We start from the raw sequence: 57,671 nt of genomic DNA on the forward strand, positions 1-57,671 counted from the left end.
GCTGCTGATTGGTGTATGGATTTTCTTCATGCGTCAAATGCAAGGCGGTGGCGGTAAGGGCGCTATGTCGTTTGGTAAGAGTAAAGCCAAATTGATGAGCGAAGATCAAATCAAAACCACTTTTGCCGATGTTGCTGGTTGTGACGAAGCAAAAGAAGAAGTAAAAGAACTAGTTGATTATTTACGTGACCCTACTAAGTTCCAAAAATTAGGCGGCCGTATTCCAACAGGTGTATTAATGGTTGGGCCACCAGGTACGGGTAAAACGTTGCTTGCTAAAGCGATTGCTGGTGAGTCAAAAGTGCCTTTCTTTACTATTTCTGGTTCTGATTTCGTTGAAATGTTTGTCGGTGTTGGTGCATCTCGTGTACGTGACATGTTTGAACAAGCTAAAAAATCAGCGCCTTGTATTATTTTTATCGACGAAATTGACGCTGTAGGTCGCCAACGTGGTGCCGGTGTTGGTGGTGGTCATGATGAACGTGAGCAGACATTAAACCAGATGTTGGTTGAAATGGATGGCTTTGAAGGTAACGAAGGTATTATCGTTATTGCAGCGACTAACCGTCCTGATGTATTGGACTCTGCATTACTTCGTCCAGGTCGTTTTGACCGCCAAGTGGTTGTTGGCTTACCTGATGTACGTGGTCGTGAACAGATTTTAAAAGTGCACATGCGTAAAGTGCCATTGTCAGATGATGTTAAAGCCAGTGTTATTGCCCGTGGTACACCTGGATTTTCTGGTGCTGATTTAGCCAACCTAGTTAACGAAGCCGCACTATTTGCTGCACGTGGTAATCGCCGTGTAGTGGGTATGGAAGAGTTTGAGCGTGCTAAAGACAAAATCATGATGGGTGCAGAACGTCGCTCGATGGTGATGTCTGAGGCTGAAAAAGAAATGACGGCTTACCATGAAGCAGGACATGCAATTGTAGGCTGTTTAGTACCTGAGCATGATCCTGTTCACAAGGTGACGATTATTCCTCGTGGCCGCGCGTTAGGGGTGACGTTCTTCTTACCTGAAGCAGACGCCATTAGCCAAAGCCGCCGCAAGCTAGAGTCGCAAATTTCTGTGGCTTATGGTGGACGTTTAGCTGAAGAGCTTATTTATGGCAGTGATAAAGTGTCTACTGGTGCATCGCAAGACATTAAATACGCAACATCGATTGCCCGTAATATGGTGACTCAGTGGGGCTTCTCTGACAAGTTAGGGCCACTATTGTATGCTGAAGAAGAAAACGAAGTTTTCTTAGGACGCAGCATGGGTAAGTCAAAAGCCCTGTCGGGTGACACGGCCGCATTAATTGACTCTGAAATCAAAATGTTTATCGATAAAAACTATCAACGTGCTCAAACCATGTTGACAGAAAATATGGATATTTTACATGCGATGAAAGATGCCCTAATGAAGTATGAAACGATTGATTCTTTGCAAATCGATGATTTAATGAATCGCCGTGAAGTACGTCAACCAGCTGACTGGCAAGTAGATGATTCGACTGATGATAAGGGCGGCGGAAATAACGCGCCTAAAGTTGAAGAAGAAAAACCAGAAGAAGCACCGAAACCAGATATTAATGAAGCAGATGAATCACCTGCTAAATAAATAATCTAGTGAATACAGAAAACCCCGAAAGGGGTTTTCTTGTTTTAATCTTATGTAGGAAATAACTCGTGTTCCAATTAACTCATGCCAATAAAACTCTTGATTTAGCCGCTCCAGTTGTTATGGGGATAGTGAATGTCACCCCAGATTCATTTTCCGACGGTGGCGCCTTTACTTGTTTTGAACGGGCATGCCAGCATGTAGATAATATGGTCTCACAGGGAGCTTTAATTATTGATGTTGGCGGTGAGTCGACAAGACCCGGTGCAGCTGAAGTTACTGTTGCCGAGGAGCTTGAACGTGTTATCCCAATTATAGAATATACCGCCAAAACACACGATGTGTGGATATCGATTGATACAAGCAAGCCAGAAGTGATGGAAGCTGCAGTGAATGCCGGCGCAAACATGATAAATGATGTACGCGCATTGCAAGCTCCAGGAGCATTAGCCATGGCCGCATCACTAGATGTACCCATTTGTTTAATGCATATGCAAGGCGACCCTCAAACAATGCAAAACGCACCCATTTATGAAGATGTTGTCGACGACGTTACAGCTTTTTTCGAGTTGCGCATTGCTTACTGTGAAGCTGCCGGCATTGAACGTGAACGGTTAATTTTAGATCCAGGTTTTGGCTTTGGTAAAACTTTAGCGCATAATTACCGCCTATTGGCCATGTTGCCAAAACTGCATGAATTTCATTTGCCTTTATTGGTTGGTATGTCACGTAAAAGCATGATCGGTAATTTACTGGGCCGAGACACAGAACAAAGGCTCGCCGGAAGCCTTGCAGCAGCTTTGATTGCAGCTCAACAAGGCGCGCAGATTATTCGAGTACACGATGTTACAGAAACGGTAGATGTACTGAAAGTAATGTCTGCAACCATGGCGCAGTTATAAAATAGCTTATTGAATTCGACGTCATTAAGCATCTGATATCATCATATTAGTTATCACCAAGTGGATCACTTAAGTGGGGACCTGTGAAGCAAAGACAATTTTTTGGAACAGACGGCATTCGCGGTAAAGTGGGTGACGGAAAAATGACCCCTGAGCTGGCGTTAAAATTAGGTTGGGCTGCAGGGCGTGTGTTGTCACGAAATGGCACTCAAAAGGTGATTATTGGTAAAGATACGCGTATTTCAGGGTATCTATTTGAATCAGCACTTGAAGCCGGATTGTCAGCAGCAGGGCTTAATGTGTTGTTACTCGGCCCTATGCCAACACCTGCCGTTGCATACTTAACAAGAACTTTTCGAGCAGAAGCCGGCGTAGTGATTAGCGCGTCACATAATCCTTATTACGATAACGGGATTAAGTTTTTTTCAACAAATGGAAGCAAGCTTGATGACGCCATTGAGCTTGAAATTGAAGCTGAGCTTGAAAAACCGCTTGTGTGTGTTGAGTCACATTTATTAGGTAAAGCTCGTCGTATTGATGACGCAGCAGGACGTTATATTGAATACTGTAAAGGTAATTTCCCTGCTGAGCATACGCTCGAAGGGTTAAAAATTGTCGTCGATTGTGCCCATGGCGCAACTTACCATATTGCCCCTAATGTATTTCGAGAATTAGGTGCAGATGTTATTGCCATTGGAGATAAACCAAACGGGTTAAATATCAACGATAAAGTGGGGGCGACCTCAATGGCTAAAATTTGTGAAACCGTTTTAGCCGAGAAAGCTGACTTAGGTATTGCCCTCGATGGTGATGGCGATCGCATTATGATGGTAAATAGTCGCGGCGAAGTTATCGATGGCGATCAAATACTTTATATTTTAGCCGTAGATGCCCAAAAACGTGGTATTTTAAAAGGCGGCGTAGTGGGTACCCTAATGTCTAACCTAGGGTTAGACTTAGCTTTGCAAGCACTTGATATTCCATTTGTTCGCTCAAATGTTGGCGACCGTTACGTTATGGAAATGCTTAAACAGCATGACTGGCGTATCGGGGGTGAAAATTCGGGTCACATTTTAAATCTTGATCATGGCACAACAGGTGACGGCATTATTGCCGGTATTTTGGTGCTTGCAGCAATGAGAAGACAAGGGTTAATGTTAGAGCAACTGACCGAACCAATGAAAATGTTGCCTCAAGTTCTCGTTAATGTTCGCTTTGAAGGTACAAATAATCCACTTGATTTCGACGTGGTAAAATTGGCACAAAAAGAGGTTGAAGCTCAATTGGGAGCTCGCGGTCGGGTGCTGCTACGTAAATCGGGCACCGAACCGTTAATCAGAGTGATGGTCGAGGGAGATGATCATTCACAAGTACTTGCACACGCAAATAGCATTGCTGAGGCGGTAAAAGCAGCATGTTAATTATTTGAATATACAGCAATGTCGAATCGCGCTTAAAAAGTAAGCGCTTCGACAATTAAACTGAAATATTCCCCTTTTAGCTATTGTAACTTGATAAGTGGTTCGCTATTATTCTCGCCGCTTTCAAAGGAGACCGTGATGGCACTCAGACGTCCTATGGTAGCTGGCAACTGGAAGATGAATGGTAATTCTGCATTAGCAGAAGAACTATTTAAGAAGTTTGCCTCAAAGCTCCAAAATGATTCCGCTGAAGTGGTTTTATGCCCGCCTTCAATTTATCTTGAAAGCGTTAGGCAACTGCTTGAAGCCAATAAGCAGACTTTAGATGGTGCACTTGTAAGAATGGGCGCACAAAATCTTAGTCAGCATGACTTTGGTGCCTATACAGGTGAAATATCTGGGCAGATGCTAAAAGATTCAGGATGTCGATATGTTATTATCGGCCATTCCGAACGTCGCCGTATGTACGGAGAGACGAGTAATATTGTGGCAGAAAAATTTGCTGCAGCACAAAAACATGGCTTAACACCAATATTGTGTGTTGGTGAATCAGGTCCAGCTCGAGAAGCAAGACGCACTTTTGAAGTGATAGCCGAAGAGCTTGACATAGTCATAGAAAAAAACGGTACTATGGCGTTTGATAACGCAATTATCGCCTACGAACCATTATGGGCAGTAGGGACAGGTAAAAGCGCTACACCAGAGCAGGCTCAAGAAGTTCACGCGTTTATTCGCAATCGCCTCTCTGAAGTGTCTCCATTTATTGGAGAAAATATTAGAATTCTTTACGGTGGTAGTGTTACCCCAAACAATGCGGCTGATATATTTGCCCAACCTGATGTTGATGGTGGTTTGATTGGCGGTGCAAGTTTGAACTCTACTGAGTTTTTAAGTTTATGTACCATAGCGATGAGCGCGTAATAATATGTACGAAGTTCTTATAGTTGTTTATTTGATAGTTGCAATTGGTTTGGTTGGATTGATTTTAATTCAACAAGGAAAGGGTGCCGACATGGGCGCATCTTTCGGAGCCGGTGCCTCAGGCACCTTATTTGGCTCAAGTGGATCAGGCAATTTTTTAACCCGTTCTACAGCTGTGTTAGCGATAGGTTTTTTCGCATTAAGTTTAGTGATTGGTAATTTAAGTGCCAATCACACACAGCAAAACGATCAATGGGAAGATTTAGGTACTGCAGCAGAGCAAATCATTGATGAAGCGCCTGTGCAAACCGAACAGTCAGAAACGAAAATTCCTGACTAGTAAACCAGGTGACGCCGAGGTGGTGGAATTGGTAGACGCGCAGCCTTGAGGTGGCTGTGTCCTAACGGACGTGCGGGTTCAAGTCCCGCTCTCGGCACCAAATTATAACTAACAAACTAGGGATTGTGTTTGATTAGTTATTGCAAGATATGACGTAAATCAATATACTTGCATGCAGTTGACGCGGGGTGGAGCAGTTGGTAGCTCGTCGGGCTCATAACCCGAAGGTCGTCGGTTCAAGTCCGGCCCCCGCAACCAGCTCCTTGTTATTGAGTTTTAATATAAAACTCAATAACAATTTACAGGTTCTATAATAAAATGACCTCGTGATTACGGGGTTTTTTGTTATATGGACTTTTAAATATCCGTGATTTTTAACGGGTTGCTCTGGGGCTTTTAGCCCTTTTTTTGTTTTTTTTGGGGGTCATTTTTGGCAACAATAGAATCCAAGCTAGTTGAAATGTTAAAGGTTCCGGTTGAAGCTTCAGGTTTTCAACTTTGGGGCATTGAATATGTTCAAGCTGGTCGTCATTCAATTCTTCGTGTGTTTATTGATCACGAGAATGGCATCAACATTGAAGATTGTGCAGAAGCCAGTCGACAAGTTAGCGCAGTTATGGATGTTGAAGACCCGATTTCTACAGAATACACATTAGAAGTATCTTCTCCTGGAGTAGATAGACCGTTATTTACAGCTGCGCAGTATGCTGCTTACATCGGTGAAGATGCGAAAATACAGTTGACTATGCCAGTTGCGGGTAGTCGTAATTTAAAAGGCGTCATCACTAGTGTTGATGGGCAAATGCTCACCATCAAAGTTGATGGTAAAGACTTGATTGTTGCTTTGGATAACATCCGCAAAGGCAACATTATCGCTAAGTTTTGATAGTTTCAGGTGAAGAACGAGGCAAGACCAAATGAATAAAGAGATCCTGCTAGTCGCAGAAGCGGTTTCCAATGAGAAAGGCGTTCCGCGCGAGAAAATTTTTGAAGCGCTAGAAATTGCTTTAGCGACAGCAACCAAGAAAAAATACGAAGGCGATATCGAAGTTCGTGTTGCAATTGACCGTAAAACCGGTCACTACGATACGTTCCGCCGCTGGATGGTGATTGACGATAAGGGTGAAGCATTAGAGAACCCTTACAGTGAAATTACCCTAGAAGCCGCTCGTTTTGAGCAACCAGACATTCAGCCTGGTGAGTACGTAGAAGATCAAATCGACTCAGTTGCATTCGATCGCATTACTACACAAACTGCAAAGCAAGTTATCGTACAAAAAGTGCGTGAAGCTGAGCGTGCACAAGTAGTAGAACAGTTTATTGAACGCGAAGGCGAAATTGTTACTGGTGTTGTTAAGAAAAGCACTCGCGAAAGCGTAGTGGTTGACTTAGGTAACAACGCGGATGGCGTGTTATTTAAAGAAGATTTAATTAGCCGTGAATCATTCCGCCCAGGCGATCGAGTTCGTGCATTGTTGTACGCAGTTCGTCCAGAAGCGCGTGGCGCGCAATTATTTTTAACACGCAGCAAGCCTGATATGTTAGTTGAGCTGTTCCGTGTTGAAGTACCAGAAATTTACGACGAAATGATTGAGGTTATGGGTGCCGCTCGTGATCCAGGTGCTCGCGCTAAAATAGCCGTGAAGTCAAATGATCGTCGTATTGACCCAATTGGTGCGTGTGTTGGTATGCGTGGTGCACGTGTTCAAGCGGTATCTAATGAATTAGGTGGTGAGCGTGTTGATATCGTGATGTGGGATGATAATCCTGCTCAATATGTGATCAACGCCATGGCGCCTGCCGATGTTGCGTCTATTATTGTGGACGAAGATAACCACTCTATGGACATTGCTGTTGAAGCAGACAGCTTAGCACAGGCTATTGGTCGTAATGGCCAAAACGTGCGTTTAGCGACTCAACTAACCGGTTGGGAACTGAACGTAATGACAGTAGAAGACATGAACAAGAAGCACCAGGCCGAGAGTGCTAAAGTGATCGAATTGTTTGTTTCTGCACTGGATGTAGATAAAGATTTTGCAACGGTACTGGCTGACGAAGGCTTTACTTCACTAGAAGAAATCGCTTATGTGCCAGAATCTGAATTACTTGCAATAGAAGGCTTTGACGAAGGAATCGTTGCGGCATTACGTGAACGTGCAAAAGCTGCTATCTCTACAAGAGCACTAGCTACTGAAGAAGCGTTAGATGGTGCAGAGCCAAGTGATGATTTATTAGCATTGGAAGGATTAGAAAGACATTTAGCTTATGTTCTTGCGAGCAAAGGCGTAGTGACTTTAGAAGACTTGGCCGAGCAAGGTATTGACGATTTAATTGATATTGAAGAATTAACAGAAGAAAAAGCAGGTGAGCTTATTATGGCTGCCCGCAACATCTGTTGGTTTGGCGAAGAAGCATAAGTCGATCAACAGGGGGATTTAATTGATGGCAGATACAAGTGTAGAAAAATTAGCAGCAGAAGTGGGAAAATCGGTTGAGCGTTTAATCGAACAATTCTCTGATGCTGGCATTAAGAAACAGCTAAAAGATACTGTTTCTGAGCAAGAAAAACAGCAACTTTTAGAATTTCTAAAAAAACAGCATGGTGCAGATACTGCTCCAACTAAAATGACGCTTCAGCGTAAAACTGTGTCAACATTAAGTGTTGCCAGCACAGGCGGACAATCTAAAGACGTTAAAGTAGAAGTACGCAAAAAACGTACTTTTGTTAAACGAGATGATACTGATTTAGCTAAACAGGCTGAATTAGAAGCGAAAGAAAAAGCCAAAGCTGAAGCGGAAGCTAAAGCGGAAGCTAAAGCAAAGGCCGAAGCAGAAGCTAAAGCAGCAGCAGAAGCGAAAGCAAAAGCTGAGGCAGAAGCCAAGAAAAAAGCGGAAGCAGAAGCCAAAGTGAAATCAGAAAAAGCCAAGACAGAACCTAAAGCTCCTAAAGCCACAGATTCTGAAGCAGTAGCAGCAAAAGCTGAAGCTGAACGCTTAAAAGCAGCTCAAGAAGCTGCGTTAGCTCAAAAGCAGAAAGAAGAAGCAGCAAAAGCGGCTGAAAAAGCACGTAAATTAGCTGAAGAAAACTCAAAGCGTTGGGCTGAAGAAGAACGTCAACGTTTAGATGCTGAAAAGAACAGCGATCACCATATTACAACGTCCAAAGTAGCTCGCGCTGCTGAAGACAGTTCAGATGCTGATGATGAAAAACGTGGTCGTCGTGCGCGCAACAAAAACACCAATAAAAAACGTGGTGGTAAAGATGCTCGTGACGGCCGTGAAAAACACATGCGTAACCGCAGCACAGCACCTCAATCAATGGCTCATGGTTTTAACAAACCTGCAGCAGCGGTAACGCGCGATGTACGTATTGGCGAAACTGTAACCGTTTCTGAACTTGCTCACTTAATGGCAATTAAAGCCACTGAGATCATCAAGCAAATGATGAAAATGGGTTCAATGGTAACGATTAACCAAGTACTTGACCAAGAAACTGCCCAGATGGTTGCAGAAGAAATGGGTCATAAAGTGGTGTTAATCCGTGAAAACGAATTAGAGCGCCAAGTACTTCAAGACCGTGATGAAAATATTAAGTTAGAGTCCCGTGCACCAGTTGTAACTATCATGGGTCACGTTGACCACGGTAAAACATCGCTACTTGACTATATCCGTCGTGCAAAAGTTGCTGCTGGCGAAGCCGGTGGTATTACACAGCATATTGGTGCGTACCATGTAGAAACTGAAAACGGCATGATTACCTTCCTTGACACTCCAGGTCACGCTGCGTTTACCTCGATGCGTGCTCGTGGTGCTAAGGCAACCGATATCGTTATTCTTGTTGTGGCCGCTGATGACGGTGTGATGCCGCAGACTATTGAAGCGATTCAACATGCTAAAGCTGGTAACGTGCCATTAATCGTCGCTGTTAACAAAATGGATAAGCCAGAAGCGGATCCTGATCGCGTTAAAAGTGAGCTTTCACAGCACGGCGTTATGTCTGAAGATTGGGGCGGAGATAATATGTTCGTTCACCTATCAGCCAAAACGGGTGAAGGTATCGATGAGCTATTAGAAGGTATTTTGCTTCAAGCTGAAGTTTTAGAACTTAAAGCCGTTCGCGATACCATGGCAGCAGGTGTGGTGATTGAATCGCAACTTGATAAAGGTCGTGGCCCTGTGGCAACTATCCTGGTTCAAGAAGGTACTTTACGCCAAGGTGATATCGTTTTATGTGGTCTAGAGTACGGCAAAATTCGTGCAATGAAAGACGAAAACGGTAAAGCCATTACTGAAGCTGGTCCGTCTATTCCTGTAGAGATTTTAGGTCTTTCAGGTGTGCCTTCAGCAGGTGATGAAGCTACCGTGGTTCGTGATGAACGTAAAGCACGTGAAGTGGCATTATACCGTCAAGGTAAGTTCCGTGATGTTAAATTAGCTCGTCAGCAAAAATCTAAGCTAGAAAACATGTTTGCAAACATGGAAGAAGGTGAAGTACAAGAGCTTAACATCGTACTTAAAGCGGACGTTCAAGGTTCTTTAGAGGCAATTTGTGATTCATTAACTAACCTGTCGACTGACGAAGTTAAAGTGAACATTATTGCTCGTGGCGTTGGTGCATTAACTGAAACCGACGCAACACTTGCCGCTGCATCTAATGCTATTTTAGTTGGCTTTAACGTACGTGCTGATGCACAGGCACGTAAGACCATTGAAGCAGAAAGTGTTGACCTACGTTATTACAGCATCATCTATAATCTAATTGATGAAGTTCGTGCTGCGATGACAGGTATGTTAGCACCGGAGTTCAAACAAGAAATTATTGGTCTTGCTGAAGTTCGTGATGTGTTTAAGTCGCCTAAACTGGGTGCTATTGCCGGTTGTATGGTTACTGAAGGTCTTGTTAAGCGCAGTGCACCAATCCGTGTACTTCGTGATAACGTGGTTATCTTCGAGGGTGAACTTGAATCATTACGTCGCTTTAAAGACGATGCACAAGAAGTACGTAACGGTATGGAATGTGGTATCGGCGTTAAAAACTATAATGACGTACGTGTAGGAGACCAAATTGAAGTCTTCGAAACAGTCGAAATAGCTCGCACCTTATAAGCACCATTGGAAGGGCGGCATTAGCCGCCCTTTTTGATTGTATATCCAACGTTATGGCATATCATTATGGCAAAAGAATTTAGTCGTACACGTCGTATCGCACAACAACTCCAGCAAGAACTTGCCATGGTGTTACAGCGTGATATGAAAGATCCTCGTATTGGTTTTGTTACCGTAAACGACGTAGACGTTTCACGTGACTTAAGCTACGCAAAAGTGTTTGTTACTTTTTTTGAAGAAGACATCGAACTTGTTCAGCAAAAAGTAGATGCACTGAGTGCTGCAGCGCCTTATATTCGCACATTAGTGGCAGGACGTATGAAATTACGCGTAATGCCTGAACTGCGCTTTGTTTATGACAGTTCATTAGTCGAAGGCATGCGTATGTCTAATTTAGTGACGCAAGTGATTAATAAAGATAAAGCAAAGCAACAACAATATGACCCAACGCCAGATAGCGACGAGTCTGTTGACGGTGACAAGGAGCAAGATTAATGGCTCGTCGCCCAAAAGGCCGCTTCATTGACGGGATCGTATTACTCGACAAAGACACTGGCATGAGTTCTAACTTTGCTTTACAAAAAGTTAAGCGCATCTTTAATGCCAATAAAGCTGGTCATACCGGTGCGCTAGACCCATTAGCTACCGGAATGCTACCGATTTGCCTAGGCGAGGCGACCAAGTTTTCTCAGCATTTATTAGATGCCGATAAACGTTACCTCGTGACAGCAAAGCTCGGTGAGCGTACCGATACCAGCGATTCAGACGGTGAGGTTGTGCAAACCCGTCCAGTGAATTTTACCCAAGCTCTGCTTGATGAAAAACTTGAGTTATTTCGTGGAACCACTCAACAAATTCCGTCAATGTATTCTGCGCTAAAATACCAAGGTCAGCCCTTGTATAAATATGCGCGTGAAGGGATTGAAGTACCGCGTGAATCGCGTCCTATAACGGTATTTGAGCTTAATTTTATTAAGCTTGAGGGTGACGAATTAACCTTAGATATTCACTGTTCTAAAGGTACTTACATTCGCACAATCATTGATGATCTAGGTGAAATGCTTGGCTGCGGTGCTCATGTCATTATGTTACGCCGCACTCAGGTTGCAGATTATCCTTATGATAAAATGGTCAGTTTGGCAGAGTTAGAAGCGCTGTTAGCCCAGGCTCAAGAACAAGATATAGCGCCAAAAACCTTACTCGATCCTTTGTTATTACCTATGGATACTGCCGTTGCTAATTTCCCCGAGATTAATCTTCCTGACACCATGTTGTATTATGTGATGCAAGGGCAGGCTATTCAGGCTCCTGGATTAAAACCAGACTGTTTAGTGCGCATTACCATTGGTGATGAGCGTAAGTTTGTGGGAATTGGCAGCATGAATGATGATGGTTTGTTAGCGCCCAAACGCCTTATTGTGATGCATGACACCGCTCAGTAAAGCGATGACCTTTAAATACGTTAATTGAGCAGGTTTATGCGCTTTTTTATTGCGGTTATTCTCTAATATCGTTAGAATATCGCGCTCGCTCTGGCTGAGTTAGTGATCGGCTAGAGATACATTTACTTTTTTGGAGAAACACATGTCACTAAGTGCTGAAGCAAAAGCAAAAATTTTAGCTGAGTTTGGTCGCGGCGAAAACGATACCGGTTCAACTGAAGTTCAAGTAGCTTTGTTAACTGCTCAAATTAACCACCTTCAAGATCACTTTAAAGAGCACATCCATGATCACCACTCACGTCGTGGTCTATTACGCATGGTTAGCGCTCGTCGTAAGCTTACTGCTTACTTAAAGCGTACTGACTCAGAGCGTTATGCTGTTCTGATCAAGAAGTTAGGTTTACGTCGTTAATTCGATAAATCATTTACACTGTAAATGATTAAACCGTAAAAAAGGAGGCCGATGCCTCCTTTTTTATTGTCTAAAATTTGTCATATACCAGCAATGAAAAAACGGTGATGCACTGATACCAATCAGGATAAATAAGTGTTCAGAGATTGCACAGGAAAAGTCGCTTAGTAAGGCAGAAATAGCAGCTAGCTAGTTGTTCTAACTTCAACATTTCTAACGACGTTATAAGTGGTTTTAACCAGTAAGAATAATCACATTTTTGTGCTGATTAGTATGATACCATTTCCATTAATTATGTGACCAATCAGAGTCACTCAGACTGTTCAGTTTGAGGCGCATTGTTGAAAGAATGGTTATTCCCTTTTAAGGCAATGCAACAAAGAAATGGACTGTCTGAGCGTCTCCTGCAAGGCGGGTTTCTGTGCCTTCTATGCTGCTTAATAGTATTTTGACGTAGAGCAACTATGCCTACAATCCTATTACTTGCCTAGAAGGTACAGAATTCCCGCTGAATGACCAGATAATTGCTGGAATTGGTATGATATCCATTTTTCAATTCTATGTGGTAAAAGGCTATTGAAGTGCTACATACGAACGATTTTTGCAGTTTCTGACATGATGTATTTTTGTTCAAACTCATCTAATGGCAAGGGTTGGCTGAAGAAAAACCCCTGACCGATTTCGCATTGATTATCTTTTAACCACTCAAGTTGTTCTTCTGTTTCAATACCTTCTGCCACGATGGTCAAATCTAGCTGACGACCTAGCATTAAAATAGTCGATGCAATCGCACTGTCTTTGGGTAAGTCATTAACAAAAGCGCGATCAATTTTCATTGTGGTAATGGGTAAGTGTCGAAGATAAGATAAAGACGAATAGCCAGTGCCAAAATCATCTACGGCTATTCCAAAGCCCGCAGATTTTAGCTGTTCAAGCTTTACAATGGCTTGCTCAACATCGTTCATTAATGAGGTTTCTGTTATTTCGACTTCTAATAATTCAGGGTTAATCTGGTATCGAATAGCAAGTTGCTTGATGTCGGGTATTAAACTTGCGTCAGCAAACTGCTGCGATGCAACGTTAACTGCAATAGGGATCGCGTAATTGTATTTGCGTTGCCACTCACGAAGCACTTTACAGCTTTGCTCTATTACCCAGCGTCCGATAGGAATAATGATCCCGGTTTCTTCAGCTACCGGGATAAACGACATTGGGCTGATTAATCGACCGTCTTTTTGCCATCTTATTAAGGCTTCACATCCAACAACTTTGTGAGTGTTTAAGTCAAATTTAGGTTGAAAATACAGTAAAAATTGATTGTTTTTTAAGGCGTCGTGCAAGGAGGCTTCTGTGCGAAGTCTTACTGCTGCGCGTTCGGTCATTTGTTGTTTAAAGAAAGACCATTGATTTGAGCCTGCTGCTTTAGCACTGTACATGGCAATGTCTGCATGGCGGATTAAATCTTCCGCTGTTTCGCCATCTTCCGGGTAAATCGAAATACCAATTGATGCCGCAGGGTGAATAGCATGTTCGTTCAATTGCACTGGGGCATTTAATTGAATGAGTAATTTATCGACAAAATCAGCAGCCTGCGCAGGTGTTTGAATTTCATCAGCTAAAATGACAAATTCATCTCCACCAAGTCTTGCAACACTCCCTCTATCACCAACAACGCGCTCTAATATTCTGGCAATACGAGCTAAAAATTGATCGCCTAAGGCGTGTCCAAGCGAGTCATTGACGTTTTTAAAGCGATCTAAATCGATAAATAACAATGAAAAATGGCGCTTATGTACGCGTGAACGTTGAATTGTCACATTGAGTGTTTCAAGTAATAAGGTGCGGTTTGGTAAGCCTGTTAGGGGATCTCGCGTTGCCATTTTACGTAATTTGTTTTGGGTCTGGCTAAACTGCAATAATATTTGATTAAATTTACTCGTTACCAGTCCCAGTTCATCATCTTTGTGTGCCTGCGACATTGGCAATAAGTTTTCATCAGGCGAATCAGGATCAATTTTATCTATCGCTTCACTTATGCGGGCGATAGGTTGGGTGAGAAAACGGTGAAACACAACACTTAGTACAAGTGTCAATAGCAAGGCGCGAGCTAAGGTGGCAATTAAGCCTAATCTAAGTTGATTAAATAATTTATTGGTGAGTTTTTGGGTATCGTAAAATACAGTGAGCGTACCAATAAGTTGCTGTTGCTGATTTCCCTCAAAGTAAAAAGGTCGATATAAGGGTCTGGAAATCTCTCTTAAATCACCAAACAAACGCTGACTTAATTTTGTGTAAGCTGTTGAAGATGCATCAACAGGGTTAGCAATAGTCACAAATAATGAGCCATCATCGAGCTCAATAACCGCTGAACCGACATTGTCGACTTTAATAATGCCCTCAAGAGTTTGGCTTGCTAATTTATCATCGAGCGACCAAACCGCATTGGTGGTGGTTTGTTCGACGGAGTTAAGTAACTCCTGTTGAGCGTCACTGAGTAGATTTTTGGTTGAAATGACTTGAATGGCTATTTCGACAATAAAAATAGCAATAGCGAAAAACAAAGCGGTAAACACCACTAGGTTTGTTTGCTTCCATGTTAAAGACTTAAAACTGGCCGTCATGTCATTTTCCGTGTCTTGTCAGTGACTATGTGTTTGTTTTTGTATACTACGTTAGCTATTAATTGAGTTGCTATGTGTGAACGTGAGTATTAATGTGTCAATTAATGGCTAATGACTGAATCGATTACACAATAATGACGTGGCATCATAATATCATAATATCATGATACATGTTCGATTCAGTGTCTCGTTTAACCCATTTATTACGTTAACAGGTGTTATAAATTAGTTAACTTTAGTCAAATTCACTACGGTTGTCATTAACAATACGACTAAAGCTTGAACTACATAGCCTTTATATTATCAAAAGATGGGCGTATTTTTTCCTGATCAGCTTATGTCAGTGCTCAACAGCGTGGAATATCAAGCGTGTGAATAGAGTAATATGCGATTTTTATACTTTAGCTACCAGTATTTTTGAGTTAAAACGTCAACGTATATTGGGTAACGCTTAGAGGGCGATTTGTACAAGTGTTTATGCTGTGGCGCTGGTGCATTTATCTGCTAAAGCACGCTTTTTACTTTTTTTTCATTCTCCATCTTGTGTCTATTTAACTATTCAGCCCAATTGAAGTATACTTGTGCGCGCAATTAAAGGTCATTAAATTAAGGAATGGGTCACGTGAATCCAATTGTAAAGAGTTTTGAGTATGGTCAACATACAGTCACCTTAGAAACAGGTGTTATCGCGCGTCAAGCAGATGCCGCAGTATTAGCAAGCATGGGTGATACCACAGTATTAGTTACTGTTGTCGGTAAAAAAGTAGCGGATTTAAGCCGCGATTTTTTCCCTTTGACGGTTAACTATCAAGAAAAAACATATGCTGCCGGTAAGATCCCTGGTGGTTTCTTTAAGCGTGAAGGCCGTCCATCAGAAGATGAAACTCTGATTGCCCGCCTAATTGACCGTCCTATTCGTCCTTTATTCCCTAACGGTTTTAAAAACGAAGTTCAAGTTATCATCACTGTGGTTTCTGTTGATCCACAAATCGAGCCAGATATAATTTCGATGATTGGTACTTCTGCTGCGTTAGCTATTTCTGGCATTCCTTTCGGTGGTCCGCTTGGTGCGGCTCGCGTTGGTTATGTCAATGGCGAATATTTATTAAACCCTAATGTTGATCAACTTGTTTCGAGTGATTTGAACTTAGTGGTGGCCGGTACTGAAAGTGCAGTATTAATGGTTGAATCAGAAGCGAAATCACTTGCTGAAGAAATCATGTTAGGCGCTGTAACTTATGGTCACGATCAACAACAAGTTGTAATCAATGCCATTAGCGAGTTTAAAGCAGAAGCAGGAAAGCCTACATGGGATTGGACTGCGCCAGTTCAAGATGAAGAACTGGTTGCTAAAATTAAAACTTTAGCAGAAGCGGGTTTAACTGAAGCGTATCAAATAGAAGTTAAACAAGACCGTTATGCTCAAGTTAGTGTGGTTAAAGAAGCCGCTAAAGCTGCTTTATTAGCAGAAAATGCCGATGTTGATTTACGTGAAGTAGAAAATTTACTTGGCAGCCTAGAAAAGAAAGTGGTTCGTGGTCGTATTATCAGTGGTAAGCCACGTATTGATGGCCGTGAGCCAGACATGATCCGCGCGCTAAATGTATTAGCAGGCGTTCTTCCTCGTACACATGGTAGTGCACTATTTACCCGTGGTGAAACTCAAGCACTTGTTACCTGTACACTAGGTACTGAGCGTGATGCGCAAAAGATTGACAGCATCATGGGTGAGCGTACTAATCGCTTTATGTTGCACTATAACTTCCCTCCTTACTCTGTGGGTGAAACGGGGATGGTGGGTTCACCTAAGCGCCGTGAAATTGGTCATGGTAAACTAGCTTGGCGTGGTATTAACGCGGTAATGCCTTCAGCTGAAGAGTTCCCATATAGCGTTCGTGTGGTTTCTGAAATTACCGAATCTAACGGTTCAAGCTCTATGGCTTCTGTGTGCGGTACTTCGTTAGCGCTTATGGATGCTGGTGTTCCTATTAAGACTTCAGTTGCTGGTATTGCGATGGGTCTAGTTAAAGAAGGCGACGACTTCGTTGTTCTTTCTGACATTCTAGGTGATGAAGACCACCTAGGTGATATGGACTTCAAAGTTGCGGGTACTCGTGACGGTATTACTGCTCTGCAGATGGATATCAAGATTGAAGGTATCACTAAAGAAATTATGGACATCGCATTACAGCAGGCTTATGGCGCTCGCGTTCATATTCTGAATGTAATGGACCAGGCTATTGGTTCACATCGTGATGATATTTCTGACCATGCTCCACGTATTACTACCATCAAGATCAATCCTGAAAAAATCCGTGACGTAATCGGTAAAGGTGGCGCGGTTATTCGTGCGCTTACTGAAGAAACCGGCACTACGATTGAACTAGATGATGACGGTACAGTCAAAATCGCATCGTCAAACGGTGAAGCGACTAAAGAAGCAATCCGTCGTATCGAAGAAATCACTGCTGAAGTAGAAGTAGGTCGTATTTACAATGGTAAGGTTATTCGCATCGTTGATTTTGGTGCGTTTGTTAACATTCTTCCTGGTAAAGACGGTTTAGTACACATCTCACAAATCAGTGATGAGCGTGTTGCAAACGTGTCAGATCACCTTGAGATGAACCAAGACGTTACGGTTAAAGTAATGGAAGTGGATCGTCAAGGCCGCGTAAGATTGTCAATCAAAGAAGCTCAGACAAAAGAAAGTGCTGAGTAATTTAGGTTAACAAGTTTAGCGGCTCAAAAAAGGAGATCATTTGATCTCCTTTTTTTATGTTTATTAAAATAATCTGTGCAAGTCCATAGCTCTTAGATAACCAGATTGCTATGATATTGAATATTAATGAAACCTGATAAGGTAAAGCGGATGGAATGTAAACTACGCACCACAGTTGTTGCCGTTGTTGTCGGTGTAAGTATGTTGTTGTCAGGTTGCGCTGCAACGCAAGGTTCGAATAACGAAACTTCAGGGCAAATGATTGTTGCTCCCGTGATGCCTGATTATAAAATGGAAGTCACATTAGCGAAGCTAAATGAAATTTTAGCGACAATGGAGCTGACAGACGAACAACGTGCGCGTTTTCATTATGACCGCGGTGTGATTTACGACAGCGTCGGTTTACGCTTACTCGGTAGAATTGATTTTCATCAAGCCATTAAACTCCAACCCGATTTAGCAGATGCTTATAATTTTTTAGGTATTTATTACACCCAAGAAGGCGAATTTGACAGCGCTTATGAGGCATTTGATGGCGTGTTAGAGTTATCTCCCGGTTACGATTATGCTTATCTTAATCGTGGAATTGCTTTGTATTACGGTGAGCGATATCAATTAGCTGTTGAAGACATGCAAGCTTTCTATGAGCGAGATCCAACAGATGGTTATCGTGTGTTATGGCTTTATTTAATGTCATCAGCCGTTGATAAAACTCAAGCTTTAGCGGATTTAGCATTGCAACGCCAACAACTTAATGTTGACGATTGGGCGAGTGTTTTAGTTGACTTTTATTTAGGTAAGATGAGCCAGGAGCAAGTTTTTGCTGCGGCTAAAGTGGGGTTAACACAACCTAAAGAATATGCCGAACGTTTGTGTGAAGCGTATTTTTATCTTGCAAAACAAGCGGCTTCTAATGGTCAATATCAACAAGCGGCTAACTTTTATCGTTTAACATTAGCGACAAACATCTATGATTTTGTTGAGCACCGATATGCGCGAATTGAATTAGCCAAGATGAAAAACTTAATTCAACAGGCTTCGGAATCATCGACTAAAGGCTAAACGTCAGTTTGCCTAGCCAATTCTATCGATAGGCGCTATAATTTGCGCCTTTTTTAGCGGCTAGTGCAAGGTTAACATGTCAGGCAACAACGTTGAGGTCGACAAACGTCGTACCTTCGCCATCATTTCGCACCCTGATGCCGCCCAGCCTTTCAACGCTTAAAACCACCTTTCATTGCACACCACAATCACATCTCTACGTACTGAATTTAAAGGCTTTTTGTCTTTTTCTCGTTTCTTTGCTTTTCAATGATGTTCAAACGTAACCTCGGAAAGTGTGTACAAACTTGAGTACAAATCACCATATTTACCGTTTTTAGCCAAATTCCATGACACAAACCTAGCTGTAGGCCTTGTGGTTACTGGGTTCTGGCCAAAACTTACCTATATTTTTCCTGCTAAAAATCGAGAAATGATGGTAAGACGTTCGCGATTATCTCTAATTGTTTGCCGGTTGAATTGGTTAACGGTTGCTTTCCTGCTGTCCTAAAAGTTCATTTGTATGGACCTGATCTTCTGAACAAATCATGCATCTTTCTGACCATCAACTAGTGATGAATCAGGCGATGATAGCTTTACATTGATTTTCAGGAGAATGCAGATGACAGCAGTAGCGCACCAGGTAACCCCTTTTCTAACATCTTACGAAGTGATGGCTCGTTACCACATAAGCTATACGACGCTCTGGCGAAGAATAAAAGATGGCAGCTTGCCGCAACCTCGTATCAACCGAAATACACGAAACAAGCTGTGGCACATTGAAGACCTAGAAGAGTATGAGAAGAAAGAGGACTGAGCCTCTTTCTTTTATTGTCCGAAACGCCAGTTGAATGGAAAGCCTGTCGGCTCGATGATGGTTTCTAGCTGTTGATACCAAACGTCGTAAGCATGACGCATTTCATCCAGGTACTGATATTGGTTGTAGATAGCATCCAACCCTTTTTTGCTGTGGCCAATCATCAACTCGGCAACTTCTTGCGTCGTGATGGCAGACATTCGCGTTCGCATCGTTCTTCGAAGATCATGCATAGACCAGTGTTCCATCTCAATACCAAGCGATCTGCGAGCCCAGATTTTCACATTGTTAGGAATAGTGGTATCAAAGCCATTTGTGGCAAGCTCTTCTTGTCCGTTCGCGGGAAACAAGTAAGTTGATTTGCTCATCTGCATCGCTAGTTCAATCTGCTCAATAGCTGGCTTAATCAATGGCCGCATGATCGGCGCTCCAATTTTCTCACCTTGTTTGCGGATCTCTATGGGCACTGTCCACATTGCAGATTGCAAGTCAAAGTGATGCTTTTCAGCTTGAATGAGTTCGCCCTTGCGCCCTCCCAATAAGAGAAGCAGTTTTATGTAGATGCGATTCTTCTCAGTGATTTTTGACTCATGCAAATAGCGCCAAAGTATCCTGATCTCGTTGTCATTTAGCACCCGAGTTCGTTTTCCTTTCTTACCGCCAACCTTTTTTGCTGTGATCCCAGCGGCAGCGTTAATTTCCAAAATTTGTTCATCAATCAGCCAGTCATAAAACTTGTGCAGCATAGACACCAGACGTTCTGTGTTTGAAGGGGACGACTCCGAAACCTCACGAAGACAGTTTCGCAAGGACAATTCATTGATGTCAGTTAATGGGTACTTGCCAAGTCGGGGCAGCAAATATATTTCACTGCTGCGTTTTTGGTAGTGCCACGTTTTCTCCTTTAGCCCTTGCTTACCGGCAGAGTCTATCCAGTCTCGAAAAATCGATTCGAAGCTTTGATTGGCAGAATACTTAGCCCGTTCCTGCTGTAGGTAGAGCTTGGGGTTTCGGCCTTGATCAAGTACTGCCCTTAACCTATCCAGCTCATTCCTGGCTTCAGCAAGCTTCATAAGTGGGTAAGTACCAATGTCTACCCGCTGTTGCTTGCCATCGAAACGATAACGAAACTGAAAAACAATTTTGCCCTTGGGCGATACCCGAGCACTTAGCCCATCTCGGTCGGCTTTTACTACGGTTTCTTTTGCTTCTTTATTTAACCTGGCATCGAGCCAGCTAACTGATAACGCCATGTTATAAGCCCAGCCCTAGTTTTGATTTTAATGATTGTTTACGTGATTCTGCTTTGGGTTCTGGCGCTGTACTCTCAGAAGTAACTTCACCATCTGGTGCAAGACCATCCACCGGTACAGATGTCGTGGATAGATTGGGTTGGCTCATGTGAATTAACCCAAAGGTGGCCAGCATCCGCAGACGCTCAGCGCGTTCCCGTGGCGGCGTCTTTTCTAATTCTTTGAGCAGTTCAGGGTGGCTCCCTGGGGGAATGTTGACGACAACTCTCATAATCAGGCCCCATAAAACCAGAAGCCTCGGACGTTCGCCAAAACAGACTGTTCCGGCACGATGATCTTGCTTCGTGAAAAAATCTCCTTGGCCGCTTCCTTATAAGCCATGGCTCCACCTCCGGCGATCAATACCAAGTCCGCATTGATGCTTTCGTCACGCATGGATTGGCGCATGGCTGTAAGAGCAACAGGCGCTACCTTTTTCATGGCAGCATTCAGATAAGGTGAAATATCGACCTTTTCTCCAAACAGCAGCACCTGCAAGTCGCCGGTTCTCATGGCTTTTTCAAGTCGATCCATACCTACTTTGGCACCGTGATCTTCCGAAATCAGCTTATCAATGGTTTCCAGTAGCACGGACATTGCCTGAAGACTGGTTCCTGATGAGCTGTAGCGAATTTCTCCGGCCTCAAGGGCAACCCAGTCAACAGAAAAAAAGCCGGGATCTATGACGACGACGCGACCTTCTTCAATCAAGCCCAAATCTCCACCTGTTTGAACCAGATCCATATAGGCACCGGCAGGCTGCGGCAGCACTTTGACGTCATGAACGGTGATGCTGCGCTTTGGCGTCACTTGATGGACACCTTTTAAGCGCTGTACAAGGTCAGACTTACGTTGTGGTTCATGAAACTGGGAAACCGGTAATCCAGTGACAACCAAATCGATGGATTCTGTTTCAGCCATTAACAAGGCGGCATGAAAAAGCGCTTTATAGGTTTTTGTGGTGGGATATTCCGGGTGAAGCTCTCGTTCCCAGCCTTGAAGGCGTCCAGCAGGCACACCAGCGGCCCAACGCTCATTATCGACAGAGACATACAAACAAGTTTCATCATCGCCTCCACCGATACGCTCCGGCATACGATCCGCAGGACCGGCACCCGCAGGCAGAATAATGGTTTTCGGTTCACTGCCTGATTGGCCAATAGCCAGCTTCAGGTTCGAGTAACCGATATCTACGCCTAGTACAAACATACTTATCTCCTGTGCACTCAAAGTGCTCTAACGGTTTTCAATCAACTGCGCTGTTCACGCTTGGGCATTTCCAAGTGCTCTGGCGGTTCACTCAAATGTCATTATCAGGATTCGGTGCACTGGCGGTGGGCAGAAAGGTGACAAATCCTTTCATCTATCTGCCTATTGCATTTTCGCAAAAGTATGAGAATAGGCTCTGTTTGGCGGCTGGTTACCTAGCCCAAAAAATCGAGACGCCAAACGTCGTTTGCATTCTGGCCTGAACTTGCCAAACGGTTTGTATCTTCATGGCGATACGTCTTTTTAGGTGTTTTTAAGTGAAATCGGCCTGTATCCCTTGTCAGGTATGGGATTGCGCGAGTTGATTTATATCGAGACGCCAAACAGTGATTGTTACGGCAGTTTTACGTTTGGCGTTTCGATCCAAAAGCCAAACGGATAGTGGTTTTGGCTTTTGGGGTTAATTGGATGGGGAAATTGGTTTGGTAGAAATCGTCAATGAACAATGGAAAGCAGAGGTATCAGATTTACTTCAGCAAGAAACAGACAGGCTAAAAGCACTGGCACGAGCTGAAGTTGATGACTTTTGGGTTACCCATTACAAGGTTCGTGAAAATGAGCCATTTAAAGATTGGGGGCTGCTTGGTGTCCGTATCAGAGACTTTAAGTATGGCTTTGGCATTGAGTGGTACATCAACAGTTTTCACGGTCAACGAGGCAAGCGCGTTGTCTTTAGCAAGGGTCTGCGTATCTCAAAGACGAAGCTGAGATACTCATTTTTGGACTGCCAAGGTCTAGCCAAAGAATGGGAGTTAGCGCTGGCCATGGAGAAAGAAGAATTCTTCAGTGATGTTCGACGCCAGGTTGATAAGCTCAACATGCTGCGTCGCAGAGTGAACGCTTATTGCTAAGTTGTAAATAGCTATAAATGGTTATATCATTCAGTTCTAACCTTAGGGGAGTAGTCTCTCAGTTTTTACTGTGATAACCGTCAACAGTCTCCGAACAGCAGTTCGTGGCGGTTATGTCCATACTTGGATTGACAAGACTTAAGGCAAATGGCGCTCTCGGGGTGGAGAGTCTCGTTTGCCTTTGTCTAAACCACCCCAAGGAAATACTCATGTCACAGCTAACCATCGTTATTACGATCAACCGATTGGCGTCTTATGCCAGTGGAAATACTCGTAAATTTTCATTCAGTAAAGCCATTAAACAACTTCCAAACTGCATCTCCTTTGATAACAAAAACCATTTTACAAATGGGAGTGTCGTCTAATGTTAGTTGCTTCTTTAGCCATTTTAGGTGGTTTCATTCTATTGGTTTGGAGTGCTGACCGTTTCGTTGAAGGTGCTGCTGCTACTGCTAAACATGCTGGCATGCCGTCATTGCTAATTGGAATGGTCATTGTTGGTTTCGGTACGTCTGCACCTGAAATGGTTGTTTCTGCAATGGCGGCCATTGATGGCAATCCAGATTTAGCCCTCGGTAATGCGCTCGGCTCGAATATCGTCAATACAGGTTTAATTCTAGGGTTAACAGCCATTATTACCCCAATATTGGTGCAATCAAAAATAGTCAGAAAAGAGATCCCTTTATTATAGCTTATTAGTTCTGCGCTCGGTTATTTCCTTTGGGATGGCTCGCTAACACGTTTTGAGTCTGTTCTTCTTCTGGTGGGGTTCTTTACCTTAATTGGCTGGAGTATTTACTCTGCTATGAGAGGTAAAGGGGATAAATTAGAAAGTGAAATGGATCAAGAACTGGTTGAGCACGAGATGCCTATCAAAAAAGCTATTTTTTGGCTGGTGATTGGCTTGATTCTTCTGATAGTGAGTTCACGAGTACTCGTTTGGGGAGCAGTGAGTATCGCAGAGGCACTGGGTGTTAGTGATTTAATTATCGGCTTAACGATTGTTGCTTTGGGCACGTCACTCCCTGAATTAGCAGCATCCATTATTGCAGTTAGAAAAGGTGAGCATGATATCGCTATTGGCAATGTGGTGGGTTCTAACATGTTTAACTTACTCGCTGTCGTTGGTATCGCGGGCGTTATATCGCCGATTACAGGTATGTCTTCCGAGGTTATGTCTCGCGACTGGTTAGTTATGATGGGTTTGACAATCGCCTTGCTATTTATGGCCTATGGATTTCGTGGCGCTGGACGGATTAACAGATTGGAAGGCGCAGGTCTGCTAATCGCATTTTGTGCTTACAACACTTGGCTAGTTTCTTCTGTGATTTGATCACGACATCAAAAAGTATTAAATGTGCATGTGGACTCAACTCACATGCGCACAATGAAAGAGAGAGATATGAAAGATTCACTTATTCAATTTTGGCAAAATCATTCAGAGACAATAGTAGCGCTTGGTTATAATTTAATCTTAGCTATTGTTATTTTGGTGGCAAGCTCACTTATTGCAAGAGCAGTGCGCAAAGCGATTCAAGACACTAACTCTAAGTTGAAAAAAGTTGACGCGACCCTGATACCAATATTTTCAACCGTAGCCAGTTACGCGGTATATGTCATCGGCGGTGTATTTATTTTAGACATCTTTGGGGTAAATACCGCGAGTCTTATCGCTCTAGTTGGTGCCGCAGGGCTAGCAGTTGGTCTTGCGCTTAAGGATACGCTTAGCAACATCGCGGCTGGAATCATGCTATTGATACTTCGACCGTTTAAATCTGGTGATTTTATTGAGTTTGGTTCAACTCAAGGGACAGTTAAAGAGATAAACTTATTCACTACAGTGCTTGAAACCATCGATGGTTTGTATATTGCCTCACCGAATAGCGTCTTATGGGGAAATAATATTAAAAACTTCACCCGTAATGGTAAACGCCGGATGGATATTGTTGTGGGAATTTCCTATTCAGACTCCATAGATGACGCGTTTAAAATATTGCAAGGTGTTGCAGAAAATGAATCAAGATTGATGTCGGAACCAGCGCCTCAGGTAATGGTTGCGTCCATGGCCGACAGTGCAGTAAACATTCAGTTGAGAGCATGGGCAACCAATGAAAACTATTGGTCAGCTTATTGGGATTTGAATAAGCAGGTAAAAGAAGCCATTGAAGCAGCTGGTCTGACTATTCCGTTCCCTCAGCGTACGCTCCACATTATCGAAAACTCAAACAGCAAATGAAGGGAGCATTACCGCACTCGCGGTAACTGGTCCCAGCGTGTTGTGTAGGCGGGAGACAAATGCTCTCGCTTCATCGACCAATCTTTCTTGAGTCCTTGTCCAGCAAAGAAAACCTTTCCTGCACCGCTTTGGTTAATGGTGTCCAATACAGACATTAACTGTTGGCTATTAGAGCGGGTCGATACGTCATCGAATAGTCCTGGTTGAAACATGCCTGGATCGTAAAAGTCAGACAGCATGACACCCGCTTTGGCATAACGAAAACCATCCTTCCATATCCGCTTGATTAAGTGACTGGCCAGCTCTATAAAATCCCGCGTGTCGCAACTGGGTATCAACAACTCGCCCGATGCGGAGTTGCTGTATTGCGGCTCGTTGTCCTTAAAGGGGCTGGAACGTATAAACACGGTCATCACTTTGGCTTGCTGCTGTTCTTTGCGTAGTTTCTCAGTGGCGCGGGTTGCGTATTCACATACGGCCTCACGTAACAATTCAAATTGCGTTACTTTTGCGCCAAATGAACGGCTACAGACGATTTGCTTCTTGGTTGGCGGGAACTCTTCAAGTTCAATGCACGACTCACCATTGAGCTCTCTGACGGTTCTCTCTAAAACCACCGAGAACTGGTCTCTGATGGCTCTAGGAGAGGCATTGGCGAGATCTAAGGCTGTGGTGATACCCAACGCATTTAAACGCTTAGAAAGCCGTCTACCAACGCCCCAAACATCATCAACAGGGACTAATGCGAGCAATCGACGTTGCCGATCTGGATTGGTCAGGTCTACAACCCCCTGAGTGGCCGGATATTTTTTGGCGGCATGGTTAGCCAGCTTGGCGAGTGTTTTAGTCGGTGCAATGCCTACACTGACGGTGATCCCAATCCAGTGGCCTATGCGCTCTCGCACTTGTTGTCCGAACTCGAAAAGGGATATGGCAGACTCAATACCGGTTAAGTCCAAAAACGCTTCGTCAATGGAGTAAACCTCTACTCGTGGTGCCATCTCTTCCAAAGTGCGCATCACTCGACTGCTTAAATCCGCATACAGCGCATAGTTAGACGAGAATGCCAAAATGCCATGGCGCTGCATTTCAGATTTGATCTGAAAGACGGGTACGCCCATTTTAATACCGAGTAACTTAGCTTCACGCGACCGTGCAACCACGCAGCCGTCATTGTTGGACAGCACCACAACCGGCGTATTTTTTAAATCTGGACGAAACAGCTTCTCACAACTGGCGTAAAAGTTGTTGCAGTCCACCAAGGCAAATACAGGCATGGGACAGTCACGACTTGCGTCGCATGTTTCGCACCACATTGGTGACCACACCAAATATCTCTAACTCTGTCCCTTCAGGAATATGAATGGGCTCATACACCTGGTTTCTTGGGAGCAGCATGACGCACGGCCTTAGTTGAAGCTCCTTTACCGTGAGTTCACCATGGATACCAGCGATGACAATGTCACCGTGTTCTGCTTGGACAGAGCGATCAACCACCAAAATATCATCTGGATGAATCCCGGCATCAATCATTGAATCACCTTCAACACGCACAAAGAACGTTGCAGCCGGTCGCTTAATGCACAGCTCGTTGAGGTCGAGCGTTTGCTCAACATAATCCTGCGCTGGTGAGGGAAAACCAGCAGAAACACGTTCCATAAACAATGGAATACGAAGGCGCTTGGCTTTGATGAAGGCAAGTGCGCCGCTACGGCCTATCAGCGAGACACTCATGACGAACCTCGAAAAATCACAATTGATACTGTTTGTTTATACAGTATCTAATGCTATGCTGATTTCTACAAGTAAAATTGTAGGTAAAACTGTAGTTGTTCGAGTAAGACGCTGTGTTGTCGGTGATTTATTTTTTGTGTTGAAAAGCTTGATGTGGGTGATCGCTCGCCCTCGTCAAAGCCTGCAAGGCTTGGACAATACTGCTTCTGCCTACTGCTCTTGTTTCTGTTACTGATCCTGTTACTGCTACTGGTTAACGCATGGGTCAAGTAACCGTCAGACAAGGCTTGTTGAACCCTTTGCAAAGGGTTTAAAAACAGTTAGTAAAATTCTGCTTTGTATTGAATTTACTGGCTTAAAGCGAAGTTAGGAGCACCATTAAAATGCTCAGTCGAACTCAGTTCAAGCCTTTTGCAACCGTTTGAAAAGGGGTTGGCTAAGCCATACGTAAAGGGTATCGGTAAGGGTTACCTAAAGGGTTTAGCTAAGGCTTTCTGAAAGGCTTAGCCAAAGCCTTCATACATGGGTTCACCCAGTAGAAAGATTAAAAAAACGCTTAGGTATCCAAGGTGCATTTAGAAAAACCTGTGGCACAGTGAAATCACCTAAAGCGAACAATAGAATTGAAGAGGAACCATCAATGACAAGAGCCCCTGCGCCATTTCCGCTAGAGCGCCTCGCGGATATCCCAGAAAGACCAGAAGATTTTAGATTGCTGGAGCGTATTCCATTAACGCGTGAGCCGCAGTCCTGGCCACTTGAACTTTCTCCTATGGTCGGTGATGAACAGCCAATGGTGCTGCTCGATACAGAGACAACCGGACTGTCTGCCGATGATGAGTCCATTATTGAGCTTGGTATGGTTAAGGTGCTTTACAGCCCCTCTGCTCAGCGAATTGTGTCGATTGTTGATGTGATCAGCTTGTATGAAGATCCCGGCAAGCCAATCCCCGATCTGATTACCGAGTTAACCGGTATCACCGATGAGATGGTGCAAGGCCAGCACATTGATGATTCACTGGTAGCGAGTTGGTTATCCGATGATCCGCTGGTGGTTGCACACAATGCGCAGTTTGATCGTCCTTTCTTTGAAAAGCGGTTTGCTGCATTAGGCCATCTATCTTGGGCCTGTTCAGCCAGTGGCATAGATTGGAAGGCGCTGGGTTTTGAAAGTCGAAAGCTTGAGTACCTGCTGCTTCGCTTAGGTTGGTTCTATGAAGGACACCGAGCTGCAACCGATTGTTTGGCGATGGCCTGGTTGTTTCATTTGTTGCCCGAGTCCGTTGCAAACTTGTTGTCTGAAGCAGACAGGCGAACTGTGTTAGTTCGTGCGTTTGGTGCGCCGTTTGACGTAAAGGACTATTTAAAAGAGCGTGGTTACCGCTGGCATGACGGTGTTAAAGGTGCCAACAAACATTGGTGGCGCGAAATCAGCGAAGACGAGTTGCCGCTGGAACAAACTTACCTGGATGATTTGTATCATCGTGGCTCAGAACATGCCCACTATGACTACAAAGATGCCCGCAATCGATTTAAAGCTTTATCATAGCCCCTTGCATATTTGAAAACTTCTGGAAAATGGAAAGTGAACTTACGTTATACCCAAACTACTTGGTGTTGCAGCTAGGCGGCAAGTGAGCGAGTCCCCATGAGCATAGATCTTCTATGTGATTAGGGTGAGCGAATGCAGGTAACACCGCTGCGGCTGCAAGTAGGAAGGGTATATAACCAACAAGAGGAATCTTTCCATGTACCAAGACACCTACATTGAATACTGGGGCGAAATCTTCGTCTCTGCCCGCATCATTGAATTTGGCATCACGTTCGAGCGCTTTCTTAAAGATCCATGGAAGCACTTGATGTCCTGTGGCCAAGAGTCTGCCCCAGACGCGATTGCTGAAGGGATGTTGCCATTGCTACCAGCTCAGGCAGAAGTTGCCAGGCGCATTCGGGAGAGTGAGCAACGAGCCCTGATGCCTACAGAGTCGGACAAAGGGGGTTCTCATCGCGGTAACATCGTGGTGCCACTGGTTCGGGTAGCGCATTGATAGCGGCTATCAGCATTGGCACAAAACAAGGTCTTCACGCTCATGACTCAGCGGCAATTGTAATCCAGATCAAAAAGTTGCCGCTTAGTCTTCCCTACAAAACAATTTGTGATAGGATGATACCTAATAAATTTAGTTAGGCTGTATAACTCAAATTGTTTTCTTGCTGTGAGCAACCACACAAGGTGGAGTTGGTTTCTATAGGGGGCGCATGAATACATCAATGGAGCTTTTATCAAAGCTCACTATTTTAGAAGAGCTGATCCAAGTTGTTAGCAATGAAAATGCAACCAAAACAGAAAAGTATCTTGCGTATTCGGGTGTATTGGCTTTGCTGCGAGAAATTGACGAAACAACTAATGCCCCTTGTTTTGGCGAGCATAGTCGAGATCTCAAAAGTGCGTTATTAAAGAAGCTTGGACTAGGGACAGACAGCCAAGGCTTGCATGATCCGGCGGCTTATCTCAGAAAGATCAAGTCTCCACAATGCTTAGATGTTGAATAGATGAAGGTTGCATGAAGCTGAATAAACATGATCTGTCTGGAAGCAAGCCTAGAACGCTTTTAGAAGAACTACCTCAAGCTAGCCGTGATCGTATTGCGCATATCGACTTTACCTTGTTATTCAAGGGAGAAGCGGTACGCGCTGATTTGGTTGAGCGTTTCAGTATAGCGCCAACACAAGCAACGAAAGACTTCACCATGTACAGAGAGCTTGCGCCAAGCAACATTGAGTATGACCAAAAGCTCAAGTTGCACAAGCGTGGTGAAGCTTTTGAGCCCTTGTTCGACTACGACGTTGTGAGAACTCTGGCAACCATTAGCCAAGGCTACGGAGATGGCTTCACTGGAAAGGTAAAACCACCTCTGGCTTGTGAAGCGCCTTATCACCTTAACAAGCCGAGTTTATCGATAGTAGCGAAAGTCACCGAGGCCATCCACAAAGGCAAAGCCTTGAGTATCACCTATGTATCGTTATCGAGCGGTGAAACAACGCGGGAAATTGTGCCGCATACGCTGGTGGATAATGGCCTGCGTTGGCACGTTCGTGGTTTTGACCGCAAACATGGTGAATTTCGAGACTTTGTACTGACCCGAATTAAAGCAGCGGTTGTGCTTGAAGACTCCACTTTATCTGAAACCGAGCTCGAAACCCAAGACCGGCAATGGAACCGATTTGTTGAGCTGGAGTTAGTGCCACACCCACGCATAGAGCACAGTGAAGCGATTGAACTGGATTATGGCATGACGGGTGGTGTTTTAAAGGTTGAGATTAGAGCTGCAACCGCTGGGTATTTGCTTCGCCAATGGCATGTGGATTGTTCCAAAGCACACAGCCTTCAAGGCACTGAATACCAGCTTTGGTTAAAGAATACTCCGACACTCTACGGGGTCGGAAATTTGAATTTAGCTCCAGGGTTTAACGAATGATGTTCGACGACAGTGAGCATTGCGCAACCCATAAACGAATTATGACGAATTAAAATCAGGAATTAGCAAATGACAAGTTTACAACAACGTGCCGAACTTCAACGCCAAATATGGGCGATTGCCAACGATGTAAGAGGCTCAGTGGATGGCTGGGATTTTAAGCAATATGTACTGGGTACGCTGTTCTACCGTTTTATCAGTGAAAACTTTGTCAACTACATCACAGGCGGAGATGAGAGCGTTAATTATGCTGCCATGTCTGACGATGACGAAAACATCAAGTTTGCTAAAGAAGATGCCATTAAAACCAAAGGCTATTTTCTTTACCCTAGCCAGTTGTTCAGCAATGTGGCGGCTAATGCACACAAAAACGAAAATTTAAATACGGATTTGGCAGCAATTTTTGCGGCAATCGAAAACTCAGCTAATGGCTATGATTCAGAAAAAGACATCAAGGGCTTGTTTGCGGATTTTGATACCACCAGTAATCGCCTGGGCAATACGGTAGAGGCAAAAAACAAACGCCTAGCTGCGGTGTTAAAAGGCGTGGCCGGTTTAACCTTCGGTAATTTTGAAGACAACCAAATTGATTTATTCGGTGATGCCTACGAGTTCCTGATTTCAAACTATGCCGCGAATGCGGGTAAATCCGGTGGTGAATTTTTCACCCCTCAGCACGTATCAAAATTGATCGCACAGCTGGCCATGCACGGCCAAACCAGTGTGAATAAAATTTATGACCCTGCGGCGGGCTCGGGCTCGTTGCTGTTACAAGCCAAAAAGCACTTTGATGCGCATATCATTGAAGATGGCTTTTTTGGTCAAGAACTCAACCACACCACCTATAACTTGGCGCGTATGAATATGTTTTTGCACAATATTAACTACGACAAGTTTAATATTCAGTTGGGTGATACATTAACCGAACCGCACTTTTTAGATGACAAACCCTTTGATGCCATTGTCTCTAACCCCCCTTATTCGGTGAAATGGATTGGTAGCGACGACCCAACCCTAATCAACGACGACCGCTTTGCGCCCGCTGGTGTGCTCGCGCCTAAATCAAAAGCCGACTTTGCTTTTGTGCTGCATGCACTAAGTTACCTATCAAGCAAAGGTCGTGCAGCCATTGTCTGCTTCCCCGGTATTTTTTACCGTGGTGGTGCTGAGCAAAAGATTCGCCAATACCTTGTAGATAATAACTATGTGGAAACGGTAATTTCACTGGCACCTAACCTGTTCTTTGGCACCACCATTGCGGTGAATATTTTGGTGCTGTCTAAACACAAAACCGACACCACCACCCAGTTTATCGATGCCAGTGGTTTGTTTAAAAAAGAAACCAATAACAACGTTTTAACGGACAACGACGACGAAAAAAATCCTGGTCATATTCAGCAAATTATGAAGGTGTTTGCCAGCAAAGAGGACGTGGACCATTTTGCTAAATCTGTAGATTTGGATGTTATCGCAGGCAACAGCTACAAACTTTCGGTAAGCAGTTATGTAGAAGCGAAAGACAATCGCGAGTTAGTAGATATTGCAGAGCTTAATGCCGAACTTAAAACCACAGTCGGCAAAATCGATCAACTTCGTACTGAAATTGACGCCATTGTGGCGGAAATTGAGGGTGAGGAGCTTGAGGCATGATTCAGTTGAACTATTTAGAGAAACTCTTGGGCGATGTAGATGTTGAGTGGCTGCCATTAGGGAATTTAGCAGAAATCGGCACTGGTAAGTCAAATAGGCAAGATGAGACTGAAGATGGTGAATATCCATTCTATGTTCGTTCAAAAAATATATTGAGATCAAATACTTTCCAATTTGATGAAAAAGCGATTGTAGTCCCAGGAGAAGGAGGGATCGGAGACATATTTCATTTTGTAGAAGGTAAATATGCTTTGCATCAAAGGGCCTATAGAGTAAAGGCTACGAGTGATGTTCTAGATACAAAATTCCTGTACCACTTTATGTCTTCAAAATTTAAGCAATATATTTTGATGAAAAGTGTTGGCGCAACATCAATTTCAATAAGAAAGCCAATGCTAGAGGGATTTCAAATCCCCATCCCATGCCCAGATAACCCCAAAAAATCGCTGGCAATACAAGCTGAAATAGTGCGCATTCTGGACGCATTTACCGCCATGACCGCCGAGCTGACCGCCGAGCTTAACATGCGGAAAAAACAATACAACTACTACCGCGACCAGCTGTTGAGTTTTGAAGATGGCGAAGTTGAGTGGAAGACGTTGGGTGAAGTGGCTTTAGATTTTGGTCGAGGAAAATCTAAACATCGACCTAGAAATGATCCTAGTTTGTATGGAGGTGATATACCCTTTATTCAAACGGGTGATATCAGAAATGCAGCTCATACTATTCAAGAGTACAGCCAGACTTATAGTGAACTCGGTTTAAAGCAGAGTAAATTGTGGCCTAAAGGCACACTATGTATCACTATCGCCGCGAATATTGCAGAAACATCTATTTTGGGCTTTGATGCATGTTTTCCTGATAGTGTTATTGGTTTCGTTGCAAATTCTGAGGAAACGAGCTCAAGTTACGTTGAATATTTACTATCCTCAATCAAAACGCAGCTAGAAGAAAAAGGTCAAGGGAGCGCACAAAGCAATATAAACTTGGGTACATTTCAGAACTTAAAGCTTCCGTTCCCTCCAATTACGGAGCAAGAGCGCATTGTGGCTTTGCTCGATAAATTTGAGCTGTTAACTAACTCCATCACCGAAGGTCTCCCTCGCGAGATCGAGTTACGTCAAAAGCAATACGAGTATTATCGTGACCTGTTGTTGAGCTTCCCGAAATCTCATTCAGATGAGGCAGCTTAATGAGTAAAACGCTAACGGAAATAGCAGAGTTGTTGCACGCGTCCGATAAAAAGGTGCAGTTAATCTATGCCTTTAATGGTACAGGTAAAACACGTTTGTCGCGTGAATTTAAAGAGATTATCGCGCCAAAGGAAGATGGACTGGATGATCTTGATGGTGCAGAGCAAGCGCCACTGTCCCGCCACAAGATTTTGTATTACAACGCGTTTACGGAAGACTTGTTTTACTGGGATAACGACTTAGATGCTGATGCAGAGCCGAAGCTAAAAATCCAACCCAATACGTTTACCGATTGGATATTAAAAGTACAAGGTCAAGAGCCTAATATCACCAGGTTGTTTCAGCGTTATAGCAACGAGAAGTTGACGCCTCATTTTAATGAAGACTTTACTCAAGTAACCTTTTCATTTGAGCGAGGAAATGCGGAAAGAGCACAGCATGTAAAAATATCTAAGGGCGAAGAAAGTAATTTTGTCTGGAGTATTTTCCATGGGCTTCTAGAGCAAGTTGTTAGAGTCATGAATAATCCTGATGAAGAGGATGATGAGAGCTTCAATCAGTTAGAATATGTGTTCATTGATGACCCCGTCAGCTCATTAGATGAAAACCATTTAATTGAACTTGCAGTTAATTTGGCTGAACTAATCAAGTTAAGCAAATCTGAGAAGCTTAAATTTATCATATCGACACATAATCCGCTATTTTACAATGTGTTACACAATGAGCTTAATGCGAAAATCTGCTACTTATTGCAACGATTTGAAGATGGGACCTTTGATCTAAAAGAAAAAAAAGGTGGCGCGAATACCAGTTTTTCATATCACTTGTATATCAAGCAATTGATTGAACAAGCTATTACGAACAATGAAATACAGCGTTTTCACTTCAATTTGCTGCGCAATCTTTATGAGAAAGTCGCAGCATTTTTGGGGTACGCAGATTGGACAGCGTTATTACCCGAAAGCCGCGAGCTATACGCCAAACGAGTGATGCACTTTTATAGTCATCGTTCATTATCAAACGAAGAAGTTGCAGAACCTACCGAACCTGAGAAGCAGATTGTTAAGTTTCTACTTGAACATCTATTAAATAATTATGGTTTTAAACTGCAAGGAGCACAGAATGACTAATACAACAAAGCCGATTGCAGAATCAAATAATTTTATTGTCTTAGACAAATACACAAAGCAAACGCAGGTAAGTGAAAGCTACCAGAGCGAAAGTGATTTAGAGCGTGAACTGATTCAGGACCTAAGCAACCAAGGCTATGAGTATTTACCTGCGCTAACGACGCCAGACGCCATGCTGGCGAATGTACGCAAGCAGCTACAAGCCCTTAATAAAGTCGAGTTTACCGATGCCGAGTGGGCTCGCTTTTGCGAGCAATACTTAAATACCCCAAGCGATAATATTCTTGATAAAACTCGCAAGGTGCACAGTGACTATATCTTTGATTTTGTCTTTGATGATGGCCATATAGAAAACATCTACCTGTTCGACAAGAAAACCATTGCTCGCAACAAAGTGCAGGTCATTAAGCAGTTTGAGCAAACGGGAAGCCATGCCAACCGTTACGATGTGACGATTTTGGTCAATGGTTTGCCTTTGGTGCAAATCGAACTTAAAAAGCGTGGTGTGGCAATCCGTGAGGCGTTTAACCAAATACATCGCTACAGCAAAGAAAGCTTTAATGCAGAGAACTCGTTGTACAAGTTCTTGCAGCTGTTTGTGATCTCTAATGGCACCGACACGCGCTATTTTGCCAATACAACTAAGCGAGACAAAAATAGCTTCGACTTCACGATGAACTGGGCGAAGTCAGACAATACGCTGATTAAGGATTTAAAAGACTTTACCGCCACTTTTTTCCAGAAAGAGACGCTGCTTGAAGTGATCTTGCGTTACTCTGTGTTTGACGTAAGCAATACCTTGCTCGTGATGCGCCCTTACCAAATTGCGGCTACTGAGCGCATTTTATGGAAGATAAAGAGCGCGTTTAACGCTAAGAACTGGAGCAACACCGAGAGCGGTGGATACATTTGGCACACTACCGGTTCAGGAAAAACACTCACCAGCTTTAAAGCGGCACGTTTGGCCACCGATTTAGACTTTATAGATAAAGTCTTTTTTGTGGTGGACAGAAAAGACCTCGACTATCAGACGATGAAAGAGTATCAGCGCTTCTCACCTGATAGTGTGAACGGTTCAGACAGTACCGCAGGGCTTAAGAGTAACCTGGATAAAGACGATAACAAGATTGTCGTCACCACAATCCAAAAGCTCAATAACTTAATCAAAAGTGAAAGCGATTTAGCGATATACAACAAGCAAGTGGTCTTTATTTTTGATGAATGTCATCGAAGCCAGTTCGGTGAAGCGCAGAAAAACCTGAAGAAGAAATTCAAAAAGTACTACCAGTTTGGCTTTACCGGTACGCCAATTTTCCCTGAAAACGCCTTGGGTGCTGAAACCACGGGCAGCGTGTTTGGCCAGCAGTTGCACACTTATGTGATCACTGATGCCATTCGTGATGAAAAAGTACTCAAGTTCAAAGTGGACTATAACGATGTTCGTCCTCAATTTAAGAGCATTGAGACTGAGCAGGATGATAAGAAGCTCAGTGCGGCGGAGAACAAAAAAGCGTTCTTACATCCAATGCGCATTCGTGAAATCTCGCAGTATATTCTGAACCATTTTAACCAGAAAACGCATCGAGCCTATTCTGGTGCCAAAGGGTTTAACGCCATGTTTGCGGTAAGTAGTGTTGATGCAGCGAAAGCGTACTATGAAACCTTCAAAACATTGCAGGCCGAGGCCGAAAATGGACCCACGAGTAAGCCTCTGCGCATAGCGACTATCTTCTCATTTGCTGCCAATGAAGAGCAGGACGCCATTGGTGATATTTTAGATGAGAGTTTTGAAGTCAGTGCCATGAACAGCAGCGCAAAAGAGTTCTTGAGCGCCGCGATTAACGATTACAACGCCATGTTTAAATCTAACTATGGCGTGGACAGTAATGGCTTTCAGAACTACTACCGTGACCTTGCCCAGCGCGTGAAGAATCAAGAAATAGATCTGCTCATAGTGGTGGGGATGTTTTTAACGGGCTTTGATGCGCCTACGCTCAATACCTTGTTTGTTGACAAGAATTTGCGCTATCACGGCTTGATGCAGGCGTTTTCTCGTACCAATCGCATTTATGATGCAACGAAGACCTTTGGCAATATTGTTACCTTCAGGGACTTGGAACAGGCAACCATTGATGCTATCACCTTGTTTGGTGACAAAAACACCAAAAACGTGGTGTTGGAGAAGAGCTACAAAGAATACATGGAAGGTTTTAACGATATTGCTACTGGCCAAGCGCGTCGAGGTTTTGTTGATATCGTAAAAGAGCTGCAAGAACGTTTTCCAAACCCAGAAAATATTGAAAAAGAACAAGATAAAAAAGAATTTGCCAAGCTGTTTGGTGAATACCTAAAAGCAGAAAATATTTTACAAAACTACGATGAGTTTGCTGGATTAAAAGCGCTGCAAAGCTTAGATACCAGTGATGAACAAGCTGTTGAAGAGTTCAAGTCAAAGTACTATCTGGACGATGCTGACATCGAGGCAATGCAAACCATCGATATGCCAAGCGAGCGTGCTATTCAAGATTATCGCTCTACCTACAACGATACCCGCGACTGGTTGCGACGCGATAAAGAAGGTCAGGACAAAGATAAATCAACGGTAGACTGGGACGATGTGGTCTTTGAAATTGATTTGCTTAAATCCCAAGAAATAAACCTCGATTACATTCTTGAGCTTATTTTTGATCACAATAAGAAGAACAAGAGCAAAGAAGGCTTGATTGAAGAAGTTCGTCGTATGATCCGCGGTAGCCTTGGCAATAGAGCGAAAGAAAGCTTGGTGGTTGATTTTATTAACCAGACAAACCTAGATGAGATCAATGACAAAGCCAGCATTATCGACGCTTTCTTCAAATTCGCCCAGGCGGAGCAGAAGCGCGAAGCCGATGCCATTATTGCCTCTGAAAAGCTCAATATCGATGCTGCCAAACGCTATATTGCGTCATCACTCAAACGTGAGTACGCCTCTGAAAATGGCACTGCACTTAATGAGGCGCTGCCCAAACTTAGCCCATTGAACCCACAGTACCGAACCCAGAAGCAAACGGTTTTTCAGAAAATTGCCGCTTTTGTTGAAAAATTCAAAGGTGTGGGTGGGCAGATATAAGTGTTATTACGTGCTGTTTAGGAGCGAAGTCAAATAGCGCAAGTGTCTGAAATTTATTGATTTCTAGGCTGGTTATCTTTTACGTGGAAGGTGAATTAAAAAATGGAAAATGAAAACATAGTAAGGTTTTTGTCATCAGATATAAAAAGGAACTCCGCGTCTTCGAAGAGAGAGCCAATCGAAATTGATCTTTCTAATGATGACTTAGATGACGAGCTGGCCACATTTTTTCGTTTTGTCAATAAAGTACTAGATACTGATAACTTAGTCATACTGGCTGGTTCAGGCACGTCTTTAACATTTAATAAGCTTTCTCAGCAGAACAAAGCGCCTATCGCTCCAAGTATGTGGCACCTTTGGGACTATTGTAAAAAAGCAGATGAGAATCTTTTCCAATTGGTTTTGAAGGCAACAAATTATGATGCCCTTCAAAAACATCGTGAAGAAAACGGAGATGCAAAGCCTGACATTGAACTATTATTGTCTCTATGCGATTCCTCTTTAGCCGTTGGGAACCTTTCAAATCAAAGAATTAATCAAGTAAGTAAGTTCCTTGAGCAAGCCAAAAACATAATTTTAGCTAAAACTAGCTTTACTGAATCGATCCCTGAATCAGACTGGGTTAATCATGATAAATTTATGCGTGCAGTAGGTAGGAGGAGTGCTCAGCAACAACGACTTAAACTTTTCACGACTAATTATGACTTGGCTTTTGAGCACGCTGCATCAAATACTGGTTTTGTTGTTATTGATGGTTTTGAGTTTTCTAACCCTTCTTTTTTTAATCCTATGTGGTTCAAATATGACATAGTGAACCGTGGGCACTCCAAGAGTAGTGAAGGCGCATACATATCCAATGTGGTTCAGCTATACAAGATGCATGGCTCTGTGGACTGGAGAAAATTTAACGGCAGAGTTAGAAAGCTAGGTGCTGACAGCAAAATTGGTGAACCTGTTTTTATCTATCCAAGCAGTAGCAAATATCAGACATCTTATGATTCTCCTTACTTAGATATGATGACTTCTTTTTTGGAAGTAGTTAAACAACCAAAAACGGCTGTATTGTGCCTAGGTTTTGGTTTTAATGATAAGCATATAAATAATGCGCTAACTATGGCGCTTAGGACTAACCCTGAGTTTATGCTTATGGTTGCAACGAAAGACCCATTCAGTGTAACGGGTTCATTTAATAATGAGATTAGAAATCTGCTAATGGCAGCTATTGACCATGGGGATGGCAGAATCGCGATAATGGATTCAACGTTTAAACAGTTTTCTAGTCTGCTACCTGAACGAAGATCAACAACTCCCGAAGATGAACTTTTCAAAGCATTTGAGAAAATCACAGCGAGTATTAAATAAGGGAGACTATTCATGGAACGGAAAAACTGGTTTTCCCCGTACGATCCAACAAGACGGATTGGTAGCGTCATTAGCGTATCCGCAACCGAGCTTATCATTAACTTATCTAAAGCGGGATCTGGTGAGCCCAGTTGGTCATTCGGAAATCGAATAGCCGCTGGAGAAGTAAATGAATTTGTATTCATCGACATAGGTGAAACAGCGATACTTGGGCGCTTAGTGAAAGTGTGGATTGAGGGGGGAGAGAGATTAAGTGTTGACGGTTTGGCTGATAAACCATCCGAAAATCATCCAATTGGACTTGTTCAATTATTGGTAAGTTTGAACCCAGCTAATGGTCGTAACTACAAAGGAATTAAGCAGCATCCGAGATTAGGTAGCCAAATATATTCAGCTCACCCGTATCTGGTATCAATAATCGCTGAAGGTAAACAAAATGAGGAGCCTGGCCAAATCCATTTACCGTTAGCCTCACTTCCGCATGATGAGTCCGTAACTGTTCACGTTACCCCAGAAAAATTATTTTCACGCCATTGCGCTATTTTAGGAGCAACAGGTGGCGGGAAAAGTTACTCGATGACAAACATCATCGAGCAAGTGATTAAGGCCGGAGGCAAAGCAATTATTATTGACCCTACGGGGGAATATGAGTCACTTGGCTGTGACAGTTACTATGTTGGAAATCATGCAAAAGCAACTCCATTTAATCAGTTAACTTTTCCACATTGGCAGTTTACAGACTCAGATATTAGAGCCTTTTTAAGGCCTTCAGCGCAAAGCCAAGCGCCTAAACTGGAGGCTGCTATCGAGAGTCAGAAAATAGTGTGGCAATTTTGGCAGCAACAAAATCATGGCCTTGATATCAATGCAAATTATCTTTTGAACAAATCTGGCCAAGCAAAGGCTCCTTACGAAGCTGCTCTATTGTCTATGAATAGCTCTATCCAGACAGCTCCATGGATGTTTAAATACATTGCTGATCAGATTGTAAACGAGTGTGTGTGGCCAAATGGCGGTAATGCTAATAATCCTAACCCCACTATTTGGGGCGGTAGAGCTGATAATGATGTTGGCCACTGTTTAAACCTGATAGCTCGGATTAAAGCCTATTCAAACAACCCAAATTTAAAATGGATGATTGACCCGGATGATAAATTGAAGACATTACCTAATCTTATTGATGATTTCTGTTCGCCAATAAGTAGCAATAATGTGCTGAGATTAGATCTTTCTGAAGTTCCATTTGAAGCAAACTCAAGAGAAATACTTGTTAATGCCATTGGTAGAAAGTTGTTATCTGTAGCCAGGCAAGGTGCAATAAATCATGGTGCACCTCTATTAGTATTTATTGATGAAGCTCATCAATTTCTCAATAAGCGAATTGGTGAAGAAACGAACAGGTTTGAGTTGGATGCCTTTGGGAATATTGCTAAAGAAGGTAGAAAGTATGGTTTAAATACCATCATTGCTACTCAGCGACCACGTGACATTCCTGAAGATGTTTTAAGTCAGATTGGTACACTTATTGTGCATAGGTTGACCAATCAGCTGGACCAAGAAATTGTAAAAAAGGCTGTTGGCGCTATTGATCAACGTTCAGCATCTTTTCTCCCTGTCTTGGGTCAAGGAGAAGCGTTGTTGTTAGGAGTCGATTTCCCATTTCCTATGACTGTGAAAATGAAACGTCCAGCAAATGCGCCAACTTCGAAAAGCGCTGGCTTTTCTAAAAGTTGGAAACCTTTGCAAAATTAGTTTCAATTAAGACAAAACTGCTTCGCCACTTCCTAGTCAAATAGGTGCGGTTCTTTTACATCTAATTCACCGCCGGTGAGTTTATGAACCTTCACACTATCGTGTCGGAGGTTCACTATGTTCAAAAACCTATTTTTTCAAACCAAAGCACTACCAGAGCTTTCATCGCAACTGGATGCAGAAATTCCACGCTACCCGCCATTCCTAAAGGGGTTGCCAGCTGCCTCACCCGAGGATTTGCAGTCCACACAAGACGAGCTAATTGCCAAACTGCGCCAGGTACTTGGCTTTAACCAGCGTGATTTTCAACGTCTGATTCAGCCCTGCATTGACCATCTTGCTGCTTATGTTCATTTGTTGCCAGCTTCTGAGCATCATCATCACAGTGGTGCTGGCGGTTTATTACGTCATTCATTGGAAGTTGCTTTCTGGGCGGCACAAGCAGCTGAAGGGATCATCTTTGTTGCCAGTGGCACTCCAGTTGAGAAAAAAGAGCTAGAGCCAAGGTGGCGTGTTGCGGCGGCTCTTGGCGGTTTGTTCCATGATATTGGTAAGCCTGTTTCAGACTTGTCCATTACAGACGAAGATGGACGCTATCAGTGGAACCCTTTTTTAGAAACATTATCCCAGTGGACCACAAATAGCAGCATTGAGCGCTATTTCATTCGCTGGCGCGACGGACGGTGCAAACGGCACGAGCAATTTTCAATTCTGGTTTTAAACCGGGTGATGACACCAGAGTTGCTCGCCTGGTTAACCCAGCCAGGCCCTGAGATTTTGCAAGCCATGCTGGAGGCAATTGGCAATACCGATCCCGAGCATGTCCTGTCTAAATTGGTTATTGAAGCTGACCAAACCAGTGTCCAGCGAGACCTGAAAGCTCAACGAATTTCCGTTGACGACAATGCCCTTGGTGTCCCAGTTGAACGCTATCTACTTGATGCCATGAGGCGATTACTTGCCAGTTCGCAATGGCTGGTCAATCAGCGAGACGCCAGAGTTTGGATACGAAAATCGGATCAATTAACCAATCTTTACCTGGTTTGGAAAAGCGCGGCTAAGGACATCATTGAGCTGTTGGCCAAAGACAAGATACCGGGCATCCCAAGAGATCCCGATACCCTTGCGGACATCCTTATTGAGCGAGGATTGGCCACTAAATCCGCCTCAAATGAGCGATACGAAAGCCTTGCCCCTGAAGTGCTGATCAAAGACGACAAGCCAATCTGGCTACCCATGCTGCATATATCTGAGGCCGATTTATTGTTCAGCTCGAATGTACCAAGTGGTGTGACACTGTTTAACAAATCTGAGTGGGAAGCAACGCAGCAAACACAAGCAGAACCTCAGAGTCGCTCCAGTGAGCATTCAGACTTGCCTGAAGGGTCATCATCAATCGAACACGGCAATTCGGCTGAGTCGCCATCGACAAACTCGTCCGAACAAGATGATGAACTTCGTCTTGCCAGTGATGTTAATAACCCCCAGGCAAATGAAAATGCTCCAGGTGATGGATGTGAAAAGCCTAACAACTCATATGATGGCGCTATCTCAAATAACGTAAACCAGCACGATGCAGAAGCATTGAATCTGCCTGAATCTTTGGCATGGCTCCCAGAGGCCAGTAGTGCGTTGGTTATGGTTGATGAACAGATACTGATCCGCTATCCCGATGCCGTAAGACATTGGTGTGCTCCCCGAAAACTGCTTGCTGAACTCAGTCGATTAGATTGGCTTGAATTAGATCCCGCAAACCCGACACGAAAGGCCAGAACTGTGACTACGAAAGGTGGCGTTCAGGAGCAAGGGTTGCCGCTGAAAGTATCGATTTCTAAAGGGCTTACTTCACTGATAGACATCTCCAAACAAGACACAGAGCCGGCGGCAGCAATTCAGAACGAAGAGGCTTTACAGCGTCCGAGTCGAACTAAGACAACTAATGCCCAAGCAAAAGAACCCGCCACAAGAACGGAGCGAAAGCAAAAGCCGATTGCGGCCAATGCGCAGTCAAGTACCGACCCTAAACACGCGCAGCGGCAACAGATGGTTAATTTTGTGAAAGATTTGCCCATCTTACTGACCGATGGTGATTACCCAGACGTGGATCATAGTGCCGATGGTATTCGCGTCACGATTCAAACCTTACGCCAAGTCGCCAATGAGCATGGCATTCCAGCCGGGCAGCTGCTTCGGGGGATCTCGGCCAGTGACCAATGCCAGTTTGATGAGGGGGAAACGGTTTTGTTTACCGCTCACGCTAAACGTTAATCCTTTTGAAATTAAGCGATTGCAAACGGTTATTTTGCGGAGCATGAATGAAAGAAAACGCATACGAGATGCCTTGGCGCACGAACTATGAAGCCATGGCAGCAGCAGGCTGGCTGGTTGGGGCCACTGGGGCGATTGCGGCAGAAATGCTGACTGAGCTACCACCTGAGCCATTTTGGTGGATGACAGGGATTTCCTCGGGCATGGCGTTGTATCGCCTGCCTGAGGCTTACCGTCTTTATAAGTTGCAGAAGGGGCTAAAAGGCAAACCATTGGCATTTATGGCGCTGTCGCATTTGCAAAAGGTGATGGCAAAACATCCTGATGAATTGTGGTTAGGGTATGGCTTTGAGTGGGATCAACGTCATGCCCAACGCGCTTATGAAATTCTAAAAAGGGATAAGCAAACCTTGCTTAACCAAGGTCACGGCAAACAAATGGGTTCGACCTGGATTCATGGTGTCGAGCCCAAAGAAGAAGATGTGTACCAGCCAGTTGGTCACACTGAGGGGCATACCTTAATTGTCGGCACGACCGGTGCGGGAAAAACCCGATGCTTTGATGCGATGATCACCCAGGCCATTTTGCGCAATGAAGCCGTGATTATTATTGACCCCAAGGGAGACAAAGAACTTAAGGATAATGCACAGCGAGCCTGTATTGCCGCCGGTAGTCCTGAGCGCTTTGTGTATTTTCATCCGGGTTTTCCAGAGCATTCAGTACGACTTAATCCCCTGAGGAACTTTAACCGGGGTACTGAAATTGCTAGCCGAATTGCGGCCTTAATCCCATCCGAAACCGGTGCTGATCCATTTAAAGCCTTTGGTCAAATGGCACTGAATAACATAGTGCAAGGTCTGTTGCTTACGTCACAACGTCCTGATCTGAAAACACTGAGACGATTCTTGGAAGGTGGTCCAGAAGGCTTGGTAGTAAAAGCCGTCACGGCTTGGGGTGAGCAGGTATATCCGAACTTTAGTGTGGAGATTAAACGCTTTACCGAAAAGGCCAACACCTTGGCTAAACAAGCCATGGCGATGCTGCTTTTTTACTACGAACGCATTCAGCCCGTTGCCGCCAATACTGATTTAGAGGGGCTATTGAGTATGTTTGAGCATGACAGAACCCACTATTCCAAGATGGTGGCCTCACTAATGCCGGTGCTCAATATGCTCACATCAAGTGAACTAGGTCCATTGCTATCACCGATTGCAAACGATGTGGATGACAGCCGGTTAATTACGGATTCTGGCCGTATTATCAACAATGCCCAAGTGGCCTATATTGGATTGGATTCATTGACCGACGCCATGGTTGGCAGCGCCATTGGTTCGTTGCTTTTATCCGATCTCACCGCAGTGGCCGGTGACCGCTATAACTATGGTGTTGAAAATCGTCCCGTAAATATCTTCATCGATGAGGCGGCTGAAGTCGTCAACGATCCCTTCATTCAACTGCTCAACAAAGGCCGTGGCGCAAAAATGCGTTGTGTGATTGCTACTCAGACCTTTGCTGACTTTGCAGCTCGAACAGGCAGTGAAGCTAAGGCTCGCCAGGTGTTAGGTAACATCAACAACTTGATAGCCCTTCGGGTGATGGACGCCGAAACGCAGCAGTATATTACTGACAATCTGCCTAAGACTCGGTTGCAGTACATCATGCAAACTCAAGGTATGTCGTCCAACTCGGACAGCCCCGCGTTGTTTACCGGCAATCATGGCGAACGCTTGATGGAGGAAGAAGGCGATATGTTTCCACCGCAGTTATTAGGCCAGCTCCCCAACCTAGAGTACATCGCCAAGCTTTCAGGTGGCCGCGTGATCAAAGGTCGCATTCCTATTTTAACCAGCTCTACACAGGCAGCATAAGGAGTCTGTATGCATCATTCTATCTGTCTGAAAATGACAACACTTACCAGTAAAGAAATGCTCGCTCAGTGGCAGCAACATAACCTCCAGTTCAAGGAAACCTTAAGACTGCTTGAAACCGACTGGCCTCATGCTTTGGCCTCAGTGCACTGTTTGGCGGACTATTTAACAGATGCGTTCACGTTAGATGGCCATTCCATCTTTGATTTGTGTCTGTGTAATGGCTTGGGCAGTTATGAAGAAGTCAGTTGTGATGATGACAGTGTACGCCTTTGGCATTTTATTGAGACACTGACCTGGACTGCCTCCAGTGCTTTAACGGGGATTCGCCTGCGTGATCCTGACCATTTCGAGTGGGCTGCCGTAGATGGTGTGTATTTCCACACCTGGATTCGTAATCGTCCAAATCGGATGGCGTATTTGGCTGAAGGACGCATCGACGTGCGTTATGTCAGTGGCCATACGACGACAAAGCGGCTTCAACAAGTGATTAAAGCTCGGATTATGACGCCAACCGTTGCTGCCATGCTGGCCCGAGTAGAAGAGGATGTTTGGCATGAGCAAGCATAAGTCGGTTTGGCTACTGTGTCTGGCACTGATGCTAGAGATTATTGCCATTGGTGTGTTAGTGCCCGGTGATTGGACTGGCCGGGTCATTAGTAAAGAGAAGCAGATGCTCCAAAACCAATTGGGCGCACAAACAAGCTATTGGATTGGTCAAACTAGCCATGGCTGGTATCAGTCATGGATTGTGGATACGCAGATGGAGCAATCTGTGCGTGATTTTCTAATCCCCACTGAAGAGCAACGACAGCGTTCTAAAGGGATGGAGAACATGGGAGGCTTTTGGTTTGTGTGGGTAGAAGACCGTATTCAGGCATTTTTTGATGTGTTGTACCAAGTGTTCACTCGATTTGCTTTACTGATGGTCTGGTTGCCCTTTGCGCTTATTCTCATGTTACCGGCGCTGTGGGACGGCTTGATGACCTGGAAGATTAAGAAGACAACCTTTGATTTTTCGAGCCCAATCATTCACCGCTACAGCATGATTATCCTGGGCTCAGGTGTCATTTTGCTGTTTATGGGATTGTTCGCCCCGCTGGCTATTCCACCGGTGGTGTTGCCGTCGCTGATCATCGGTTTGGCATTGATGGCGGGGTTGGCGTTAAGTCACTTGCAGAAGAAGATTTAGTTTACATTTTAGTCTAAGGTTAACAAGTTGGTTGTAGGTTGACAAATTTTAAAATTAGCATATTATTGTCCATGGTATCTAATCCTATTGCTTTACTACCTGAGGTAACAAATTTGAACACACCGATGACACTAAACCCTAATTTTAAAGAAAGTCAGCTGATTGAAGTTGCTCAACTTTTAGCAGATGTTCGAGCAGATGTTGTAGATTTACACAACAGAGATTTGGGTGACACCAATAAATCATTGGGCATAAGGTCCTACGAGTGTTGTTGTACACATTTAGTAAGGAAGTCACTTGAAGTTGATTGGCTTAAGATACTGACCCCGAAAGGGAGGTTTACGTTTAGTATCGCTGACGTTCCAGTTCGTTTCTGGAAAGGTCAGCCTGACAAACTCCCATCAGGGAAACTGATACGTTCCCACGAAGCTATGATGCAAATGGAGTTATTTTCAACACAAGATAGTCCGTCAGAGATCATTTGGTTTTTTGTTCTGAGCACTGATCAAACTAAATGTGTAGATCGCGCCTTTTTCGTTGGTTATAGCGATGTTGGTGAAATTGTAGTCAACTGGGAAGTGCCAATGAATTCTAAGGTTACGTTAATAACAGATACTGATGAGAATGTTTCTCATGGTGTTGAACTTGAATCGGCTGTTTCTAAAATCAAAATTAAGAAAAAGTCGAAAAATGCAGTAAATCATGAATAACGAATTTTTTGGTGAAAAACTAAGACTGGCGAGATTGATGGCCGGAATTACTCAACAAGAACTTGGTGAGTTAGTTGCGGTCAGTCGTCAGTTTATACATCAGCTTGAAGCAGGTGTTAAACCACCTGCTGAAGACCTGCTTTTGGCATTGGCTGAAGTATTAAAAGTGAAAAGTGATTTCTTTTTTAAGAAACCACAAAATGATGTTAAGTATGAGCAATGCCACTTTCGCAAGCGCAAAACAACACCAGTTGGACTTGCAAATCGAGTATTGGCTCTCGGCACCATTTTTGAACTATTAGTTGAGATTATTGAAGATCATCTTGAGTTGCCTGTTGCCAATTTTATTGATTTTGAAGAATCAGACCTGAGTGCGGAGGCTATCGAAAGAGCTGCGGAGCAATGTCGTATTAACTGGGGTTTGGGTTTGGATGCACCAGTTACAAACATGGTAAGAGTACTGGAGAATAATGGCGCTGTAATCACTTGCTTTGATGGTGTTTCAGATAAAGTTGATGCGTTATCAATGAATCGAAAAAGACCCATCATAGTAAGAAATAATGCGAAGGAAAGCTGCTGTAGAATGCGCTTTGATTTGGCGCATGAATGTGGCCATTTGGTTTTGCATCAAGGTGTAGAAACTGGGTGTGCTAAAACAGAGAGAGAAGCTGATGCTTTTGCAAGTGCGTTTCTTTTTCCACGTAAGGCTTTTCTGAAAGAGTTTCCTCAATGTGTGGGACCAGTTCGAATCAGGTGGGAGAAAATCTTTGCATTGAAACTTAGATGGCGTGTCAGTGCGAGAGCAATAATTTATCGAGCTAATTATCTTGGGTTAATTTCGTCGCAACAGTACAGAACCGCCAATGTTTATTTGAATAAATCGGGTCAATCGAAAACAGAAGACTTAGATGATCAAATACCAATGGAACAGCCAGAGCTTTTATCAGCTGCAATAGATCAGCTTAACGAGCATTTGGGTATTTCGATTTTTGATATTGCAAACGATTTAGGTGTTTCAGAGCAGATAGTTGCTCAGTTAACCAGTTACGATTTGACTAAGCAAATCAATAAGTCAAATGTCAGAAATATCAATTTCTAAGACAACCACCTCCCTAAAACAGATGAACTAGCGCTCGGTAGTTCAAAACCTTCAAGAATTCGATATCTACCTGACCACAGCCCTGAGTTATTTCGGGGCATTCTTCACTTCTCAATTCAAACAACGAGGAGTGACTATGGAACCTGTGAGTATTCCGTCCTATATCGATGACCCGCCGCACTTCCTGCTTTGGAGTGCCGATGAGATGGCTCCCATTCTGTTGGGGCTAGTGATCGGCATTTTTACCGGTAATGCCTTGGTTTTATGCCTGTTGGGGTTGGTGACAACCAAGCTATATCGGCGTTTTCGTGATGGTCGCCCAGATGGTTTTATTCTTCACGCCATCTACTGGGCTGGACTGTTGCCAACCAAAGCCAAGACGATCCCTAACCCATTTATCAGGAGCTATCTGCCGTGAAGTTCGACGTTTTTTTAAAATCATGGCAAGGCACGCAATTAGAGAACCGATGGCAACGGTTCCTGATTGCAGTGCTGGTGCTATCTAACTTGCTGCTTGCGGTTGCGGCATTTTCTCGCAATACCGTGGTAGCCATTCAACCACCAACTTTGTCTGAAACGGCTGAAGTGTCACGAAACCAAGCCACTCAACCTTACCTTGAATCCTGGGGACTCTACCTGGCTGAGCTTATGGGCAACGTGACGCCGGGTAATGTTTCTTTCATCCGGGTTGCCATTGAGCCGCTACTTTCTCCAGCGGTGTACCAGCAAGTGGTCGATGCACTGGAGATTCAGGCAAGACAAATCCGCGAAGACCGAGTCACGCTCAAATTCCAACCCAGACAAGTGGAGTATGAGTATGAAACCGGCCATGTCTTTGTGACCGGTTATTCCTTAGTCTCTGGACCATCTGGAGATGAACAGCGCCAAACTCGCACCTATGAGTTTGACATCGATATTGAGCAATACCGTCCAAAGCTCAGTTGGATGGATACGTATGAGGGGCAAGCTAGAACGAAGCGCGTTCGTGAAAAGTTGACCCAAGAGCAAAACCGGAGGGTGAATGATGCGAACCAAAATTAGTCGATGGATGACACCAAGCTTAATCGCAATGAGCTTGAGTGGCGTCCTGTTGTCTCAAGCGTCGTATGCAGACGTGGAATTGCCGATTGTGCCAGCCAGTGTGATGAAGCAGTCCGCTACTGCAAATCCACCGGTTCAAAGCAATACGGTTTCAAGGGATGCGCCAACAATGCTACTGATGACACCGGGGGTTAATGAACTGATCCCTGTAGCACTTGGTCATCTGAATCGGATTGTGACGCCGTTTGAATCGCCTCAGGTGAGAACAACCAGTGATGCTCAGACGCAAATCAAGGGTAATGTTGTATATGTGGCCACGGACAAAGAATCACCGGTTTCACTTTACATCACTCCGCCAGGTCAGGAAGCGCCCGCGTTATCTGTCACCTTAGTACCTCGTCGTATTCCACCGCGTGAAATCACCTTAGCTATTGATGGTCAGCAGTGGCCTATTAAGGGCGTCGTGAACCGAAAAGCAGCCACTTGGGAAACGGCTCAGCCATACGTCGATAGCTTACGTGATTTACTCAGACGCCTTGCACTAAATGAGTTACCACAAGGCTATGACATCCGTTTAGCTGGCCAAACTGACACAAGCCCGAAATGTTTTCAGCCAGGCTTAAAGTTTGGTTTTAAGCAGGGGCAAATTGTGACGGGACATTACTTCACCGTCTATGTAGGACTGGTTGAAAGCTTTGCCGATGAGCCGATAGAAGCCAGTGAAATAGCCTGTCATGCACCAGATATAGTGGCAAGCGCCTACTGGCCTCGCAATATCTTGTTGCCGGGTGAAAAGACTGAGTTGTATGTGGTTGTTCGCAATCATCGTGAAGAAGCGGTGGAAAGTCAGCGACCTTCGCTTCTTGTGGGAGGTGAATAACGATGAAAGCACAATGGGAACAAATGAGCCCGAACATGAAGCGTGGCCTATCGGTTGCTGGTATTGCTGGTGGTCTCATTCTTATGGTGATGGTGTTTTCACCTAATCCTGATGATGGCTCAAGTAGTCGGAACCGACAGGAAACGATCCGGCACATTCTTACGGATACCAATACTCGTGATGTTGGGGTCGATAGTTTGGCTGCGAACGTAAAACTACTCAGTGAGCGCAATGAACAGTTACGTCGTGAAGTTGAGCGTTTGCGTCGTGACGTCGATTCAGGACGGCTAAGCCCAGGCTCGCCTTCCATACCAAGTGAAGTCAATGCGGAGCTGGCCCGCCTTAGAGCGGAACTTGATGATGTTCGCGCAGGAGGTGATGCAGCAGTTGAAGGCACAAATAGCCGTTTTGAAGTGCCTTTATCTGCCATGGAATTACCCAAAGACGAAAAGCCTCTGCCGTCTAACCCAGACGACTATTTTGCCAATGCGCCGCTGCCTGATCCGCTCTATCAGCAGCCAGCCAATGGCCAAGGTACACGAGCACGAGATGTTCCATTGCCGCCAATCACGATTCGTATGATTGAGCCTGAAGTGGTTGCTGAACCAGAGGTTGTTGTGCAAGAAGCGCCGCCTTTGTATCTACCGGCGGGCAGCATTATCTCGGGTACTTTGATCACAGGTTTGGATGCTCCTACTCACGAGTCCGCAAGACGCGAGCCTTTTCCTGCATTGCTGAGGATTCAAAAGGAAGCCATCTTACCCAACCGATTTAGAGCGGATATCAAAGAGTGTTTCTTGATCGCCGCAGGTTACGGTGATTTGAGCTCTGAGCGTGCTTATTTGCGAGGCGAGACCATTTCATGTGTGAGAGAAGATGGTGGCGTCATTGAAACGCGACTGGATTCTTATGCCGTGGGAGAAGACGGCAAAGCCGGTATTCGAGGCCGATTAGTGTCGAAGCAAGGCCAGCTGGTGGCCAAGTCAATGATGGCCGGATTCCTTCAGGGCTTGGCTGGCGCATTTGATGTAAATCCTGTTCCGACGATTCAGACGGGTAATGCCGGTGATACTCAGCTGTACCAGCAAGTCATGAGCCAAGAAGCATTACAAGGCGCTGCGATTAAAGGCACCGGTAAAGCATTGGATCGAGTGGCCAAGTTCTATTTGGACATGGCTGAAAATATGTTCCCAGTCATTGAGGTAGACGCTGCAAGGAAAATTGAAGTCATAGTCACTCGTGGTGCCTCGTTGTCGTTGGCCACTTCGCAAGGGGGAGGTGCAAGAAGATGAAAAAATCCTGCATGTTGCTAACCGATCGAAGTCCGTTTCAGACAATAAGATGTGTATCCAGAGGAGAGTTAACCATGACGACATCAATGCAGAACAACTCAAAGCACCAGCCAAAACAGTGGTCTAAAGCTGGATTAATTTTATTGGCAGTCGGCTCAACCTTATTGTCTGGCTGTAGTTCATTGGGTATTGGGAGTAGTGAATATGGATGCCCAGGTATGCCTGACGGTGTGCGCTGTTTATCCGCTCGTGAAGTCTATGAGCTTACCAGTAATGGCGCTGCACCCAAGACGATTGATGCTGTGGCGACTCGAATTGGTTCTCCCTCTGGGTATTCACAATCTGATTTAGAAACAGGACTGTTGAGCCATCCAGCATTACCTGAGACGCAGCAATCTGCACCTATTCGCATTCCTTCAAGGGTGATGCGAATTTGGATTGCGCCTTGGGAGGATGACCGTGGAGATCTGAATTTATCCAGCTACGTGTTTACCGAAATTGAACCGCGCCGGTGGGATATTGGGGTGTCAGCACCTCGAACTGTTTCGCCAGTGCTACGTCCACTTCAGACTCAAAGCGATTCAGCCTCAGCGGGAGCTGATGGTAAGCGCGATAACTTGAGTATCTACGGAGAAACTAACGAATGACAAATGCAGTTCGCAGCATTCAAACTCAGCGCCTAATGACCATTGGTGCGTTTGGTTTGATGGCGTTAATGATTTCGGAGCCCTCATTTGCGGGCACCGGTGGTGATGCTTTCACCGATGTGTGGGATACCCTAAAAGACTGGACCCAAGGTACTTTGGGACGGATCGTAGCGGGAGCCATGGTTCTGGTGGGTATTGTGGGCGGTATCGCTCGCCAAAGCTTGATGGCTTTTGCCTTGGGCATTGGTGGCGGTATGGGTCTCTACAATACGCCAACAGTCGTTGAAAGTGTTATGTCTGCAACTTTACCTGTCGTTGCCAGCACTCAAGAAGTCATTGGCACAACAGTTCCAGCAATCAGCGCCGTCTTACTGGGCACCTTATAACAATAAAAAACGCCCAAGCGGCCAGATTTCTGACGGCTTGGGCGTCATCCCACCCCGTCCCCGATTACCATGACGGCGTTTCAGTTAATAGGTTTCCCATTCACTTAGCTTGATTACAAGCAGCGGCCATGAATACCGAAAAGAATGCTAGCGCCGCCACTGCAAAAGGCAGTTAGCGGGGCTTTTCTTGAGGGAGCACATTCAAACAGGCTACTAGCCTGATATTTTGAGATTTAGGCGCTCGTTTCTTTTGAGTTAGAGTTACACACTACCAAACAGCTGGATGAATATCAGGAATGATGGCGCTTCATTTGTTGTGTTCATGAGGTTAAAAATAATACGCTTGACCTTCCCATCATGGTAAGCCCTAGACTGTTTAATATCTGAACCAACAATGAGAAATACATCATGAGCATTCATAAAAACCAGCTCTCCAGCAATGCTGAAGCCCGGGTTAGCTTACCTATTGAGGGTATGACCTGTGCAAGTTGTGTAGGACGAGTTGAAGCAGCTTTAAACAAAGTTGAAGGCGTCGTAAACGCAAGTGTCAATCTTGCGACTGAGCTGGCGGATATTCATCTTAAAGCTCCTGTTGATCGACTGAAGTTAATCGAAGCAATTGAAAAGGTAGGATATGAAGTTCCTGTAACATCCGTTGAACTTTCAGTGCAAGGTATGACATGTGCTTCGTGTGTTGGCCGTGTTGAAAAGGCACTCTTAGCGGTTGATGGTGTAAAGGCGGCAACGGTTAACCTTGCAACTGAGAGGGCAACTATTCGCGGAGTGGCTGGCATAGACGATCTCATATCTGCTATTCAAAAAGTTGGCTATGAAGCCCGTGTCATCGATACCCAAAATCAGGTCAGTAATGAGTCTGAAGTAAGAAAGGACGCAGAGAAGGCTTTATTAAAGAAAGATTTAGTTATTGCAACAGCACTGGCTCTGCCGGTATTTGTTCTCGAAATGGGATCTCACATGATTCCAAGAATGCAACACTGGGTGATGAATACCATTGGGATCCAGGAAAGCTGGTACGTCCAGTTTGTATTGACATTGTTAGTCTTAGTGGTTCCAGGTCGTCGATTCTACATGAAAGGCATTCCTGCTCTTACGCGGCTTGCTCCTGACATGAATTCACTGGTCTCTGTCGGGACTATTGCTGCTTTTGGTTATTCTGTGGTTGCTACGTTTGTACCATACCTTTTGCCTGAGGGTACCGTTAATGTGTACTACGAAGCTGCTGCAGTGATTGTCGCTCTCATTCTTTTGGGACGATTTATGGAGGCGAGAGCTAAGGGGAGAACGTCTGAGGCTATCAAACGCTTAGTAGGCTTGCAGGCTAAGGAGGCGCACGTGCTCCGTAATGGCGTAATGAATGATATTCCTGTCAAAGACGTTGTGCTTGGAGACATTATCGAAGTTCGCCCGGGAGAAAGGATTCCGGTCGATGGAGAGGTAAGTGAAGGTACCAGTTTTATAGATGAATCGATGATAACTGGTGAGCCTATACCAGTGGAAAAAATCGTTGGCAGTGGAGTTGTCGGAGGGACTGTGAACCAGAAAGGAGCACTGAGGTTGCGTGCTACTGCGGTTGGTGGTCAGACAATGCTGTCACAAATCATACGGATGGTAGAACAGGCCCAGGGGTCAAAGTTACCTATACAAGCTGTTGTGGACAGAGTGACATTGTGGTTTGTTCCAGCTGTGATGTTGGCAGCACTTTTTACATTCCTGATTTGGTTAGTATTTGGTCCATCACCAGCCCTGTCTTTCGCATTGGTTAATGCTGTGGCAGTGCTAATCATTGCATGTCCATGTGCAATGGGACTCGCGACACCGACATCTATCATGGTTGGTACAGGTCGTGGTGCAGAAATGGGAATTTTATTCCGCAAGGGAGAAGCCCTACAGTTACTCAAAGATGCCAAAGTTGTTGCTGTAGACAAAACCGGAACTCTGACTGAAGGTCGTCCAGTCATGACAGATCTGGAACTAGCTCAGGGTTTTGAACGTAATGAGGTATTAGCAAAAGTTGCCGCAGTTGAATCACGTTCTGAGCACCCTATTGCTCGCGCTATTGTTGAGTCGGCAGAAGGAGACGGCATTTTACTGCCAGAGCTTACTGAGTTTGATTCAATCACTGGTATGGGAGTACGAGCGACTGTTGAAGGGAGCCTTGTAGAAGTAGGCGCTGATCGATTTATGCGTGAGTTAGCATTGGAGGTAACGTATTTTTCCCGGATTTCTGAACGCCTCGGGAATGAGGGGAAATCACCTCTCTATGTTGCTATAGATGGTCGGTTGGCTGCAATTATTGCTGTAGCTGACCCTATTAAATCAAGTACTCCAGTAGCTATAAAGGCATTACATCAGCTTGGTCTCAAGGTCGCCATGATTACCGGTGACAATGCGAATACAGCTCAGGCTATTGCTAAACAATTAGATATTGATGAAGTGGTTGCGGAAGTGTTACCTGAAGGCAAAGTTGAAGCGGTGCGTCGACTGCAAGAAAATTACGGTAAAGTTGCTTTTGTCGGCGATGGGATAAACGATGCCCCGGCACTTGCAGTTGCAGATATTGGACTTGCAATTGGTACAGGAACAGATATAGCCGTGGAGTCAGCTGATGTTGTCTTAATGTCAGGAAACTTGCAGGGAGTTCCTAATGCTATTGGATTGTCTAAGGCAACAATCGGTAACATCAGACAAAATCTCTTTTGGGCATTTGCTTACAATGCAGCATTGATTCCAGTGGCTGCAGGACTGCTATACCCAGCTTATGGAATACTGCTCTCTCCAATTTTTGCAGCAGGGGCGATGGCGCTATCAAGCGTGTTCGTTCTGGGAAACTCATTGCGTCTGCGTCGGTTCCAGCCTCCTTTGGTTGAGGACGCTGAGCATTAACGCTGAGCATTAACAAGGTGGGCTTATGAATATCGGAGAAGCATCGCGTAAATCAGGAATATCCACCAAGATGATTCGTTATTACGAGCAAATTGGATTAATCCCTGCCTCCGAGCGTACGGAGTCAGGTTATCGTAAGTATGCTCTCAATGATGTTCATAGATTGGTTTTTATTCGTAGTGCCCGAGATCTCGGGTTCTCTCTGGAAGATATAGAAGGCTTGCTTACGTTATGGAATGACAAATCTCGCCAGAGCATTGATGTTAAACGCCTGGCTCAGGAGAACATTGCTGACTTAGAACGACGTATGGAAAGTATACGTCAAATGACTGAGAAACTACGAGTTTTAATCCGGAGTTGTGCTGGGGATGAGCGGTCAGAATGTCCTATTCTTAGGACATTAACCAATGCTTCGGGCAAAGCCCGCACCGTAAACCGAGGAGGAGCGGTACAGCGCCGCTCTGGAGATAAGCTGAGCGGCAAAATGTAGTACTTTAAATTGGCCCATAATGGTGTAAGACTACGCAGTTTTAACACCATCACATTTTTTTCATTTTAAACAAGCGCGTGGCATCACTAATGCCCCCCTAAATGGTTGGTTGGTGCGGTTAAGGAAAGATCGCTATCACTTTCATCAGCTGTCAATTTTTGGACTATGCAACATTTATCTATGCTGCGGTCAGCGCTACAAAAAGCATTCAGCTCCTTACGTTGCTCTTCTAACGCTACTAATTCTTTGATTCGATGCTGAATGTGAATTAGGTGGGCGTTGATGATTGCATCTATCGGGCCACATTCTTTACCCTGATTATTGATTGCTAACAGCAAAGCGCGAATTTCCTCATGGGTCATATCGAGAGAACGGCAGCGGCGGATGAATAGTAGTTTTTCAAGACGGGTTTTGTCGTAGTGACGATAATTATTTCCTATGTCTCGTAAAGGTGCCTGCAGTGGACCTTCTTTCTAGTAGTAACGAATCGTTTCTACCGGACAGCCTGCTTTACGCGCCAACTCACCAATTTTCATATATCCCTCGTTTGAACTTGACTCTGTAGTTAGATTAGGGTCTTCAGTAGTCAGTATAGTAAACATATTGGGCAAGTGGTCCCGCAAAAAAGTAAAACTCTAGTAGGAAGGAAGCTGCTAGTTGTATTTAAAAATTAAGCTTGGTTGTGGGAGGCAAGATTCAGAAATCAGGCGAATTGAACAAGGCGAATGGTCATTTGTATGTTCATAATGATTGCAACCATTCGCATGTTGAAAAAGACCTAAATCATGATAAGCCTACTTACAAAGGTTGTGGCCATGACCATGACCAGAAATCGCATGATCAAGATGATCATGGCCTTAGTGGAGACTGTTGCGCGGCTGCGCCTACAAAGATTAAATAATCTGGGGGGGGCGAACTGAAATCCGCATTATGCAAATGGATTGTCCTGTAGAGGAAAAACTGATTAAAAAGAAATAAGGGGATGTATATGGCAGTTATGGGCCTTAATTCTAGACAGTGGCCAGAAGCTGCGATGATTATGGTGCTCTTTACTATTGCTGAACTCATTGAAGCAAAATCACTCGATAGAGCTCGAAATGCAATCGGATCTCTAATAAATGAATTTGACTCTCAAAACTGCAATGGTCCAACTATCAGTATGAACGATGACACCTTGAGGCTGCCCTCGCCAGAACAGCGCCATGGTCAGCACATCGCATATGATGATGATTTGGTTAAAGCAATGGTTCAATGGGTAGATAATTTTTTGAACACTAGATGATCAGTGGAGTCAGATGAATTAAGTCGGCATTTATTTTTGAACTTTAAGAATTATTTATTATTAAACCATGTGGGAAATCTAAACGATCAAGATTTTAATATCATACAAAAAATCTATCGACTTCTCTTGACCTTCCGGTTAGGGGAAGGTTTAACCTGAAGTTAGGTGGGGGCTGGTGAGATTTTTGGGAACAGGTTAATGGTTACTTGGTTCAATGGATTAGGAAATTTCCTTCAATAAATGTTACCCGAAACTATGTTACTTAAAGCTAACTACAGTATTAGTAAAAATCATTTGGGAGGTGAAGATGAACATTGGTGATGCAGCCCGCTTATCGGGAGTTTCGGCGAAAATGATTCGTTACTATGAGGAGGTTGGGCTAATACCATCAGTCTCCAGAACAGAGGCTGGTTATCGGATCTACAAAGATGCCGATGTTTATAAGTTACATTTTATACGTCGATGTCGAGATCTCGGTTTTTCTCTGTCACAGGCAGGAGAGTTACTTTCTCTTTGGGGAAATCATTCGCGTCAGAGTGCAGATGTTAAAAGTATAGTTGAATCTCATATTAATGATTTAACCTTAAAAATTGAAGAATTTCAACGTATGGCATCAATTCTTACCACACTCTCTGCTTGCTGCGCGGGAAATGAAAAACCCGACTGCCCAATACTGAAGGCTCTCTACCTCGCGGATACTTCCCATCTGCAGGACATAGAAAGCTGCCCTTAAACTTTCGACTCCCTTCAATGTTATTAGGTGATCGCCATGGGTGGGAATACGCAGTTTAGCTCGAAAGCTAGACCTTTGTCGTCAGGATGAGGTCGCATGCGGCCTGATTTTTAATTTATTAAAATTCATATGATTAAAGTCAACTTTATTTAATCAGTGCTAACAAGTAAGTTTGTGAGTGATTGGAAGCTGCTGTGGTCAAAAGTCGAAAAGAAAAAAGTACCGAAGCGAACTCCAAGTGTTTATTGGGTTTGTATAAGTCTCGGAAAATTAGTGGGTTGGTTTGATTCAAAAAGGACGGGACGAGTCGGCAGGGAGCGGTTATGGGAAGGATAGTTTTACCACAAACCATCCTTGAAGGTTACCTGTTAGCCAAGTCTCTTGATCAATGAGATGTGATCAAGAGACAGGCACCTTGGTCAGGGCGCACTCGATTCGGACGATGCAGCTCGTGCAGGTCATGCCCTCGATGGG

The 57,671-nt window shown here is 44.2% G+C and carries 47 protein-coding genes, 2 tRNA genes and 3 pseudogenes (1 of these 52 running past the window's edge); 45 read left to right on the forward strand and 7 right to left on the reverse strand.

The window, feature by feature from the left end; translation table 11 throughout:
- The 13 genes from ftsH to rpsO form a co-directional block, all read left to right on the forward strand.
- A protein-coding gene (gene ftsH, locus K8B83_RS07595; RefSeq protein WP_188740902.1) for an ATP-dependent zinc metalloprotease FtsH crosses the window boundary here: on the forward strand, positions 1–1,606 show its 3' portion. Its footprint begins 344 nt before the window's first position; the window shows 1,606 of its 1,950 coding nt (coding positions 345–1,950); its start codon lies off the left edge, out of view; it ends in the stop codon at positions 1,604–1,606.
- Between the two features lie 122 nt (positions 1,607–1,728).
- Complete coding sequence (gene folP / locus K8B83_RS07600; RefSeq protein ID WP_283104466.1) at positions 1,729–2,508, forward strand: dihydropteroate synthase; 780 nt, start codon at positions 1,729–1,731, stop codon at positions 2,506–2,508.
- A gap of 83 nt (positions 2,509–2,591) precedes the next feature.
- On the forward strand, positions 2,592–3,929 hold the full coding sequence (glmM, locus tag K8B83_RS07605; protein ID WP_188740904.1) for a phosphoglucosamine mutase: 1,338 nt from the start codon (positions 2,592–2,594) through the stop codon (positions 3,927–3,929).
- Positions 3,930–4,067: 138 nt separating this feature from the next.
- Positions 4,068–4,850 carry a triose-phosphate isomerase gene (tpiA, locus tag K8B83_RS07610; RefSeq protein WP_188740905.1) on the forward strand — a complete coding sequence of 261 codons (783 nt, stop codon included), beginning with the start codon at positions 4,068–4,070 and terminating at the stop codon, positions 4,848–4,850.
- A gap of 4 nt (positions 4,851–4,854) precedes the next feature.
- On the forward strand, positions 4,855–5,190 hold the full coding sequence (secG, locus tag K8B83_RS07615; protein WP_188740906.1) for a preprotein translocase subunit SecG: 336 nt from the start codon (positions 4,855–4,857) through the stop codon (positions 5,188–5,190).
- 13 nt (positions 5,191–5,203) lie between these two features.
- Positions 5,204–5,290: transfer RNA gene (locus K8B83_RS07620), tRNA-Leu, on the forward strand.
- A gap of 82 nt (positions 5,291–5,372) precedes the next feature.
- Positions 5,373–5,448 (forward strand) — tRNA-Met (locus tag K8B83_RS07625).
- 172 nt (positions 5,449–5,620) lie between these two features.
- Complete coding sequence (gene rimP, locus K8B83_RS07630) at positions 5,621–6,076, forward strand: ribosome maturation factor RimP (protein WP_188740907.1); 456 nt, start codon at positions 5,621–5,623, stop codon at positions 6,074–6,076.
- Positions 6,077–6,107: 31 nt separating this feature from the next.
- Positions 6,108–7,607: a transcription termination factor NusA gene (gene nusA, locus K8B83_RS07635; protein WP_188740908.1), complete on the forward strand. Its 1,500-nt coding sequence runs from the start codon at positions 6,108–6,110 to the stop codon at positions 7,605–7,607.
- 25 nt (positions 7,608–7,632) lie between these two features.
- Positions 7,633–10,296, forward strand: a complete 2,664-nt coding sequence (gene infB, locus K8B83_RS07640; RefSeq protein ID WP_223419482.1) for a translation initiation factor IF-2 — start codon at positions 7,633–7,635, stop codon at positions 10,294–10,296.
- Between the two features lie 66 nt (positions 10,297–10,362).
- Positions 10,363–10,791, forward strand: coding sequence for a 30S ribosome-binding factor RbfA (gene rbfA, locus K8B83_RS07645; protein ID WP_188740910.1), 429 nt, complete (start codon positions 10,363–10,365; stop codon positions 10,789–10,791).
- Positions 10,791–11,738: a tRNA pseudouridine(55) synthase TruB gene (truB, locus tag K8B83_RS07650; protein WP_188740911.1), complete on the forward strand. Its 948-nt coding sequence runs from the start codon at positions 10,791–10,793 to the stop codon at positions 11,736–11,738. Before rbfA ends, truB begins: the two co-directional genes overlap by 1 nt.
- Before the next feature lie 142 nt (positions 11,739–11,880).
- The gene (rpsO, locus tag K8B83_RS07655) at positions 11,881–12,150 is read left to right on the forward strand and encodes a 30S ribosomal protein S15 (protein WP_188740912.1); all 270 of its coding nucleotides are present in this window, start codon (positions 11,881–11,883) and stop codon (positions 12,148–12,150) included.
- Between the two features lie 584 nt (positions 12,151–12,734).
- Here the strand turns inward: rpsO and K8B83_RS07660 are convergent.
- Positions 12,735–14,771: a putative bifunctional diguanylate cyclase/phosphodiesterase gene (locus tag K8B83_RS07660; RefSeq protein WP_188740913.1), complete on the reverse strand. Its 2,037-nt coding sequence runs from the start codon at positions 14,769–14,771 to the stop codon at positions 12,735–12,737.
- 622 nt (positions 14,772–15,393) lie between these two features.
- Between K8B83_RS07660 and pnp the strand changes: the two genes are divergently transcribed.
- Together pnp and nlpI are read left to right on the forward strand one after the other, a co-directional pair.
- Complete coding sequence (gene pnp, locus K8B83_RS07665; protein ID WP_188740914.1) at positions 15,394–17,490, forward strand: polyribonucleotide nucleotidyltransferase; 2,097 nt, start codon at positions 15,394–15,396, stop codon at positions 17,488–17,490.
- A 150-nt stretch (positions 17,491–17,640) separates the two neighbouring features.
- Positions 17,641–18,552, forward strand: coding sequence for a lipoprotein NlpI (gene nlpI / locus K8B83_RS07670; RefSeq protein WP_188740915.1), 912 nt, complete (start codon positions 17,641–17,643; stop codon positions 18,550–18,552).
- Between the two features lie 807 nt (positions 18,553–19,359).
- On the opposite strand, the gene K8B83_RS07675 is transcribed toward nlpI, so the two are convergent.
- The 3 genes from K8B83_RS07675 to K8B83_RS07685 all read right to left on the reverse strand — a co-directional run bounded on the left by K8B83_RS07675 (position 19,360) and on the right by K8B83_RS07685 (position 21,849).
- On the reverse strand, positions 19,360–20,601 hold the full coding sequence (locus tag K8B83_RS07675) for a tyrosine-type recombinase/integrase (protein ID WP_223419484.1): 1,242 nt from the start codon (positions 20,599–20,601) through the stop codon (positions 19,360–19,362).
- Between the two features lies 1 nt (position 20,602).
- Entirely contained in the window at positions 20,603–20,749 is a 147-nt protein-coding gene (locus K8B83_RS07680) for a hypothetical protein (RefSeq protein WP_223420138.1), read from the reverse strand.
- 125 nt (positions 20,750–20,874) lie between these two features.
- On the reverse strand, positions 20,875–21,849 hold the full coding sequence (locus tag K8B83_RS07685) for a ParM/StbA family protein (RefSeq protein ID WP_001963822.1): 975 nt from the start codon (positions 21,847–21,849) through the stop codon (positions 20,875–20,877).
- Positions 21,850–22,331: 482 nt separating this feature from the next.
- Here K8B83_RS07685 and mobI point away from each other — a divergent pair, with 482 nt between their 5' ends.
- The 3 genes and pseudogenes from mobI (at position 22,332) to K8B83_RS07700 (ending at position 24,996) form a co-directional block, all read left to right on the forward strand.
- Entirely contained in the window at positions 22,332–22,760 is a 429-nt protein-coding gene (gene mobI / locus K8B83_RS07690; RefSeq protein WP_442800837.1) for a conjugative transfer protein MobI(A/C), read from the forward strand.
- Positions 22,761–23,124: 364 nt separating this feature from the next.
- A pseudogene (locus tag K8B83_RS07695) lies at positions 23,125–24,093 on the forward strand (calcium/sodium antiporter).
- A gap of 69 nt (positions 24,094–24,162) precedes the next feature.
- On the forward strand, positions 24,163–24,996 hold the full coding sequence (locus K8B83_RS07700) for a mechanosensitive ion channel family protein (RefSeq protein WP_223419487.1): 834 nt from the start codon (positions 24,163–24,165) through the stop codon (positions 24,994–24,996).
- Between the two features lie 8 nt (positions 24,997–25,004).
- On the opposite strand, the gene umuC is transcribed toward K8B83_RS07700, so the two are convergent.
- On the reverse strand, positions 25,005–26,273 hold the full coding sequence (gene umuC, locus K8B83_RS07705; RefSeq protein ID WP_223419489.1) for a translesion error-prone DNA polymerase V subunit UmuC: 1,269 nt from the start codon (positions 26,271–26,273) through the stop codon (positions 25,005–25,007).
- A 7-nt stretch (positions 26,274–26,280) separates the two neighbouring features.
- Positions 26,281–26,730 carry a translesion error-prone DNA polymerase V autoproteolytic subunit gene (umuD, locus tag K8B83_RS07710; protein WP_031500429.1) on the reverse strand — a complete coding sequence of 150 codons (450 nt, stop codon included), beginning with the start codon at positions 26,728–26,730 and terminating at the stop codon, positions 26,281–26,283.
- Positions 26,731–27,370: 640 nt separating this feature from the next.
- Here umuD and K8B83_RS07715 point away from each other — a divergent pair.
- From K8B83_RS07715 to cueR (K8B83_RS07830), 24 genes are all read left to right on the forward strand, one after another.
- On the forward strand, positions 27,371–28,279 hold the full coding sequence (locus K8B83_RS07715; RefSeq protein WP_223419491.1) for a 3'-5' exonuclease: 909 nt from the start codon (positions 27,371–27,373) through the stop codon (positions 28,277–28,279).
- 199 nt (positions 28,280–28,478) lie between these two features.
- Positions 28,479–28,778 (forward strand): hypothetical protein, encoded by a 300-nt coding sequence (locus K8B83_RS07720; RefSeq protein WP_223419492.1) that lies wholly within the window; start codon positions 28,479–28,481, stop codon positions 28,776–28,778.
- Between the two features lie 211 nt (positions 28,779–28,989).
- Positions 28,990–29,283, forward strand: a complete 294-nt coding sequence (locus tag K8B83_RS07725; RefSeq protein ID WP_223419494.1) for a hypothetical protein — start codon at positions 28,990–28,992, stop codon at positions 29,281–29,283.
- Between the two features lie 11 nt (positions 29,284–29,294).
- Complete coding sequence (locus tag K8B83_RS07730; protein ID WP_223419496.1) at positions 29,295–30,209, forward strand: WYL domain-containing protein; 915 nt, start codon at positions 29,295–29,297, stop codon at positions 30,207–30,209.
- A 69-nt stretch (positions 30,210–30,278) separates the two neighbouring features.
- Entirely contained in the window at positions 30,279–31,859 is a 1,581-nt protein-coding gene (locus tag K8B83_RS07735) for a type I restriction-modification system subunit M (RefSeq protein ID WP_223419498.1), read from the forward strand.
- Complete coding sequence (locus K8B83_RS07740; RefSeq protein WP_223419499.1) at positions 31,856–33,052, forward strand: restriction endonuclease subunit S; 1,197 nt, start codon at positions 31,856–31,858, stop codon at positions 33,050–33,052. Before K8B83_RS07735 ends, K8B83_RS07740 begins: the two co-directional genes overlap by 4 nt.
- The gene (locus tag K8B83_RS07745) at positions 33,052–34,182 is read left to right on the forward strand and encodes an AAA family ATPase (RefSeq protein WP_223419501.1); all 1,131 of its coding nucleotides are present in this window, start codon (positions 33,052–33,054) and stop codon (positions 34,180–34,182) included. The genes K8B83_RS07740 and K8B83_RS07745 overlap by 1 nt, the downstream gene beginning before the upstream one ends.
- Positions 34,175–37,291: an HsdR family type I site-specific deoxyribonuclease gene (locus K8B83_RS07750; protein ID WP_223419503.1), complete on the forward strand. Its 3,117-nt coding sequence runs from the start codon at positions 34,175–34,177 to the stop codon at positions 37,289–37,291. The genes K8B83_RS07745 and K8B83_RS07750 overlap by 8 nt, the downstream gene beginning before the upstream one ends.
- A gap of 102 nt (positions 37,292–37,393) precedes the next feature.
- On the forward strand, positions 37,394–38,653 hold the full coding sequence (locus K8B83_RS07755) for an SIR2 family protein (protein WP_223419505.1): 1,260 nt from the start codon (positions 37,394–37,396) through the stop codon (positions 38,651–38,653).
- 12 nt (positions 38,654–38,665) lie between these two features.
- Positions 38,666–40,405 carry an ATP-binding protein gene (locus K8B83_RS07760; RefSeq protein ID WP_223419507.1) on the forward strand — a complete coding sequence of 580 codons (1,740 nt, stop codon included), beginning with the start codon at positions 38,666–38,668 and terminating at the stop codon, positions 40,403–40,405.
- Between the two features lie 117 nt (positions 40,406–40,522).
- Positions 40,523–42,673 carry a MobH family relaxase gene (gene mobH / locus K8B83_RS07765; RefSeq protein WP_223419509.1) on the forward strand — a complete coding sequence of 717 codons (2,151 nt, stop codon included), beginning with the start codon at positions 40,523–40,525 and terminating at the stop codon, positions 42,671–42,673.
- Positions 42,674–42,720: 47 nt separating this feature from the next.
- Positions 42,721–44,541: a conjugative transfer system coupling protein TraD gene (gene traD / locus K8B83_RS07770; protein WP_113603069.1), complete on the forward strand. Its 1,821-nt coding sequence runs from the start codon at positions 42,721–42,723 to the stop codon at positions 44,539–44,541.
- Positions 44,542–44,550: 9 nt separating this feature from the next.
- Positions 44,551–45,111 (forward strand): hypothetical protein, encoded by a 561-nt coding sequence (locus K8B83_RS07775; protein ID WP_031500450.1) that lies wholly within the window; start codon positions 44,551–44,553, stop codon positions 45,109–45,111.
- Positions 45,098–45,733, forward strand: a complete 636-nt coding sequence (locus tag K8B83_RS07780) for a DUF4400 domain-containing protein (RefSeq protein ID WP_000033757.1) — start codon at positions 45,098–45,100, stop codon at positions 45,731–45,733. Before K8B83_RS07775 ends, K8B83_RS07780 begins: the two co-directional genes overlap by 14 nt.
- 71 nt (positions 45,734–45,804) lie before the next feature.
- Positions 45,805–46,443 (forward strand): hypothetical protein, encoded by a 639-nt coding sequence (locus K8B83_RS07785; protein ID WP_087741059.1) that lies wholly within the window; start codon positions 45,805–45,807, stop codon positions 46,441–46,443.
- Positions 46,436–47,542, forward strand: coding sequence for a helix-turn-helix domain-containing protein (locus K8B83_RS07790; protein ID WP_031500457.1), 1,107 nt, complete (start codon positions 46,436–46,438; stop codon positions 47,540–47,542). Before K8B83_RS07785 ends, K8B83_RS07790 begins: the two co-directional genes overlap by 8 nt.
- Before the next feature lie 136 nt (positions 47,543–47,678).
- Positions 47,679–47,960, forward strand: coding sequence for a type IV conjugative transfer system protein TraL (gene traL, locus K8B83_RS07795; RefSeq protein WP_000433891.1), 282 nt, complete (start codon positions 47,679–47,681; stop codon positions 47,958–47,960).
- On the forward strand, positions 47,957–48,583 hold the full coding sequence (locus tag K8B83_RS07800) for a TraE/TraK family type IV conjugative transfer system protein (RefSeq protein WP_000667170.1): 627 nt from the start codon (positions 47,957–47,959) through the stop codon (positions 48,581–48,583). The genes traL and K8B83_RS07800 overlap by 4 nt, the downstream gene beginning before the upstream one ends.
- Positions 48,567–49,463: a TraK domain-containing protein gene (locus K8B83_RS07805; protein ID WP_223420020.1), complete on the forward strand. Its 897-nt coding sequence runs from the start codon at positions 48,567–48,569 to the stop codon at positions 49,461–49,463. Before K8B83_RS07800 ends, K8B83_RS07805 begins: the two co-directional genes overlap by 17 nt.
- Positions 49,464–49,465: 2 nt before the next feature.
- Entirely contained in the window at positions 49,466–50,755 is a 1,290-nt protein-coding gene (locus K8B83_RS07810) for a TraB/VirB10 family protein (RefSeq protein ID WP_023266687.1), read from the forward strand.
- Positions 50,756–50,829: 74 nt separating this feature from the next.
- Entirely contained in the window at positions 50,830–51,402 is a 573-nt protein-coding gene (gene traV, locus K8B83_RS07815) for a type IV conjugative transfer system lipoprotein TraV (RefSeq protein WP_223419511.1), read from the forward strand.
- Entirely contained in the window at positions 51,399–51,788 is a 390-nt protein-coding gene (gene traA, locus K8B83_RS07820) for a TraA family conjugative transfer protein (protein WP_223419513.1), read from the forward strand. The genes traV and traA overlap by 4 nt, the downstream gene beginning before the upstream one ends.
- A gap of 408 nt (positions 51,789–52,196) precedes the next feature.
- Complete coding sequence (locus K8B83_RS07825) at positions 52,197–54,692, forward strand: heavy metal translocating P-type ATPase (protein ID WP_011788479.1); 2,496 nt, start codon at positions 52,197–52,199, stop codon at positions 54,690–54,692.
- Between the two features lie 25 nt (positions 54,693–54,717).
- Complete coding sequence (gene cueR, locus K8B83_RS07830) at positions 54,718–55,182, forward strand: Cu(I)-responsive transcriptional regulator (protein WP_011788480.1); 465 nt, start codon at positions 54,718–54,720, stop codon at positions 55,180–55,182.
- A gap of 86 nt (positions 55,183–55,268) precedes the next feature.
- On the opposite strand, the pseudogene K8B83_RS07835 reads toward cueR (K8B83_RS07830), so the two are convergent.
- Positions 55,269–55,784 (reverse strand): annotated as a pseudogene (locus K8B83_RS07835) (Cd(II)/Pb(II)-responsive transcriptional regulator).
- A gap of 386 nt (positions 55,785–56,170) precedes the next feature.
- Between K8B83_RS07835 and K8B83_RS07840 the strand changes: the two are divergent.
- The 3 genes and pseudogenes from K8B83_RS07840 to K8B83_RS07850 form a co-directional block, all read left to right on the forward strand.
- A complete protein-coding gene (locus tag K8B83_RS07840) occupies positions 56,171–56,464 on the forward strand; it encodes a hypothetical protein (RefSeq protein ID WP_223419515.1) in 294 nt (97 codons plus the stop codon).
- Between the two features lie 307 nt (positions 56,465–56,771).
- Positions 56,772–57,197 (forward strand): Cu(I)-responsive transcriptional regulator, encoded by a 426-nt coding sequence (cueR, locus tag K8B83_RS07845; protein ID WP_011788488.1) that lies wholly within the window; start codon positions 56,772–56,774, stop codon positions 57,195–57,197.
- Between the two features lie 183 nt (positions 57,198–57,380).
- Positions 57,381–57,589 (forward strand): annotated as a pseudogene (locus K8B83_RS07850) (IS4 family transposase); the annotation flags it as partial.
- Between the last annotated feature and the right edge of the window lie 82 nt (positions 57,590–57,671).

The sequence above is a fragment of the Shewanella inventionis genome, assembly GCF_019931735.1.
GTDB classification, from domain to species: domain Bacteria; phylum Pseudomonadota; class Gammaproteobacteria; order Enterobacterales; family Shewanellaceae; genus Shewanella; species Shewanella inventionis.

Coding starts and splice junctions, on each gene's coding strand:
- K8B83_RS07660 (WP_188740913.1), bottom strand. CDS start 14,771: ATGACGGCCAGTTTTAAGTCTTTAACATGGAAGCAAACAAACCTAGTG.
- K8B83_RS07700 (WP_223419487.1), top strand. CDS start 24,163: ATGAAAGATTCACTTATTCAATTTTGGCAAAATCATTCAGAGACAATA.
- K8B83_RS07785 (WP_087741059.1), top strand. CDS start 45,805: ATGGTATCTAATCCTATTGCTTTACTACCTGAGGTAACAAATTTGAAC.
- K8B83_RS07675 (WP_223419484.1), bottom strand. CDS start 20,601: ATGGCGTTATCAGTTAGCTGGCTCGATGCCAGGTTAAATAAAGAAGCA.
- folP (WP_283104466.1), top strand. CDS start 1,729: ATGGGGATAGTGAATGTCACCCCAGATTCATTTTCCGACGGTGGCGCC.
- K8B83_RS07720 (WP_223419492.1), top strand. CDS start 28,479: ATGTACCAAGACACCTACATTGAATACTGGGGCGAAATCTTCGTCTCT.
- infB (WP_223419482.1), top strand. CDS start 7,633: ATGGCAGATACAAGTGTAGAAAAATTAGCAGCAGAAGTGGGAAAATCG.
- traV (WP_223419511.1), top strand. CDS start 50,830: ATGACGACATCAATGCAGAACAACTCAAAGCACCAGCCAAAACAGTGG.
- secG (WP_188740906.1), top strand. CDS start 4,855: ATGTACGAAGTTCTTATAGTTGTTTATTTGATAGTTGCAATTGGTTTG.
- rpsO (WP_188740912.1), top strand. CDS start 11,881: ATGTCACTAAGTGCTGAAGCAAAAGCAAAAATTTTAGCTGAGTTTGGT.
- K8B83_RS07790 (WP_031500457.1), top strand. CDS start 46,436: ATGAATAACGAATTTTTTGGTGAAAAACTAAGACTGGCGAGATTGATG.
- K8B83_RS07775 (WP_031500450.1), top strand. CDS start 44,551: ATGCATCATTCTATCTGTCTGAAAATGACAACACTTACCAGTAAAGAA.
- K8B83_RS07680 (WP_223420138.1), bottom strand. CDS start 20,749: ATGAGCCAACCCAATCTATCCACGACATCTGTACCGGTGGATGGTCTT.
- tpiA (WP_188740905.1), top strand. CDS start 4,068: ATGGCACTCAGACGTCCTATGGTAGCTGGCAACTGGAAGATGAATGGT.
- cueR (WP_011788488.1), top strand. CDS start 56,772: ATGAACATTGGTGATGCAGCCCGCTTATCGGGAGTTTCGGCGAAAATG.
- traL (WP_000433891.1), top strand. CDS start 47,679: ATGGAACCTGTGAGTATTCCGTCCTATATCGATGACCCGCCGCACTTC.
- mobH (WP_223419509.1), top strand. CDS start 40,523: ATGTTCAAAAACCTATTTTTTCAAACCAAAGCACTACCAGAGCTTTCA.
- traA (WP_223419513.1), top strand. CDS start 51,399: ATGACAAATGCAGTTCGCAGCATTCAAACTCAGCGCCTAATGACCATT.
- cueR (WP_011788480.1), top strand. CDS start 54,718: ATGAATATCGGAGAAGCATCGCGTAAATCAGGAATATCCACCAAGATG.
- K8B83_RS07760 (WP_223419507.1), top strand. CDS start 38,666: ATGGAACGGAAAAACTGGTTTTCCCCGTACGATCCAACAAGACGGATT.
- K8B83_RS07840 (WP_223419515.1), top strand. CDS start 56,171: ATGGCAGTTATGGGCCTTAATTCTAGACAGTGGCCAGAAGCTGCGATG.
- umuC (WP_223419489.1), bottom strand. CDS start 26,273: ATGCCTGTATTTGCCTTGGTGGACTGCAACAACTTTTACGCCAGTTGT.
- rbfA (WP_188740910.1), top strand. CDS start 10,363: ATGGCAAAAGAATTTAGTCGTACACGTCGTATCGCACAACAACTCCAG.
- K8B83_RS07805 (WP_223420020.1), top strand. CDS start 48,567: ATGCGAACCAAAATTAGTCGATGGATGACACCAAGCTTAATCGCAATG.
- umuD (WP_031500429.1), bottom strand. CDS start 26,730: ATGAGTGTCTCGCTGATAGGCCGTAGCGGCGCACTTGCCTTCATCAAA.
- traD (WP_113603069.1), top strand. CDS start 42,721: ATGAAAGAAAACGCATACGAGATGCCTTGGCGCACGAACTATGAAGCC.
- K8B83_RS07810 (WP_023266687.1), top strand. CDS start 49,466: ATGAAAGCACAATGGGAACAAATGAGCCCGAACATGAAGCGTGGCCTA.
- nlpI (WP_188740915.1), top strand. CDS start 17,641: ATGGAATGTAAACTACGCACCACAGTTGTTGCCGTTGTTGTCGGTGTA.
- K8B83_RS07745 (WP_223419501.1), top strand. CDS start 33,052: ATGAGTAAAACGCTAACGGAAATAGCAGAGTTGTTGCACGCGTCCGAT.
- K8B83_RS07735 (WP_223419498.1), top strand. CDS start 30,279: ATGACAAGTTTACAACAACGTGCCGAACTTCAACGCCAAATATGGGCG.
- nusA (WP_188740908.1), top strand. CDS start 6,108: ATGAATAAAGAGATCCTGCTAGTCGCAGAAGCGGTTTCCAATGAGAAA.
- K8B83_RS07750 (WP_223419503.1), top strand. CDS start 34,175: ATGACTAATACAACAAAGCCGATTGCAGAATCAAATAATTTTATTGTC.
- K8B83_RS07755 (WP_223419505.1), top strand. CDS start 37,394: ATGGAAAATGAAAACATAGTAAGGTTTTTGTCATCAGATATAAAAAGG.
- K8B83_RS07825 (WP_011788479.1), top strand. CDS start 52,197: ATGAGCATTCATAAAAACCAGCTCTCCAGCAATGCTGAAGCCCGGGTT.
- K8B83_RS07740 (WP_223419499.1), top strand. CDS start 31,856: ATGATTCAGTTGAACTATTTAGAGAAACTCTTGGGCGATGTAGATGTT.
- K8B83_RS07725 (WP_223419494.1), top strand. CDS start 28,990: ATGAATACATCAATGGAGCTTTTATCAAAGCTCACTATTTTAGAAGAG.
- K8B83_RS07685 (WP_001963822.1), bottom strand. CDS start 21,849: ATGTTTGTACTAGGCGTAGATATCGGTTACTCGAACCTGAAGCTGGCT.
- K8B83_RS07715 (WP_223419491.1), top strand. CDS start 27,371: ATGACAAGAGCCCCTGCGCCATTTCCGCTAGAGCGCCTCGCGGATATC.
- truB (WP_188740911.1), top strand. CDS start 10,791: ATGGCTCGTCGCCCAAAAGGCCGCTTCATTGACGGGATCGTATTACTC.
- K8B83_RS07730 (WP_223419496.1), top strand. CDS start 29,295: ATGAAGCTGAATAAACATGATCTGTCTGGAAGCAAGCCTAGAACGCTT.
- K8B83_RS07780 (WP_000033757.1), top strand. CDS start 45,098: ATGAGCAAGCATAAGTCGGTTTGGCTACTGTGTCTGGCACTGATGCTA.